We start from the raw sequence: 56,879 nt of genomic DNA, 5'->3' as shown, positions 1-56,879 counted from the left end.
GGACGCATCTACTCGGCGAGCCTGCAGGCGGCCGGCTCGCGCACCGAGCGCGACGGGCGCACGGTCAGCGCGCCGTTGTGGGACCTGCGGACGTCACGCAACGGGCGCGCCTTCGGGTGGACCACCAGTCTCACGGGCCTCCACCCCGACTTTCGCACCGAGAGCGGCTTCCTGCGGCGCGTCGGACAAACGCATCTGAGCATCCACCCGCGGTACACGCATTTCCGGCCGGCGGGCGGGTGGCTGGAGACGGTGACGCCGAACATGCAGATCGGCGGCGTCTGGTTTTACGACCGCTTCCTCGAGCGCGGCGATGCGCGTGACAAGCAGTTGCACTTCAATCTCGACGCCAATATGCGCGGTGGGTGGAACGTCGGGCTGTCCTGGCTGCTCGAGAGCTTCGGCTACGACCCCCGATACTATGGCGCGCTCTACCGCATCGCGGCCCCGCGCCCCGGCGGCGGCATCGACACCCTGCCGTTCACGGGGACGCCGCGCCTCCCGAATCGCGATTACGCCGTTCGGGTCGCGTCGCCGCAGTTTCGCTGGCTGCAGTTCAACACGCTGCTGCTGTGGGGGCAGGACGAGAATTTCTACGAGTGGGCGTCGGCCGATATTGTCTTCGTCCAGGTGGGCGCGGAGTTGCGGGCCTCCGAACAGCTGCGGCTGAGCGCGACGTACCAGATGCAGGAGTACGACCGCAAGCACGGCGGCGGCGCCGTCGGACTGTTCCGGAATCCGCGCCTGAAGCTGGAGTATCAGGCCACGCGCGCGCTTTCGGCGCGGGTCATCGGCGAGTACGTCAGCGAGGCGATGCTCGACCTGCGGGACGAGGGACGCACGGGGTATCCGCTGTTGCGGCGCAGCGCCGGCGGCTGGGCGAGCGCCGGCGCGTATCGCAGCAATGCCTTCCGCGTGGACTGGCTGGTCCTGTACCAGCCGCAGCCCGGCACCGTATTCTATGTAGGATACGGCGCGCGCATGACCGAGCCCGAACCAATGCGGTTCGAGCACCTCGTGCGCCGCGACGACGCCTTCTTCCTGAAAGCCAGCTACCTCTTCCGGCGATAAGGGAGTGAGCGAGCTCCTCCGGCCGTCGGGTCGCGCCAGTCAGGCGTGCGACGTCTTGACACTACTGCGGCAGCACCTGACGACCTGACCAAGTGCGTTCGGCCTCCGCGCGGGTCATGAACAGCAGCAAGGCGATGCGGCGCATCCGGAGCCAGGATTCCTGTTCGTCAGTCAGCACCTCCCGAATCCGCTGCCGAATGACAAAGGAGTGCTCGAGCGAGCTCCGGACCGCGTCGCCGTAGAGCTTCCGCAGCGCGCGAGAACCGACCTCTGGCTTTCTCGCTGCGAGGCTGGTCGCGAGGGGAAGATAGTTTGCCAGGCGGTAGGTACGCCGTTCTTGCTCGATGCTTCGCAGCGACTCAGCTTGGACGCTCGTCAGGCCGAGTTGCTCTTGGAGACGAAGCAGCAGCATCCCCTCGGTGCCTCCAAACGCCTCGGCGTTGCTCACCAGCTGCTCCTGAAACTCCTCCGCCTTCGGCACCCTACCGTCATGTCGTAGATCCCGGACGAACAGACGCAGCCACTCGTCCTCAAGTGGTGGTCCCATGGTAATCCGCGTGTCAACGATGAGTCGCAGCGGATTGACCACGTAGTTGTCCCTTCGGTCGGAGCGTCCGAACGCGGTGCGGAGCTGGTATGTGAACGCCCGCCGCGCCGGATCAAAGGACGCCGGCACCAGGAGTGTTGGATCCGGCAGATTCGTCAGCCCCCATCCGCGGAGGGCGCCGCCTCCGTGCACGAGGCGGTCGAGTGCGGTAATCGGATTACTGACGAGGATCGTGAAAGCCACGCGGTCGCTGCCGAAGAGGAACCCCGGAGCCAAGGTGGCCGCCAGCGAGTTCTGCGCGAGGCCCCAGCCCGATTTACAGGAATTGAGGGCCGCAATCCGACCTCGCTGTCGTCGCACGCACTGGCGAGCATGCCCGTCCTCGAGTCGGGCAACTTCAAGCGCCGGCGAAATGAACGCCGCATCATTGGCGAGGCCGTCTCCATTCACGTCAGCTGAAACCATCGGAGTGTAACGGTATCCAGACGTCGCCCGGAACAGCGCCGAGAACCTCACATGCGCGCCGAGGAGCGCGGTGGCTTCGACGACTACCGCGTGCTGCGGCGTTTGCTGGCGCGACCACTGCGCACGTCGCGGATCCCCGATTGTGGGTCCGGTGAAGCCGGTGACCTGCGACCTGCCCTCCGTCAGCGCATAGGACACCGTCAGCGCATTCCCGAGGTCGGCTGAGGCGGCCGAGACCGGCGACAAAGCCCGCCCCGGCCGCGAGCGCCACGTGAGGCCAATGGTTGGCTGTAGGAAGCGCGCGCCGAGATCGGAATGGCGCTCCAGAACTGCCGCGTACGTCGAGTCGACGCGAGACCCGCCGAGCGAGATGCGACCGCTCCGCGGATCGATCGCCGTCACCGGCGCGAACACGGGGCGAGCGCCCTCCTCGCCGAGCACGAAAGTGGGCATTTCCCGCAGGTTGCGATCCACGGCTTGCACGCCGGAGGCACCTTCGGCCACCGAGACGCCCGCGAGCAGGACCAGCGTGGCACCGACGACATGTCGCACCCTCAGCTCCGCTCGAGTGGATCTCGCTGGTTCGTACGAGCGCGCAGCAGCCGTGATGCCGCGGCCCGGCGCCGTCAACAAAACCGGCACGCCAGACAGGCAGCGGTCGGGCAACGCGACGGTTGAGGGCCACCCGTACGGCGCTGGCGGTACCGCGTCCCCGGTGCAGCGAAGTTCCCGCGGTGCGCTGCGATCACTGACTTGGAAGACCGGGATGTGAGAGAGCGGTTCGGTCACGCCGCGATAGACGCGGATGCCGCCGCTGATCTTGGTGCGCGTGTCGGTGACAAACCCATTGTCGGAGAGCGTCACGACGCCGCGCCCCCACGTGAATCCAAGCATGGGAGCCAATCGGGTCGTCGCGCTCACCACGCCCGTGCGAATGGCGAACACGGAGTCCGCACGATGGTCGCGGGTAGCCCCGCGCCCCCCACGGTCCCAGTCAAGTCGAAGGCCCAGCTGCAGCGTGAGGCCGCGCCCTTCCTCGGCGCCGCCGAGACGTGCCTGCTGACTCAGGGTCATCACGTCCGAGAGGGCGACCGATCCTCGCAGCGCCCGCAGTCTCGCCGTCGGATGAACGTCAAGTCGTTCAAAGTAGGTTGCGTGATTCCTCGTGAGCGCATCCAGCGATGCGAAATTCCACGCTGCCGTCGAACCCATCTGCTGGGTAACGGCAACGTCGTACGCAATCGCATCCGTGAAGGCATTGAACCGATGCCGACGGTCACGCGTCATCCACGACGCATCCCAACTCGCGAGCCACTGCTGCTTCGCGGTCCGGCTGATCCCCAGTGACGCGCCGCCAAGCATCGCGAGACCAACTGCGTTCGTAACGCTGTCCACGACCATCACGTTCAATTCGGGTGCCAGGAAGCTCGGCGTCGAACTGCTCGTGTTGACGGAATATGACAGCCGTGCTTCGCCGAGCATGCTGCGAATGTAGGGCGCCCACACCAGCGTGGTCTGGGATGCCGCCGATTGCGTCCGGACCGTGCGCGACCACGCGGTCCACGGTGACAGCCCCACCCCCGGAGTTGCTCGGATCGAGGCCTGAGAGAGCAGGTAGAACAAAGTACCATCGGTTGTCGACCCCGACTCGCCCGCTTTGGTAAGGTCCACCCGCGTGATCGCCGAGGCGCCGATCGCGGTCCGATCCAGCCGCGCCGCGCGGGGTTCGGGAGTTGCACCAAACAGCTCGTTGGCGCGACGTAACCCCTCCACAGTCGCCAAGGAGGGCGAACCGCCTCCCGCCCGAGTGGCAGGCTGCGATAGCACCGAGTATCCGGCGTCCGGCGCCAGGCTGACCTGCGCCGAAAGATTCGCGAACTTGGCTATCCTTGGGAGCGGACCGCTCATGGTGACGCTGGCCACCGCCCGCTTGGTCGTGTGATCGCCGCTCAGGTTGGCGGGCACGCCGTACTCGGCGGACCAGCGCGTGGCTCGCAGTCGCACGGAGGAGCCGCTGCCGATGGTGCTGCTGAGCAGGATCCCGCTGAAGCGGCCCACGCGGGGGTCGTACGTTGAGAGGCGAACGGCCCGCCGGAGTCCATCACGGGGCAGCTCGCCCTCGAAGTCGACGCCGTTCAGAGCGCCACGGTTTTGGTCTCCCCCTTGCCCGAACGCGCTGATCGCCCGCAAACCATTTGCACCGGGCGGGGCGACGAGCGCAGCGATGGACGAAAGCGACGCCCCGGCGTTCCCCGTCACGTCACCGGACATTCCAGTTCCCATGTCGACGAGGCTTTCGTTCGCCCCCGGCTGCCGGCCAGTGCGTGCGTCGTCACGCGGAGGGCGGGGTCGCACCGCGACGACGCGAACGGCGCCGACATCCTGAATGTGCGGCTGCAGCACCCACCGCGGAGCCTGGCCCGCGCGGAGTTCCGCCGCCGTGACTACCACGACGCGAGGCGAGAAGCCGATCGCACGGAGGCGGATGCGCCAACTCCCGGAGCCGTCGTTTCCACATCGGACGAGGACGTGCCCGTCGCTCTCCGACCTCATGGGTGCGTCGGCAACGTGAGGTTCGCACGTCGCCGCCGCGCCCGCGATAGGTCGGTCGAGGTCGTCGACAACCCGCCCCAGCACCCTGACCTCCGATCCACTCGGTTCGATCTGACTCGATGCGAGGGACGGAAGGAAAGCGCTGGTGACGCCCACAATCAGCGAGAGCGCACTCGGCCGGCGCACGCCGCGTTTCCCGTTACTGCGGAGGACGACCCTGTGGGCGAAGTCGCTCGGCGTTTGCATTGAACGTCTTGCGGTCCGCGTCGTTCCGCAGGAGGACACGCAGGGTCGAATCTCGCCAGCGATTCAGCGCGATGCGCCGATCCCACGCCCCCGGTGCGCGTCCGTCGATCGCGACCTGGCGCGTGTGTTCAGCACGAATCACCCGTACTGCACTGTCCCGCACTTCCTTCGGCAGCGTGACGCCGGCGAACAGCCCCTTGTAGATCACCTGGACGGTTGCTTCGACATCCCCTGTGGACTGGAATACCGCCTGCGCTTGCGCCGAGGATCCAGCAAGCCACACGCTCCACGCGAGCACCAGTCTTAGCATGTTGTCTCTCCGCAATCCCGGTGACAAGGAAGCTACGGCGCTCCGTCGAGCGCGCTAGCGCGTCGTGTCGCCAAACGCGTTCCGGCCGGCTCGAACGCGGTCCCGTGCCTCGAACAGTTCGGCCTGCGTCGGCACGCGGTTCAGTCGCCATCCATTTACGACGACGGTCGGCGTCGCCCGGACGCCGGCCCGCTCGCCGAATGCCTTCGCGTCGGTGAGGTACGGGACCGGTTCGCTGCTCATCGCGCACCGATCGGCGCGCATCCCGGCGGGCCACCCGGCCTCCTCGGCAAACGACGCCCAATCCTTCAATCCGAGTGAATCCTGGTGGGAGTACAACACGTCCAACATGGTATCGAAGTACCCCTCACTTCGAGCGCATTCAAGCAAGCGCGACGCGGGGGTTGCGAAGCGGTGTTGCGGCAGGGGGAACGGGATCAGCCGCACGGCGAGCGATAGGCTGTCCGCCTGCTGCACGGTCCGCGCGAGCGAGTGGAATGCACGGCAACCAGGACATTCCACGTCGGAGAAGACCAGTACCTGAAGCGTCGCCGAGGAACTTCCACTCAATCGACCGAGGGTCATCGCCTCGGGCCATTCGATAAAGCGGGTTGCGCGTAAGGGGCCGTCATCGATCGCCACAGACACGCCAGGCCGCAGTTCACGGTACAGGAGTACCGCGGCAATGCAGACGGCGGCGGACGTGAGAAGCAGATTCAGGGTGCGCTCAAGACGCGCGGTCATCGGAGTGAGCCTCGATGAATTCACCGGGTGAGGGATCGGGGGAATCCGATGGCACCAGGGGTGTCAAAAGCCGCACGGTCGGCGCGCCACTGTTCGCAATGGTTGCGCCAGCGTGCGGCCTGGGGGCCTAGTCTACGCTTCGTAGAAGCAGGTAATGGTCGCGGGATACCACGTGCCGTTGTTGCCGAGGCAAGATCCCGTCCATTCGCAGGTCGCGCCCATCACGCCGCACATTTGCATGCACGCGATGCCCGCGTAGCTGCAGGTCGACCCACACAACACACATCCTCGCGGTGTGGCACGCGCGGACGATGGCGTTGTCACCAGCGCCAGTGCACCCAACCCCACCACCAACCCGCGAAGTAGCAACCCCATGCGATTGCGCATCGTCCCCTCCGTTCGATGGACACACTTCCCGTGGCCGCGTCAGGAATGCAACGAGTGGCATAGCATAACAGGTGGCGTGGCGGAGGCAAGCCCGCAAAATGTCTCACCGGCTTGACGGGTGCCTAGAAAGTGACATAATGTAATAAGCAAGTTCGGCTGTGGAAGGACGCGACCGGGGCGGCCTCGCGGTCGCGGGCAGGCGATGTATCGGACCTCTGGCGCGGACGACCGACAATCCGCAGTTGGTACGCATACGTTCGAGGAGGAACCGATGTCCGCAGCCGAGACGCCGGGACGACGAGCGTTCCCGGAGGTGCCCGCGAGCCCCAGGCGTGCGATGCCGCGTCACCAGTTCCTGACTCTGCCGCGCAACACCGAAGCGAAAGCGCGGGAACTGCTTGCAGAGGCGAGCCAGACCGGGCGTGCCGCCGGTCTTGTGAACGCGATGTTCGCGGTTGGCCTCGACCAACTCTGTGCGAAACGACTGGCTTCACACCTCCAAATCAGCCGCGCCACGTTGCATCGGCGCTCTCATACGACATGCGGACACTCCGTAGGCTGGCTGTGCGATCGGGTACGACTCGCCGTGATATTGGCGTCATCGCTGCATGAATGCGCCTCCTCGCAGGAGCTCGCGCGGCGTCTCGGCATGGCGGATAGGACTTCACTGCGACGACTGGCCCGCCGTGCCGCCGGAATGGACCTGCTGGATCTGCGTCGGCGATCGCATGCTGAAGGTCGCGCGTTTGCCGAGCTCCTGATGCTGGAAAGCGTTGCGCCCGACCGGCCCAGTGGCGTCGAGAGACAACCTTGGGGTGAACGTCGCGCGCCCCGATGCGCTCGTGCCGAGTTTCGCCCGGACGAGTAGTCACTGCCGTGCAGGGTGGCACGACTCCGACGGCACTCGTCGCCCTCTGCAGCCCCGTTTTGCTTACGGATGGGCGCATCTCGCCGGTTGTCCTGCGTGCCAACTAACAACGCAGCAGGCGCAAGGCGGATGCTGCCGGTCCGACCCCTCCGTCGCCCTCGCCGCGCGTGTATCTTAGGGTTGTGCCGGAGCATTCGCGGTATGCGTGTCGGCTCATCGCCCGCAAGGCGTGCGCCGCCTCAACGGTCCCCCGACTATGTGCCCGATGCGATTCGGACCATCGATGACGGCACACCGGGAGAACACGATGCAGCTCAAGGACTACGACACGAAAGATCCCATCAGCGTCACGGTAGTGAGGTCCACGCGTTTCACCGCCGAGGACAGCGACACGGAGTTGCGGCACATCGACGTCGCCGTCGACACGCGGCAGCGGGCGACGCTGGTCGGGGAAGGCCGTTGGGCTGAGCTGATCTACTGAGCGCGCCGCAACGTCCACGCCCGTGACCCGTACCGGCAGAGAAGGCCTTATGACCCTTGATCAACTCGAAACCCCCGTGCCGCTCGTCGACGTCGACGTGATGGCGCACAACCTGGACGCGATGCAGTCGTACGCGGACGCGCACGGCCTCGCCCTCCGGCCGCACACCAAGACGCACAAGTCGGTGCACGTGGGACGCGAGCAGGTCCGTCGCGGCGCCGCCGGCCTCACCTGCGCCACGCCGCACGAGGCCACCGTGATGCAGCAGGCCACCGATGACCTGCTGGTGGCCTATCCGGTGGTCGGCCACGCGAAGCTCGACCGGCTCTTCACCGTGCGCGAGGACGTGGCCCTGCGCGTGCAGCTCGACTCGGCGCATGCCATCGATGAACTCGCGGCCGCGGCGGTGCGCCACGACCGGGCCGTGGCGGTGACGGTGGAGTTCGACGCCGGGATGCACCGCGTCGGCGTGCCGTCCCTGGACGACGCCATCACCCTGGCGCGGCATGTCGCCGCCAATCCGCCCCTCGAGTTCTCGGGGATTGCGTTCTACCCCGGACACATCCGCGAGCCGGTGATGTCGCAGGACGCGGCGCTGGCGCGGCTGCGCCATCGCGTGGGTGAGGCACTAGAGGCCTTCGCGGACGCCGGCCTGCCGCCGGCCGTGGTGAGCGGCGGTTCGACGCCTACCATGTGGCGCTCGCACGAGATCACGGGCGTCACCGAGATTCGCCCGGGAACGTACGTCTACAACGACCGCACGACCGCCGAAATCGGGGCGTGCAAGTGGGCCGACTGCGCCTTCACGGTGCTGGCCACTGTGGTGAGCACGAGCGTCCCCGGACAGGCCGTCATTGACGCCGGCGCCAAGGCGCTGGGGCGCGAGCCGATCCGCGGCGCCGGCGGCGAAGGGTGGGGCGCGCTGCTCGACCGGCCGGAGGTCATCGTGTCGCGGATGAGCGAGGAGCACGGCATCCTCGACCTGGCGAACACCGACTGGCGGCCGCAGGTGGGCGAACAGGTGCGCGTGGTGCCCAACCACGTCTGCATCGTGACGCATCTCAACGACGTGATCTTCGGCATCAGTCACGGCGAGGTCGTGACGTCGTGGCCGGTGGACGCGCGCGGACGCGGATACGGCGTGCTGATCGGGGCGTAGGCGCGATCTGGCCTTCTTCACCACGGAGGCACGGAGAACCGCCTGAGGGCCACGGAGAAACTGCAACTTCTTGGAGTAACAACGCGCGCCACGCAGAGATTGCGTGGCGCGATGTCGTTACCACCAGTTGTGGTAGTCCTCTGTGGCCCTCAGGTAGTTCTCCGTGCCTCCGTGGTGAAAAAGGCCAGCGTGTCCTACCGACCCGGCTCCGGCACGCGCCCCGGCGTGTACGGTGCGCCGGCCTTCTCGAGCGCCGTCTCGATCTTCGGGATGGTCTCCTGCACGAGCGCGCGCAGCGCCGTCACCTGCGGCCCCAGCTGCTCGGCCACGATGGCGAGATCGCGCTCCATCGTGTTCGTCGGCATGCTGAGCGAGCGCCCCATGTCGACGCCCACGCGTTCGCTAAGGGACGGCGGTGTCGCCTCGTAGCGCGCGGCGAGGATGTCATCGCCGCGCAGCGCCTCGACGATACCGCGGAGCGTCTTGATCGCGGCGCGCACGTCTCCCGCCACGGCCGCCGGCACTGCCGGGGCCTGATCGGCGGCGCGCTTCATGGCGTCGAGCCGAGTCTGCGTGGCGGTGGCCAGCTCCACGGCGCCGCTCACGTGGCGCTGCAGCTCGCGCTGGCGCGTCATGAACTTCGCCCGCGCCGCGTGCTCGGCCATCGTCACCGTGCCGGCGGGATCGTTGAGCACCTCGATGGTCTGCTTCGTGCCGATCGGCGTGACGACGCCGTCGACGCGCTGCGCCACCGTCACCGCGTACGTGCCGGGAGCGACGTACGGACCGCTTGGCCCGAAGCCGCCGCCGTCGCCCTCGCCCTCGCCGCCGGCGGGGCGGGCGCGGCCCAGTGTGCCGGCCGCCATGCGCAGATCCCACGCGACGCGCTGGAATCCCTTGCCCGTCGGTCCGGTCAGGGTGCGAATCGCCGCGCCGGTTGAGTCATAGATGGTGAGGAGGATTGTCGGCGCCTCTTCCAGCGCCTCCGCCTTCAGCGCGGCCATCGCGGGATAGCTGATCGGTTTGCCCGCCTTCTCCGCCGCCTTCTCCGCCTCGACGCGCCTGGCCTGCTTCGTCTTCAGCGCCTCGGGGAGGTAGTAGTTGATCACCGCGCCGAAGGGCGGATTGTCGGCCGTGTAGAAATTCTCGCCCTGGAACGACTTGCCGCGGCCACCGTAGCTCTGCGTCGTGATGTACAACCAGGTGCGGCGCACCGGCTCGACGCCGGCCACCTTGAGCGACGCCGTCGTGGCGCGGCGCAGCGGGGTGTAATCGTCCAGCACGTAGAAGCCGCGGCCGAACGTCGCGATGACGAGATCGTGCTCGCGCTTCTGGATCACCAGGTCCCGCACCGCGATGGTCGGGAGCCCGGGAAGCTTGAACCAGTGCTTGCCGCCGTCCTTGCTGGCCCACGCGGCAAACTCCGTGCCCGCAAAGAGCAGGTTCGGATCCACATGGTCCTCGGCGAACGCATAGCTGGAGCCGCGCGCCGGCAGGTCGCCGTTGATCGACGTCCAGGTGCGTCCGGCGTCGGTGCTCTTGAGCAGGTACGGCTTGTAGTCGCCATTCTGGTGGTTCTCGACGGCCACGTAGACCGTCTTCGCGTCGTGCTGCGACGCTTTCACACGTGCGACATAGGCGTCTTTCGGCACGCCCGGCAGCGAGTCGACGCGGCGCCAGTTCTTGCCGCCATCTTCGCTCACCTGGATGAGGCCGTCGTCGGTTCCCACGTAGAGCAGCCCTTCGGTCTTGGGCGACTCGGAGATGGCGCTGATGTTGCCGTAGAGCGCCGTGGACTGGTTCTTCGCCACCGCGTCGGGGCCCCAGAGCTTGCCCATCACGAGCTTCGCATTGCGGTCGATCTGGCGCGAGAGGTCGCCCGAGACGGCCGTCCACGTGTTGCCGCGATCCTCGCTGCGATACAGCCGCTGCGACGCGGTGAAGAGCCGGGTGTGCGAATGCGGCGAGATGAGGATGGGCGTGTCCCAGTTCCAGCGCGCCGGCGGCTCGTTGGGCTCGGTGGTGGGCTGGATGCCGATGCGCTGGCCGGTACGACGGTCCACGCGCACCATCGCGCCGTGCTGCGCCTCGGCGTAGACGGTGTTCGGATCTTCGGGGTCGATGCGCGAGACGAAGCCGTCGCCGCCCTGCGTCACCACCCAGTCCTGGTTCAGGATGCCGTGATCGGAGCGGGTGCGCGACGGACCGTGCAGCGAGTAGTTGTCCTGCGTGCCGCCGGCGATGTGGTAGAACGGCAGGTCGTAGTCCACGTCCACGTCGTAGAACTGCGTGATGGGCAGGTTCTCATAGAACGCCCACGTGCCGCCGCGATCCCAGCTGCGGTAGAGCCCGCCATCGTTGCCCATCAGCAGGTGGTCGGTGTTCTTCGGGTCCACCCACAGGATGTGGTTGTCCACGTGCATGCTGCGCTGCCCCAGTTGGCGCAGCGTGCGGCCGCCGTCGTCGGACACCTGGGTGTAGACGTCGGGGATGTAGATGCGGTCCACGTTCACTGGATCGGCCCAGACCAGGCCGTAGTACATCGAGCCCTGGTTGAAGTCCGAGCGCTTCTCCCACGTCACGCCGTTGTCGATGGAGCGATAGACGCCGCCCTTGCGATTGGCGGCCTCGACGTTGGCGTACAGGATGTCGGGGTTCACCGGCGAGATGGCGAGGCCGATGCGCCCCAGCTCCTCACTCGGCAGGCCGGTGTTCACCTTCGTCCACGTCTTGCCGCCGTCGGTGCTGCGATGGATCGCGCTCTCGGGGCCGCCGTTGATGAGCGTGAAGAAATGCCGGCGGCGCTGGTACGACGACGCCACCAGCACCTTCGGGTTGCGCGGATCGACGACGACGTCGGAGACGCCCGTGTGGTCGCTGATCTTCAGCACCTGTTCCCACGTCTTGCCGCCATCGCTGGTCTTGTACAGGCCGCGATCGCCGCCGGCGCTCCACAGCGGACCCTGCGCGGCGACGTACACGATGTCGCTGTTGGTCGGATCCACCACGATCTTGCCGATGTGTTCCGACTGCTTGAGGCCGACGTTCTTCCACGTGCGCCCGTTGTCCTCGGACTTGTAGACGCCGTCGCCGTAGGCCACGGAGCGCTGCGAGTTGTTCTCACCCGTCCCCACCCAGACGACGTTCGGATTGCGCGGGTCGATGGCGATGTACCCGATGGAGTAGGCGCCCTCGCGGTCCATGATCGGCTGCCAGGTGGCGCCGCCATTCACCGACTTCCAGAGGTTGCCCGACGACGCGCCGACGTAGATGATCGCGGGGTTGCTGGGATGCACGGCGAGCGCGCCAATGCGCCCCGAGGTCATGGCCGGGCCGATGTTGCGCGCGCGCAGCCCGCCGAAGGCCTCGGTGTTGAACGGCGACTTGGGCGTCGTGTCGGTGGCCGCCTTGGCGGAATCGGCGGCCGCCGACTTGGCGGGCGTCGCGGGCTTGGCAGGTGCGGTGGCCGGCTTCGCGGGTGTAGCGGGCTTGGCCGGTGCGATGGCGCCCTGCGCGAGCACGCTGAACGGGGCGGCGAGCAGGAGGGTGCGCAGTGAAGCAGTCAGTTGGCGCGTCATGGGAAGGCGAGGGAAGTGTGCGGGTGCGCGATGCAGCAGGTCATCCGGGCTTGAAGCTCGCGCATTCGGGAGAGGTCTGCCAGCGAAAAACGCCGACGCACGACGGGGGATGGCCACCTCGCCATCCCCCGTGCGCGACACGCGGTGCCTGCTATCGGTCGTCGTCCTCGTCAAAGGGGGCAACGGCGCTGCCGTCGCCACTGTTCCCTTCGACGCGCAGCGACTGCTTGTACGTCTTGTCGCCCACCTTCAGGGTCACGAGGTACGTCCCGGTGCTGGCTTCGCTGCCGCCGGCGCCAAAGCCGCCAAAACCGCGTCCCGCCGGGGCCGGCACCTTGAGGCCGATCAGCACGAAAATCTTCTTCACGGCGTCCGTCTCGGTGCCGCCGCGCTGCACGCCGCCCTCGGCGGCCGCGTCGGCCGCACCCGGGCGAGGCGCCTGGCCTTCGCCCGGCCGAGCGCAGAACATGTCCCACTGCGTGAGTGGACGCTCGCACCCCACGCCGCCTCGTCCGCCGCCACCGAAGCGTCCGCCCAAACCCGCGCCGGCCGGCGGGTTCAGCAACTGCCGGGTGCGCGCGAGCGCGGTGCTGTCGTAGTTGGCCTTGGCGAGCGAGTCGAGCACGGCCGGGGCGCGCGTCGCCTTGAGGATCGAATCGCGCTTCTCCGACGGCGACAGTGCCGCCGGCGCCACCGGCGGCCGCGCGGTGCTGCGGAAGTTCCAGTTGACCGAGCGCAGGCCGCTGCCGCCCGTGCCGTTCAGCGTGGCCAGTTCGTCGCCGGCGGCGTTGGCAATCGTGATGCGCACCGTCGACGGCGCATCCGCCCCGAGCTTGTAGAAGATGTCGGCGCCGTACGCGGGGCTCGGCGTCGCGAAGAATGCCTGCGCGTTGCCGTTGCCGCTCGCCATGCGCGTCGGCTCCTCGCCCCACTGATACGCGGTGCGCGGCACAAAGAGGTGCGCGTCGGCGGAGAGCACCGTCGCGTTCATCTGCTGCAGCGGCGTGATGTCGGCAACCCAGATGCCGCGACCGTGCGTGGCCGCAATCAGTTCGTGGTCGCGCGGATGGATCTTGAGGTCGTACACGGGCACCGTCGGCATCCCGCTCATGAGGCGCGACCACGTGGCGCCCTTGTCGAGCGACGCGTAGACCGCCACCGACGACCCCACGAAGAGCAGGTTCGCGTTGGTCGGGTCCTCGCGCACCACGTGCAGGAAGTCGCCCGGCATGTCCTTGGGGAGGTTGCCGGCGATCGAACGGAACGTCTTGCCGCCGTCGTTGGTCGCGTACAGATACGGCGCGAAATCGTTGTAGCGATGGTTGTCGAATGCCACGTAGAACGTGAGCGAGTCAAAGTGCGACGGCTCGATGCGCGCCACGTACAGCTCGCCCGGCAGGCCGGGGAAGCGCGCGCTCAGGTTCTCCCACGCGGCGCCGTCGTTCGTGGACTTCCAGACGTTGCCGTCATCGGTGCCGGCAAAGAGCAGCCCGGGCTTCACGTACGATTCGGCCAGCGCGACCACCGTGCCGTACGTCTCGGCGCCAGTCGCGTCGAGGGTGATGCCGCCGGTCAGGTTCATCGACGTGTCGATCTTCGCCGTGAGCTTCTTCGACAGGTCGGGCGAGATCAGGAACAGGTCGTCGCCCTGCTTGGTGCTCTTGAGCACGCGGTTGCCCGCAAAGTAGAACGTCTGCGGGTTGTGGGGCGACAGGAAGAACGGCGAGTTCCAGTTGAAGCGCAGCGCGAGGTCCATCGAGTCGGCCTTCTGCTTTGCCTTGAGCGCATTCACCACGGCCGTCACTTCCTTGGTGGCGGGCTTGGTGATGTCGCCGCGCACGATCGCGATGGAATCCTCCCACCGCTTGTACTGCTCCTGCCACGACGGCTTGCGCAGGCCGGCGCGCTCGCCGGTGCGGACGTTCACGCGCGAGACATTGCCCCCCTGCGATTCGCCGAAGGCGATGTCGGAATTCGTCGGGTCCTGCGCCGTGTAGAAGCCGTCGCCGCCGGAGATGGTGAACCAGTAGGCCAGGTTCACCGACCCGTTCTTGCTGCGGCTCGGCCCGCACCACGTGCCGTTGTCCTGCGCGCCGGCGCAGACGTTGTACGGCACGTGCATGTCGTAGCTGACTTCGTAGAACTGGGCCAGCGGCAGGTTCATCGGCTGGATGAAATTGCCGCCCTTGTCGAACGAGATCGCGATGCCGCCGTCGTTGGCGATGACCAGCCGCTCCGGGTCGTTCGGGTCGATCCACATGCCGTGGTCGTCCACATGCACCGACTGCGCGGCGGGACGCGCGTTCTTGCCGCCTTCATCCGACACCTGCATCTGCGTCGACGAGAAGTAGACGCGATCGGGATTCGTGGGATCGACGCGCACCTGCGAGTAGTAGAACGGGCGCACGTTGGCGTTGTTCGTCTTCACCCACGTCTTGCCCGCGTCGGCGGAGCGATACAGTCCGTTGTCGGCCGGCACGCGCTCGGCGGCGAACTTCCCGTCCTTGGACGGCTTGGCCGCCTCGACCATCGCGTAGAGGATGTCGGGGTTGCTCGCCGCCAGCGCGAGCCCGAGGCGACCCTTTGGGCCCGTCGGGAATCCGTTGCCGGTGATCTCCGTCCAGGTCTTGCCACCGTCCGTCGTCTTCCAGAGCGCCGAGCCGGGGCCGCCGCTCTTCAATGAGTACGGAGTGCGGAGACGCTCATACGAGGCGGCGTACACCACGTCGGAGTTCCGCGGGTCGATCATGACGTCAACAAAGCCCGCCTTGTCGCTGACGAACTTCACCAGCTGCCACGTGGTGCCGCCGTCGGTCGTCTTGTACAGCCCGCGCTCGGGGTTGCTCTTCCAGGCCGCGCCGAGGGCGGCCACCCACACGACGTTCGGGTTCCGCGGATCGACCGCGATGCGCCCGATGTGCTGGGTCTTCTCGAGCCCCATCAGCTTCCAGGTCAGCCCGCCGTCCACCGACTTGTAGATGCCGGCGCCGGGTTCGATGCTGTTGCGCGAGTGCGGCTCGCCCGTGCCGAGCCAGACCTGCTGGGTGTCCGACGGCGCGATCGCGAGCACGCCCATCGAGGCGACGCGCTTGTCGTCGAAGACCGGGCGCCACGTCTGCCCGTTGTTGGTCGTCTTCCAGACGCCGCCGGCCGCGGCGGCGACGAACAGGGTCTTGCTGGGGCCGGGGATGCCGGCCACGTCGGAGAGGCGGCCCATGAAGTTGGCCGGACCGACGTTGCGCCACTTCATGGCGGCCGTGGCGGCCGAGTCGAGCGCCTGCGCGTGCAGCGAGGTCGCGGCGCCGCAGAGGAGGAGAGCCAGACGGAATCGCATAGAGGTCCTCGGGCGTGTTGGGGCGGGGATGACGTAGAGGTACGCCGCGCCCCCTTCTATCGTTGGCGGCGGTCAGACCGCTAGCCGTGGGCGCGCCGCGGGGCAAATTTCGCACTGGACCTCCCACCCAATCCCGACATGCGCGCCCGGCTCCCTTGGCTCCCCTGGATCCCCCTCTCGCTCCTGCTCGCCCTCCCGCTGGGCGCGCAACGCCCCAAGACCCCCTCCGTCGCGCCGGCCGCGGCGGTGGCCTTCGACTCCTCGGCGTTCCGCGCCCTGCAGTGGCGGAACATCGGTCCGTTCCGCGGCGGCCGAGCGGTTGCGGTGACGGGGGTGACGGGGCAGCCGTTCACCTACTACGCCGGCTACACGGGCGGCGGTGTCTGGAAGACGGACGACGCGGGGCTGAGCTGGCGGAACATCTCCGACGGCTACTTCAAGACGAGTTCCATTGGCGCCATCACGGTCGCCGAGTCCGATCCGAATGTCGTGTATGTGGGCACGGGCGAGCATGCCGTGCGCGGCCAGTCGTCGTCGTTCGGCGACGGCGTCTACAAGTCTACCGATGCGGGCAAGACGTGGGTGCGCATTGGGCTCGAGAAGACGAAGCAGATCTCCAACATCCGCGTGCACCCCAGGAATGCCGACCTCGTCTACGTCGCGGCGCAGGGTGAACGGTGGACCGGGACGCCCGATCGCGGCGTCTACCGGTCGAGCGACGGCGGCAAGACCTGGTCGCTGGTGCTGAAGGGCGAGAATGCGACGAGTGGCGCCAGCGCGCTCTCCATGGATCCCACCAATCCGCGCGTGCTGTACGCCGCGTTCTGGGACCATCAGCGCCTGCCGTGGATGGTGCGTTCAGGCGGCCCCGGGAGTGGCATCTGGAAGAGCACCGACGGGGGCGACACGTGGACGCGCCTCACCGACGGGCTGCCGAAACTGATGGGGAAGATTGGCGTCGACGTCTCGCCGGCCAATCCGGAGCGCGTCTACGCGATCGTCGAAGCGGAGAAGGGCGGGCTGTACCGGTCGGACGACGCCGGCAAGACGTGGCGCCTACTGAGCGAGGACCGCCTGATTCAGACGCGGTCGTGGTACTACATGAACATCACCGCCGATCCCAGGAATGCCGACGTCGTCTGGGTGATGAACGCGCCGGTCATGCGCTCCATCGACGGCGGCCGCACCTTCGCGACGGTCGAAGCCAAACACGGCGACAATCACCAGCTGTGGATCAACCCGTCCGATTCGCGCTACGTGATCAACGCCAACGACGGCGGCGCGTCGATTTCCCTCGATGGCGGCAAGAGCTGGAGCACGCAGGACAACCAGCCGACCGCGCAGTTCTATCACGTGGCGGTGGACGACGTCTATCCGTACCGCCTGTACGCCGGCCAGCAGGACAATTCGTCGGTGATCATCAAGAGTCGCACCGACGGCGGGTCCATCGGCGCCGACGACTGGCAGTCGGGCCCCGGCTGCGAGAGCGCCAACGTGGGCGTCGATCGCAAGAACCCGCGCTACGTCTATGGCGGCTGCTATCAGGGCATCATCGACGAGCTCGATATGCAGACGGGGCTGCCGCGCGAGATCATGCCGTATCCGGCGCTCAACCTCACCGAGCCGTCCGACCAGACGCGCTATCGCTATAACTGGACGGCGCCGATTGTCGTCTCGCAGCACGACGGGCGCGTCGTCTATCACGGCGGCAACGTGCTGTTCAAGACGAGCGACCGCGGCCGGCACTGGGCGCCGATCTCGCCCGATCTCACCCGCAATGACAAGGCCACGCAGGGATTCGGCGGCGGCCCCATCACCAACGAGGGCGCGGGCGGCGAGATCTACAACACTATCGTGACGATCAGCGAGTCGCCCCGGGATGCCAGCGTCCTCTGGGTCGGCACCGACGACGGGCTGGTGCAGGTGACGCGAGATGGCGGGAAGTCGTGGACGAATGTGACGCCCACCGGCGTCGGCGAAGGACTGTCGAATCACATCGACGCCTCACCGCACGACGCGGGGACCGCGTACCTCGCCTTCCGTCGTGACCGCCGTGGCGAGTACACGCCCTACGCCTTCCGGACGACGGACTACGGCAAGACGTGGACGAAGATCACCACGGGCCTGCGCGACGGCGAGCCGGTGCGCAGCGTGCGCGCCGATCCGGCGCGTGCCGGGTTGCTCTATGCCGCCACCGAAACGGGCGTCTACATCTCGTTCGACGACGGCGGCCTCTGGCAGCCGTTCTCGCAGAACCTCCCGGTCACGCCGGTCACCGACCTGGTGGTCCGCCACGACAACCTGTACGCGAGCACCGAGGGGCGTGCGTTCTGGATTCTCGATGATCTCAGCGCCGTGCGGCAGCTCGCGGACAGCATCGTCAGGAAACCGGTGCACCTCTTCGCGCCACGGCAGGCGCTGCAGGTGCCCGGCGCTAATCCGCCGGTGCGCGATGCCGGACGTAACGCGCCGGCCGGGGCAAGCGTCTACTACCATTTCGCGACCGTTCCTGACTCGAACGCGACGCTGACCATCGACTTTCTCGACGCGCGCGGCGCGGTGATGCGCAGCTACTCGTCCAAGGCACCCGCCGGCGCTGCGGCGGCGGCCAGCGGCGGTCGTCGCAGCGGCCCGCCGTCGAATCGCCTGGCGTTGAAAGCCGGTCTCAACGCGATGCAGTGGGACCTGCGCGCCGATGCGCCGACACAACTCGAGGGGATCTCCCTCTTTGGTGGTCCGAACGGCGGCGCGCTCGTCACGCCGGGGCGCTACACGGCGCGGCTGACCTACGGCAAGATCGTCGAGTCACAGACATTCGACGTGCTCCCCGATCCGCGGCGCTCGTCCGATCCAGCGGACGTCGCCGCGCGCGATTCGCTGTCGCGGGCCATCGTCGCGCGGGTGAAGGAAATTCACGAATCGGTGCTGCGCCTGCGCGACATCAAGGAGCAGGTGCAGAAGATCGTCGAGCGCACCAAGGACGTCGAGCAGGCCGCGACGATCTCGGACAAGGGGAAGGGGATCGCGGGGAAGGTGGACGCGGTCGACCCGAAGCTTACCACCAAGTCGCGCAACGGGCAGGACATCATCAACTATCGCAACGGCATCAACGCGCAGTACGTCTTCCTCCTCGGCAATCTCGAGGGGAACGACGTGGTGACGCAGCCGATGCGCGACCGGTTCGCCGACCTCGAACAGCTGTGGAAGGCGCTGAAAGCCGACGTCGACGCCATCGAGCAGCAGGACGTGCCGGCGTTCAACAAGTTACTGCAGGACGCCAAGGTGCCGGGGGTGATTGTGCCGGCGCCGAAACCGAAGATTGCGATGTGAGTGCAGGGTGCAGGGAACAGGGTGCGGGGGAGGGGTGCGGAGTGTGGTGCGGGGGGACGGGGTCGTTAAGGAGGCATCATGATGGTTCGAGGACGAACATCAATTGCAGCGCTGGCGGCCTTGTTGGCCGTAGCGTCGACGGAAGTGATGGCGCAAAAGGCAAGCCGCGCGGCGGCACCGCTCACCGTCACCTCGCCGAACGGAGCGCTCAGCGTCACGGTCGGCGTGGGCGAGCAGCTCACCTGGGCCGTCACGCTGCGCGGCAAGACCATCCTCAAGCCGTCGCGCCTCGGCATCACGCTCGCGGACGGACAGGTGCTCGGCGCCAAGCCCGTCGTCAAGGCAACCAGTACCTCGGCCGTCGATGACGTTCTGCGTCCGGTTGTGCGTGTGAAGCGCGCCGAGGTGCGCGATCACTACAATGCGCGGCGCATCGACTTCGCCGGCGGCTATGCGCTGCTCATTCGCGCGTACGACGATGGCGTGGCGTATCGCTTCGTCACGGCGCTGCCGGGCGACATTACCGTGGTGAACGAGGACGCGACCTTCGCCTGGGCCGGCGACCACCTGACGTACTTCCCGGAAGAGACCAGCTTCCAGTCGCACCAGGAACGGCAGTACAAGCAGGTGAAGGTGAGCGAGATCGGCAAGCGCTTCTCGTCACTTCCCGCGATGATCGTGCTCCCCGACGGCGTGAAGGCGGTGATCACCGAAGCCGACCTGTTCGACTATCCCGGCATGGATCTCACCGGCGACACCGCCGCGCTGACGCTGCGCGGCCTCTTCCCAGCGTATCCCAAGAAGGTCGAGCTCCGCCGCGACCGCGACGAAGTCGTGACCGAGCGCGAAGGCTACATCGCCAAGACCACGGGGACGCGCGCCTTCCCGTGGCGGGCGCTGGTGATCGCGGAGCACGACGAGACGCTGCTCGACACGGACCTCGTCTATCGCCTCGCCTCCGAGACGACGATGACCGACACCGGCTGGATCTGGCCGGGGCTCGTCGCGTGGGACTGGTGGAACGCCAACAACATCTACGGCGTGCCGTTCCGCGCCGGCGTGAACACCGAGACGTACAAGCATTACATCGATTTTGCCGCCGAGAACGGCATTCCCTACATCATCCTCGACGAAGGGTGGTATCCGCTTGGGAACCTGCTCGCGACGGTGCCGGCCATCGACATGGAGGCGATCGCCGAGCATGCCAGGGCGAAACACGTCGGCCTAGTGATGTGGGTCATCTGGAAGACGCTCGACCTGCAGCTGCAGCCGGCGCTCGACCAGTTCGAGAAGTGGGGCGTGAAGGGGATCAAGGTCGACTTCATGCAGCGCGAGGATCAGTGGATGGTCAACTTCTACGAGCGGGTGGCGAAGGAGGCCGCCAAGCGGCACCTGCTCGTCGACTTCCACGGCGCATACAAGCCGACGGGACTCTATCGCACGCATCCGAACGTCGTGACCAGCGAAGGCGTGCTTGGCCTCGAGCAGAGCAAGTGGAGCGAGCTCGCCTCACCCGAGAACGCGGTCACGTTCCCGTTCATGCGCATGCTGGCCGGCCCGGTGGATTACACGCCGGGCGCGATGATCAACGCCACCAAGGCCGACTTCAAGCCGGTCTGGGCCCGGCCGATGAGCCAGGGAACCCGCTGCCAGCAGCTGGCGATGTACGTCGTCTATGAGAGTCCGCTGCAGATGCTCGCGGACTCGCCGTCGAACTACCGCAAGGAGCCGGAGACGTTGGCCTTCCTTTCGCGAGTGCCGACGGTGTGGGACGAGACAAAGGTGCTGAGTGCCAAGGTGGGCGAATACATCGTGGTGGCCCGGCGCTCGGGCGCCGACTGGTACCTCGGTGCGCTCACGAATTGGACGGCGCGGGCCGTGGACATCGACCTCGCCTGGCTTGGCGCCGGCGCCTTCACGGCCGAGGTGTTCCGCGATGGACCGAACGCCGACCGTGCCGGCGTGGACTACGAGCACGCGGAGCTGCGGCTCTCGGCGAGCGACAAGCTGACGCTGCGGCTCGCCCCCGGCGGCGGCTTCGCGGCGCGCATCTCGCCGCGGTAGACGCGGCTGGGTGAACGTGCGCGGGGCTCGCGATGCCAGTCATCGCGAGCCCCGTCCTCATCGGGTGGCCAATCGCTATCCGCGATATGCGGGATCGCCGTCGGGCGGACCCAGGTGCTTCTCGGGTGTCTCGAGAATGTCGCGCACGAGGCTGAGCGATCGCGCGCTGTAGAAGGCGTCGTGGATGCGCTCGTCAAAGCTCCAGCGCACCCGCAGTCCCGGCTTGACCACGAGCGTCTCGCCCTCGACAAACGGCATGTACGCCGGAGCCGACACGGCGCCGAAGATCGAGACCGTGCCGTACTCGTACAGGTGGTGATAGGCGTCGCTGATGCCCACCGAGCCGAGGTTGGCGAGGAAGATGCTCGCGAACATCGGGTCGGAGGCCGTCATGAAGCGCGGAAAGAGGTTCCAATGGTCGAGCCGCTTGGCGAACGCGACGAGCGCCCGCACCAACGGTCCGGGGAGGAGCATGATCAACGCGGTCTCCCGGTCCACCGCGCGCTCGGTCTGCTGGGCGTCTCGAATGGTGGTTACCAGCCGTCCGGCGAAATCGGCGAACGGCTCGCCGTGCGCGACCTCGAGCTTGACCGTCGTCGACTGGCCCTCGTCCGTGAGTTCCTTCTTCACCACGAACGAGATCTGCACGCCACGCCGCTGGTACAGCCGTCCGCCCGACACGAAGCGGTTCAGCTCCGGCCGCGCGTGCAACGCCTGGGCCACGGCGTAAGCCAGGACGTGGAAGAGCGTGGCGTGCTGGGTGTGGCTGCGGTTGTAGGCCTTGAGCCAGCCGCGCGTCTTCTCGATCCGGAACGTCGAGTCATTGAAGACGATGCTCTCGTTCCGGCCGGGCATCAGATACGGCATAATGCGCCGAATCGGCCGCTCGCCGCGGATCAGGTCGCCGTCGTGCCGCCGAAACAGTGGCATCAGCGGATCGCGCCGCGCGCGCTGACCGGCCACAGCGCCTCAACCACGCCGCGCCGCACACCGACGAACCAGTCGTGCAGGTTGACGGTGGGGTCGCAGTGTCCCGGCACCAGTAGCAGCTTGTCGCGGAGCACCGGTCCCTTGGCGCCCGCGGCAATGGCGAGCACGCCGTGCTCGTCGGACTCATTCACGTACTCGACGCCCGGCCACCGCCAGACGCCCGGCATTCCCGAATCGAAGGACATCGCCTTGAGGCCGGCATCCACCACCGCGCGCGGCGCGTCGGGTCGGCTCATCACGGTGGTCCAGATGAAGAGGCTGTGCTCGAACGGCGGCCACGCGTCGCTGAAGGTGTTGCGGCCGTAGTCCACGTCCATGAAGATGTACGAGCCCGGCTGGAGTTCGTCGAAGACGCCGCTCTCCAGCTCCAGCGGAAAGCTCCCGGTGCCGGCCCCGGTGACGGTGTCGCACGGAATGCCGTGCCCGACGATCAGCTCGCGCGACACGCGCACCCGCTCCACGGCGCCGGCAATGGCGGCGCGGCGGTCGGCGACGGCCCGGATATGTTGCGCACTCCCCTGATAGGCCTGCAGCCCGGCGAAGCGCAAATGATCGGACTGCGCGATCAACTGCGCCAGCGCGAGCGCGGGCGCGCCCGGCTCCACGCCGCATCGATTGCCGCCCACGTTCACTTCCACCAGCGTGTCGAGGCGCACGCCGGCGCGAGCCGCGGCGGCCGCCAGTGCGGAAACGTGCGCCGCGGAATCCACGCAAATGCCGAGCTTCGCCCGGCGCGCGAGCGCGCAGACGCGATCGAGCTTCTCGGTGCCGACGATCTCGTTGGAGATCAGCACATCCGGGACGCCCCCATCCACCAGCGCCTCGGCCTCACTCACCTTCTGGCAGCAGACCCCGACCGCGCCAGCCGCCATCTGGCGCTTGGCGATCTCCGCGCACTTGTGACTCTTCGCGTGCGGGCGCAGCCGGACGCCGGTGCCATGCAGCATGTCCGCCATGCGCGCCACGTTTCGCTCGAACGCGTCGAGGTCGAGGATGAGCGCGGGAGTGTCGACGGTGGAGAGGGGCTGGCCAATGATCGCTGGAGGTGGCGGGGTCACGGATGGTGTGTTCGGGTGCAGGGGCACGGTACGTGGTGGGGTGCAAGGGCACGGTACAGGGCGGGGTGCAAGGGCACGGTACAGGGTGTGGCGCAAGGTGCGGGGTGCGGAGTGTGGTGCGGAGGGAGGAGTCGGGTCTGACGCACGCCGCTTCTCCGGTGCACCCTGCACCCCACTGTGTACCGTGCCCTTGCACCACACCCTGTACCGTGCCCCTGCACCTCAATCATCTCTTCGCAATCTTCTCAACCGCCTCCATCACCCGCAGCAAATTTCCTCCCCACAGCGCAATGATGTCCTTCTCGCTGTAGCCGCGCCGCACGAGCTCGAGGGTCACGTTGATCGATTCGCTGGCGTTGTCGTAGCCCACCACACCGCCGCCGCCGTCGAAATCGGACGAGATGCCGACGTGATCGATGCCGATGAGCTTCACGGCGTAGTCGATGTGGTCCACGAAGTCTTTCACCGTCGCGCGCGGCGGCGGCGGGAACTGGGCGTCGATGGCCGCGAGCTTCTGCCGGTAGACCGCCATCAGCGAGTCGTTTGGTGCGCCACCGGGGCGGCGGGCGGCGCCCTGGCCGGCGGTTTGGCCGGCAGCCTGGGCTGTCTGACCCTGACCTCCGCGTGGCGGCATTCCCAACTCGGCGCGCAGTGCCGCGATGGCCGCCGCGCGCTCCGGCGAGTCAGGGGCCGGCACTTTCACGAAGCCGCTCAGCGCCACCATCTGCGCCACGCCGCCGTTCTTCTTGAGCGCCAGCAGCTGCTCGTCATCGAGGTTGCGGCGCACGTCGCACAGCGCCCGCACGCCCGAGTGTGACGCGATCACCGGCGCCTTCGACAGCGCCATCACCTGCAGGTTTGACGCCTTGGACGGGTGCGAGATGTCCAGCATGATGCCGAGCCGGTTCGCTTCCGCCACCACCTGCCGGCCCAGCGGGCTGAGACCGTTCCAGCGCCAGACGCCGTCGGTCTCGCCGGTGCCGGAGTCGGTAAGCTGGTTGTGGCCGTCGTGCGCCAGCGAGAGATACCGCGCGCCGCGGTCGTAGAACAGCTTCACGTTCGTGAGGTCGGTGCCGATGCCATAGCCGTTCTCCACGCCCATCAGCGCCACCTTCCTGCCCGCAGCATGAATCTTCCGCACGTCGGCGGCGGTGTACGCGATCGCGATCCGGTCGGGCGCCATTTTCTCGGCGAGTGTATGCACCGCGTCAAACTTCTCGAGGTCGCCCGCCTTCGCGGCGGCGTAACCCGAATCGCTGAAGTCCTGCCGCTGTCCGACGTAAATGCTGAAGAAGACGGCGTCGAGTCCGTCCCGCTCCATCTTCGGCAGGTCCACCTTGTTGCGCTCGATGCCGGTGACGTAGTTCGGAGGCGGCCCGATCATCTGCGCCGGATTGAAATCCACGTGGGTGTCGATCTTGATGGCCTTGGCGTGGATGGCACGCGCCTTGGCGGCGAGCGCGGGATCGTCCTGCGCGCCGGCGATGGCGGCGGACGCCAGGCACAGCGTGAGGGCGCGGAGCAGACGCGAGCGCAGCATCTCGGAACTCCCATGAGGGTGGCGAGGAGCCGCCACGCGGCGGCCCCGGAATCTGCGGCACCCGGTCGAGTCCCGCATCCCCGCGTACGCATCAACTGTACCGAACGATGACGGGGTGCCGCGGGTGACACGCCTGTTTCTTCCCTGACAAACCGCCGACACGGCGTGCGCGGACTGAGCGCCTTTGCCTCGCAGGCGACGAAGGAAAGGCCCTACACCTCGTGCGACGTCTGGCGTCGCGCGGGCCAATAACGCCGCGTGACGCGGGGAGAAAAGCAGCCTCGAAGAAGCGGGTATTGCCACGGCCGCGTTTGCGCCGAGAGCGCTCCACTCACGCGGCACACGTGGTAAAGCCCTACACCGCGTAATCCCTGCTACGCTAGGCGCTGCCCGTTCCGCGTCGTATGGTGACAATGCCCCCCTCAGCTAAGGTTGCGAGGGCACGTAATGAAATCGACAAGCCGCCGGTCTTTTCTCAAGGCCAGCACTGCCATAACCGCTGTAGCAGCCGGACTCACCCCAAGCACCGCGAACGCCGGCCCCAAGAACATTCTCTCGCCCGATCGCATGGGCGTGCTGGTCGATACCACGGTCTGTATCGGCTGCCGCAACTGCGAATGGGCCTGCAAGACGGCGCACGACCTGGAGACGCCGCCACTCGACACGTACGAGGATCCGAAGCCGCTCGAGGAAATGCGGCGACCGGACGAGACGGCGCTGACCGTCGTCAACAAGTTCGAGAACCCGGCGCAGCCGGACCTCGCCACGACGGTGAAGGTGCAGTGCATGCACTGCGACCATCCGGCCTGCGTGTCGGCCTGCATCGTGGGCGCCATCACCAAGCACGAGAATGGCGCCGTCGTCTGGGACACCGACAAGTGCATCGGCTGCCGCTATTGCATGGTGGCGTGCCCGTTCCAGATCCCGGCGTTCGAGTATCGCAAGGCCATCCAGCCGCGCATCATGAAGTGCGACTTCTGCGTCGACCGCCAGGCCCAGGGCAAGCTGCCGGCCTGCGTGGAGTCGTGCCCCGTGGAGGCGCTCACCTTCGGGCCGCGCGAGGAACTGGTGCGCGTCGCGCGCGACAAGATCCGCCGCGCTCCCGACCGTTACGTCGACCACGTCTACGGCGAGCGCGAGGTGGGCGGCACCAGCTGGTGCTACCTCGCCGACCGGAACTTCGATCAGCTGGCCTTCCCGAAGCTTGGCGAGAAGCCCGCGCCCGGCGTCTCCGAGAGCATCCAGCATGGCATCTTCGCCTACTTCGTGCCGCCGGTCTCGCTCTACGCGCTCCTCGGCGCCGTGATGTGGACGTCGCGGCAGCGCAGTGAGGACGAGGAGGAGCAGTCGTGACCCACTTCCACCGTCCGCAGGCCATCGACCGGAAGTTCCTCACGCCCGGCGTCATCGTCCTGCTCCTGCTCGCCGCCAACGGGCTCTTCTGGCTCGGCGGCCGCTTCCTGTTCGGCATCGGGGCGGTCACCAACCTGAACAACCAGTATCCGTGGGGGATCTGGATCGGCATCGACGTCGCCGCGGGCGTCGCCCTCGCCGCGGGCGGCTTCACCACGGCCGCGCTCGGGCACGTGATGCACCGCGAGCAGTATCACGCGGTCGTGCGTCCTGCGCTCCTCACCGCGATGCTCGGCTACACGATGGTGGCGATCGGCGTCAGCATCGACATCGGCCGCTACTACTACATCTGGCACCCGCTCATCATGTGGAACGGGAGCTCGGCGCTCTTCGAAGTCGGCATGTGCGTCATGATCTACATGACCGTGCTGTACATCGAGTTCCTCCCCATCGTGACGGAGCGGTTCATCGGGCGGGTCGACCTCCCGGGGGCGCTCGCCCGGGTCAACGAGCCGGTGGACCGGCTGCTGCGCCTGCTCGACCGCACGCTCTCCAAGACGATGTTCGTCTTCATCATCATGGGCGTCGTCCTCTCGACGCTGCACCAGTCGTCGCTCGGCACGCTGATGGTGATCGCGGGCGCCAAGATGCACCCGCTCTGGCAGACTCCCATCCTGCCGCTCCTCTTCCTGCTCTCGGCCATCTCCGTCGGCTTCCCGATGGTGATCTTCGAGTCGCTCATCGCGGCGCGGTCCTTCGGGCTCAAGCCCGAGATGCACATCCTCGGCCGCATGGGCCGGATGGTCGCGACGCTCCTCGGCATCTACCTCGCCGCGAAGCTCGGCGACCTGTTCATTCGCGAGACGTTCGTCTACCTCAGGACGTTCAGCGTCGAGAGCGTGATGTACGTGATCGAGATGTTGTTCGGGATCGTCGTGCCGCTCCGCATGTTCATGTCACCGGCGGTGCAAAAATCGCCGCTGCTCCTGTTCGTCGCCGCGACGCTCGTCGTGGGCGGGGTGCTGCTGAATCGCATCAACAACTTCATCATCGCGTACACGCCGCCCTACGCGACGCATCCCTACTACCCCTCGTTCGGGGAGATCTCGGTCACGGTGGGGTTCATCTCGATCCTGGTGCTGCTCTATCGCGTGATCGTGCTCAACTTCCCGGTCATCAGCCTGCCCGATCGCCGGATGATGCCCGCCTCGAAATACTCCGTCCGGGGATAATGCCATGACCCGCATCACCTCCGTCGGACTGCTCCTCCTCGTCGCCAGCGCGACGGCGGCCACGCAGGGACGCCCGGCGTCGCGCGGCACCGGCGTCGCCATGGATTGCAAGGCGTGCCACACCTCGCCAACGCCCACCAAGAACACGCCCGCCCTCTCCGCCTGTCCGCGTCTCAAGATCACCGGCTATCACGCCGTCGACGAGGCGCCGGGGACCTTCACCCTCAGCACCTCGAGCAAGACGTACGGGCCGGTGCAGTTCCCGCACCGCGAGCACGCGCACATGGCCGAGACGGGGAAGGGGTGCGCGGGCTGCCATCACTACGACCAGGCCCGCCCCATCCAGAAGTGCAAGAACTGCCATGCCGTGTCGCGCAAGCGCGAGGAACTGGGCAAGCCCGACCTCAAGGCCGCGCTGCACCGCCAGTGCATCGAATGCCACCGCGAGTGGAACCCGACCGGCACGTGCAGCACCTGCCACGCCAAGGCGGGAGTCGTGGTGGCAACCAAGACCAAGGTCACCACGCCCGATCGCATCATCTACGAGACGCACGCCAAGCAGGGGCAGTCGGTCACGTTCTTCCACAAGGACCACACCGACCGCTTCGGGCTGGCCTGCGCCGACTGCCACCAGCAGGAGTCGTGCGGCGCTTGCCACGATCGCAAGCGCGCCGCGCTGGGCCAGGCCGCGATCACCCGGCAGACCGCGGCCGGGCTGACCGAGGAGCAGGCCCACGAGCGCTGCGCCAACTGCCACACCACCGACGCCTGCGCCACCTGTCACAAGGGCATGGCGTCGCGCGCGCTCGCCTTCGACCACGGGCGCCGCACCGGCTTCACCCTCAACCGGTTCCACGCGCGGCTCGACTGCAAGCAGTGCCACAAGACCGCCGGAACCTACGCGAGGCTCGGCACCGACTGCGAGAGCTGCCACAAGGGGTGGCAGGCGAAGTTCAACCACGCGCACGCCGGCCTCGTGCTCGATGAGCAGCACCAGGAGATCGAGTGCGCGAGCTGCCATGAGGACAAGACGTTCCGCGCCAAACCTGTGTGCGCCAGCTGTCACGACGACAAGGCCTGGCCGGCGCAGAAGCCGGGCAAGCCCGTCGCCCGTGAGGCGGCGAAGAAATAGCGTATGAAGTTCTTCCGCACGCTCGGCTCGAAGCTCACGGTCGCCGTGGGGCTCATCGCCCTCGTGACGATCGCGGCCTTCGCCTTCTTCAACAGCCGGTCCGACAACCGGGCCATGCTGGCGGAAGTCGAGCGGCATGCGAACCAGCTGAGCGAGGCGGTCAAGTCGAGCACCGAGTTCGACATGCTCCTCAACCAGCAGGAGCGCATCCACGAGACGGTGCGGCGCATCGGGCAGGACCCGAGCATCCAGCGGATCCGCATCATCAACAAGTCCGGCACGGTCATCTACTCGTCGGACAGCGCGGAGATGGGCAAGTCGCTCGACAAGAACGCCGAGGCGTGCACCCTGTGCCACAAGGCCGACCAGCCGCTCGAGAAGGTGGACATCTCGGAGCGGACGCGCGTCTACCGCGTGCACCCCGATTCCGGGCGCACGCTTGGCATCATCAACCCCATCTACAACACGCGCACCTGCTCCTCCGCGGCCTGCCACTATCACCCGCGGTCGCAGAAGGTGCTGGGCGTCCTCGACGTGACGCTGCCCCTGGCCGAGATCGACAAGGCCATCCACCGCGGCCAGATGGAAGTCCTCATCCTGGCGGTGGGCGCGTTCTTCGCCCTCAGCCTGATCATCGGCCTGCTGGTGCGGCGCTGGGTGACGGTGCCGGTGCGGCGCCTCGCCGAAGCCACGCGCCACGTCGCCGGCGGCGACCTCAACTACGTGATCCCCGAGGAACGGGATGACGAGCTGGGCATGCTCGCCCGCTCCTTCAACAACATGACGCAGCGCCTCTCGGAGGCGCGGCTGCAGCTGGTCCAGTCCGACAAGCTCGCCTCGCTGGGCCGGCTCGCGGCTGGCGTGGCGCACGAGATCAACAACCCGCTGACGGGCGTCCTCACCTACAGTTCGTTCCTGCAGAAGCGCACCAAGGACCAGCCCGAGGTGCAGGAAGACCTCAAGGTCATCGTGCGCGAGACGATCCGCTGCCGCGAGATCGTGAAGAGCCTGCTCGACTTCGCGCGGCAGTCGGTGCCCAAGAAGGGGCAGGCCGCCATCAATGACGTCATCGCGCGCGCGGCCGCGGTGGTGGAGAACCAGCTGCAGCTCAATCGGGTGAAGCTGGTGCAGGAGCTCGGCGCCGACGTCCCCGCGGTCACGGTGGACGCGAACCAGATGCAGCAGGTCTTCATCAACCTGTTCGTCAACGCGTCCGACGCGATCGGCCCCGACGCCGGCGGCGGCACCATCACCGTGGCGACGTCGCGGCTCAAGCTCTCGCCCGTCGGCATCACGCAGATCAAGAAGGCGCAGTGCCCCAAGCGGCACAGCCTGATCAACGCCGAAGTGCGCATCGACAACAAGCCGTCCATTCGCGTGCGGGTGCGCTTCGAGGGGAATGAGGGGTTCATCTACCGCGACCCGATGTACGGGATGGCGCGGCACCAGTTCGGCATCGCGCCGGAGCCCGGGATGCACGTCGAGGTGATGTGCCCCGAGTGCGCCGCCTCGCTCAACGTGCACGGGTCGCCGTGCCCGGAGTGCGGCTCCGCCACTTTCCAGTTCGAGGTGCCGGGCAAGGGCTTCGTGGAAGGGTGCACCAACCGCAACTGCACCTGGCAGCGGTGGGCCGATCTCGAGAAGGGCGGCGACCGGGACTTCATCGAGATCCAGGTGCGCGACACGGGCTCCGGCATCCCGCGCGACGAGATCCCGCGCATCTTCGAGCCCTTCTATTCCACGAAGGGACAGAAGGGCAACGGCCTCGGCCTCGCCGTCATCTGGGGCATCATCGACAACCACAACGGGTCGATCTCGGTCGACAGCGAAGTGGGGATCGGCACGACGTTCACCATCCGCATACCGGTAGAGCCATGAAGCCCAGTCGTGACATTCTCGTCGTGGACGACGAAGACGTGATCACCCACGCGGTGCATCGGGTCTGCACGGCGGACGGTTTGACGGTGGAAGTCGCCCGCGACGCCGCCGAGGGGATGGGGCACGTGCTCCGCGCCGGGTTCCGCCTGATCATCAGCGACGTGATGATGGCCGATGTGGACGGCTTCGCCTTTCTCACCGACCTGCGCCGCCGCCGCATCAACACGCCCGTCATCCTGACGACCGGGATGTCGACGATGCAGAACGCGGTGCGCGCGTTGGGGGCCGGAGCCATCGACTTCATCCCGAAGCCGTTCACGTCGGACGAACTGCTCGCCTCGGTGCGCCGCGGGCTGGTCTATGCGCGGCTGCGGGCGGAAGCCGAGGCGTCGGCGCACGACGAGCGCCCCGATTCGATCGCCTGGGTGCCGCCGCCGCCCTCGTACTTCCGCCTGGGTTACCACTCCTGGCTGATGCAGGAGCGCGATGGCACGGCGAAGGTGGGCGTCACGGACCTCTTCCTGCGGACCGTGGACAGCATCCAGGCGGTGACGCTCGCCGCCGAAGGCGATGAGCTGGTGCAGGGCAGCAGTTGCGCGACCGTCACGGCCGCCGACGGGCTGGAGCACAGCGTGCTCGGCCCGGTGACCGGACGGGTGGTGGAAGTAAACGCGGCGATGGCAGCGACGCCTGCCGGACTGGAGCGCGATCCGTACTTTGACGGATGGCTTTACCGGGTGCTCCCCTCCGAGTTGCAGTACGACCTGCATCATCTGACCGCGTGCAGTTCCGATCGGATGTGAACGTCAACTCAGTTGAGGACTCACCCATATGGTACTCCTACTCCTGCTCGTTTCTGTCGTGCTGTTCGTGCTCGCCGATATCGGCGTGCGCGAGGTCACGAAGTCCCTGAGCGAGAAAGCCAAGCGGCGCGAGCGCGAGGAGGCGCTGGCAGTGAGCCTCAAGCTCGATGTGTCGCGCGAGGCCAAGACGCTCAAGCGGGCCGAGGTGTCCGACCCCGTCGCCCGCATCCTTTGCGTGGACGATGAGAACGTCATCCTGGATTCCTTCCGCAAGATCCTGGTCCTCGACGGCTACGCCGTGGACACGGTGCAGACGGGCCAGGAGGCGCTCGGACTGGTGCAGACGCACCACTATGATTTCGTCTTCACCGACCTCAAGATGCCCGCCATGGACGGCGTGGACGTCGTGAAGGCGGTCAAGCACATGCGCCCCGACATCGACGTGATCGTCATCACCGGCTTCGCGACAGTGGAGACGGCGGTGGATTGCATGAAGTTCGGCGCCACCGACTACGTGCAGAAGCCGTTCACCGAGGATGAACTGCTCGCCTTCGTGAAGAAGACGCTCATCCGCCGGCAGGACCGCATCGCCAAGCTGCTCAAGCCGTCGGTGCACGTGTCGCACCTCCCCGAGGCCGATCGCGTGCGGCGCAGCGAGTTCTCCATCCCGGGCGGCGCGTTCATCGCCCCGGGGCACACCTGGGCCACGATGGCGCAGGACGGCTCGGTGAAGGTCGGCATGGACGACTTCGCCAAGAAGCTGCTCGGCCCGGTGGATTCCATCGAGTTCCCGCCCATCGGGATGACGGTCAAGGCCGGCCAGCCGCTGTTCGTGGTGCGGCAGAAGAAGCGCCGTGTGCAGTTCGGGTCGCCGGTGAGCGGGCGCGTGACCAAGGTCAACGCGATGCTCGGCGAGGACCTCGAGGCGCTCGAGATGACGCCGTACGCCAAGAACTGGATCTGCGTCATCGACGCCGACAAGCTGGACGTCGAGATCCCGCAGCTGAAGATCGGCAAGGCGGCCGTGGCGATGTTCGAGGAGGACATCGACAAGTTCCGCAGCCAGATGAAGGGGCTGCTCGGTGATGCCGCGACGGGCACCGAGGCCGACGACGCGATCTACCGCGGCGAGCTGAGCCAGCTCACCGACGACCAGTCGGAGCGGGTCGCGAAGGAGTTCTTCGCGAGGTAGCCGGTTTCTTTCATCGCGCATGCCGCTGGCGCTTCATCACGGAGACTGGAGAGCACGGGGTGTCTCCGTGATGAAACCGCCCCGCGTGCTACCGCCACCGCCGGATGACCCGTGCCGTGAGCACCTTGTCGAGCTTGGGAAACTCGCGCGCCAGGTACGCCTCGCCTTCCTTGGCAATCGCGTCCTGGCTCGGGCCCTTCCCGCGCGGCGGACCGTCGCCGTAGCCCTGGTACAGCGAGTCGACCACTCCCATCCCGGCCACCACCTGCGCCACGACGCTGAACCCCAGCGGGTCGAGGCGCTGGTTGTTCTTGAGGTTGATGAAGAGCTGCGTGGTGCGCGTGTTGGGGCCGCCGGTGGCGAAGGACAGCGTGCCGCGCACATTGCCGCGCTTCACCGTGTCGTCGGCAAAACGGCGGTCCTTCCACGCGCGCTGCACCGCCGGGTCGCCGTTCATCCCGAACTGCACGACGAAATTCGGGACGACGCGGAAGAACCGCACGCCGTCGTAGTACCGATGGTTCACCAGCCAGTGGATGCGATCGGCGCCGCGCGGCGACCAGTCGCGATGCACCTTCAGGTCAAAGGCGCCGCGCGTCGTGGTGAAGCGGACGGTGAAGCTGTCCGGGCCGATGGCGTCGAGTCCCGCCGGTGTCGGCGCGGTGAGCGGAACGGGGCGGTGGCAGGCGGCGAGTACGGCAAGGAATGCGAGACAGGGAAGCAGGCGTCGCATGCAGTCGCGCGATGAGGGGAGTGGAGGACTACTTGAACACTCCCGTCAAGATATCGATAATGACCCCGGCGCGCGTCGCCACCACCGCGTCGCCAACGATCCCGTATGACACCCCGTCCATCGGGCGCGCGATGCGCAGCAGGTCGGGCGGCAGGGCGCGCTTGGCGATCCCCGGCGGCAGCGGCTTGCCCCGCGCGAGGTTCTTGGCGATCCCCGGGGGAAGCGGCTTCGCCGACATCGCGTGCGTCGCAAAGTAGTTCTGGTATGCGGCGCGATCCCCGTCGCGGAAGATCACCGACGCCGCGCTGTCGCGCCCCTTGTCCTTGTGGCCACGGCCTCCGCGCTGCTCCGACGACCGGCCCTGGGCGGCAAGATTGACGCTCGCGACGCCGAGCAATAGCGCGGCCGCGAGAACAGTCCAACGGTTTGCGAACTTCATGGGGCTCCTCCGGATTGTGCGTCCTCTCCCCTTGTACCGGGGCGGGGACGCACAATGTTCCGCGGGCGGCTGTCGCTCAACCGGCGGCGCGCACCTCGCTCAGCGCTTCCATCACCGCGCCGCGGGCCAGGGACACCTTGTACGCGTTGCCCGACAGCGGCACCGCGCCAACGCCGGCTTTCTGCGCCGCCCGCTCGATCAAACCGTCGGACAGTTCGTGCCCGATGAGCTCCTTCTCCACGGCCGGCGCCCGCCACGGGATCGGCGCCACGCCGGACAGCACCACGCGGGCCTGTGCGACCTTCTTCCCCTTGAGCGAAAGCACGACCGCCGCTCCGGTGAGCGCGAAGTCCCACGCCCCGCGCGCGCGCAGCTTGCGATAGGTGCTGACCGTCCCCGCCGCCGGAGCCGGCAGCAGGATGTCGGTGACGAGTTCGTCCGCCTCCACCACGGTCTCGCGCGTGTAGTCCTTGGTCGCGGGCACGAAGAACGCGTCGAGCGCCAGCGTGCGTGACCCGCGAGGGCTGACGAGGCGCACGCTGGCGTCGAGCGCCATCAGCGCCGGCGCCGTGTCCGACGGATGCACCATCACGCACACGTCGCCGCCGAGGATGGCGTGCAGCTGGTTCTCGCCTTCCTTGGCGAAGCAGGTGTCGCCGCCCTTGCGCGCGCACGGGAAATCGCCGCGGAAGTACCAGCAGCGCGGCCGCTGGCAGAGATTGCCGCCGATCGTCCCCTGGTTGCGCAGCTGTGGACTGGCCGCGGCCCCCGCCGCGGCGGACAGCGCGTGATACCGCTTCTGGATCAGCGGATGCGCGGCGATCTCGGCGAGCGTCGTCAGCGCCCCGATGCGCAGACCGCCATTCGACAGCTCGCTGACGCCGCGCAGTTCATCAAGCCCGTTCAGGCTGACGAGCTTCGTTGCCGAATAGACGCGGTCGCGCAGGCAGCCGAGCAGGTCGGTGCCGCCCGCGTGCACGCGCGCGCCCGGCGCGGAGAGTTCGCGCAGCGCCTGGCCGAGCGTCGTCGGCTTCACATATGAGAAAGTCGGGAGCATGTCAGCGCCCTCCCTTGGTGGCCAGCGCGGTGACGATCGACGCCGGGGTGATGGGCGCATCGAGCATGCGAGCGCCGATGGCATGGCACACCGCGTTGGCAATCGCCGCCGCGGACGGAACGGTGGCCGGCTCGCCGAGTCCCTTGGCGCCCACCGAGTTGCATTCCTTGTCGTGCGGATCCACCGCCACGAGCTCGAAGTCCGCCGGGAAGTCCATCGCCGTGGGGATCTTGTAGTCGTGCCACGATCCGCTGGCCAGCTTGCCGGTCTGGCGATCCATCACGCGGTTCTCGGTCAGCCCGAACCCGATGCCCATCGTGACGCCGCCGAGCACCTGGTTCTCGAAGGTGAGCGCGTTCATCACGCGCCCCGAGTCCTGGGCCGCCAGGTAGCGCACCACGCGCACGGCGCCGGTGCGCGTGTTGACCTCCACCTCGCAGAAGTGCGCGGCGAACGGAAGCGCCACCTTCCCCGCGGGATGCGGGGCGCGGCGTCCGACCCCCACCAGTTGCTGGCGCTGGGCCAGGCTGCGCAGGGCGGAGAAGGGGACTGGCTTGCTCTCGCCGGCGATGACGATGCTCCCGTCCTTTACGCTCAGCGTGGCCACGTCTTTCTTCAACTCCTCGGCCGCCAGCGCGAGCAGCTGGCTCTTCACGTCGGCCGCCGCCGCGCGCACCGCCGGCGAGTTCACCAGCACCGTCTGGCTGCCGCCCGAGCTCGGCGCGTACTGCGTGGTCGCCGTGTCGGCGTACTCGATGCGCACCTTGTCCACCGGCACGCCGAGTTCCTCGGCGACCACCTGCGCGAAGATCGTTTTGGTCCCCGTCCCGATGTCGGCTGCGCCCGAGTTGACGTTTGCGGAACCGTCCGGGTACAGCTTGACGATGGCCGTGGCGCTCGGCGATCCCGGGCCGCCCCACATGCCGGCCGCCATCCCCACGCCGCGCTTGAGATGGCTCTTCGACGCGCCCTGCTTGTGTGTCGCCGCCCAGCCGAACTTCTCGGCGCCGCTCGTCAGGCAGTCGGCAAGGCCGGTGGAGGTGTACGGCTGGTTGTTTCGCAGCTGGCTCACGGTGGCGATGTTCTTCAGCCGGAACGCCACCGGATCCATGCCGAGCTTCATCGCCAGTTCATCCATCACCTGCTCGAGCGCCCACGCCGCCTGCGGATAGCCGGGCGCGCGGAAGGCGCGCGCCTGACCGGCGTTGATGAGGACCGACGTGTCGGTCGCGCGCACGTTGGCGCACTGGTACAGGTCGAGCATCAGGTAGCTCGACGTCGCCCCGTTCGGGTACGCGCCGGACGCGCCGAGCAGCGTGGCGTCGATGCCGGCCAGCGTGCCGTCCTTGTGCGCGCCGGCCTTGACCGTGATGGTGTTCGCCGGCCGGTTGCCGACACAGCGCAACATCTCCTCGCGCGTCAGCACGCACTTGACCGCGCGCCCCGTGAGGCGCGCGAGCGCCGCGGCGATCACCGTGTACTTGCCCAGCTCCAGCTTGGCGCCGAAGCCGCCGCCCATGAACGGGCTCGTCACGCGCACCGAGGAGAGCGGCAGCTTGAACGCCAGCGCCAACGAGTCGCGCACGGCGTACACGCCCTGCGTGCTGTCCCAGACCTCGAGCTTGCCGCTGTCCCACTGCGAAACCGACCCGTGCACTTCCAGCGGGACGTGCAGCTCGCACGGCGTGCGGAACGTCCGTTCGACGACGACATCGGCTTTTGCGAGGGCCGCCGCCACATCGCCGCGCTGACTGGTTCGCGTGGGCGTGGGCTGGTTGCCGCGCTCGTGCACCTTCGGTGCGTCCGGCTTGATTGCCGCTTCGTAATCCACCACCATCGGCAGCCGCTCATACTCCACCACGATGGCACGCGCCGCGTCCGCCGCCTGCAGCGGTGTCTCCGCCGCGACGGCGGCCACTTCCTCGCCTTCGTAGCGGCAATGCGGGTCGAGCAGTTGGCTGAACGGTCCCTGGCCGGTGAGGATCCACGGGATCTTCGCGTCCGGCGAATCGCACGTGATGATCGCGTGCACGCCAGGCATCGCCTTCGCCGCGGTGACGTCGATCTTCTTGACCATCGCATGCGCATGCGGCGAGCGGACGATCGCGCAGTGCAGCATCCCCGGCAGGATGAGGTCGCGGGTGTAGACGGCCGTGCCACTCACGCGGTCGTGGCCGTCGATGCGCGGGATTGGCGCCCCCACCACGGTGGTCTTGTCCCACGGCGGCAGGTCGGTCACGTCGGGCGTGAAGCCCGGGCCTTCTTCGGCCTCGAGGGACTCTGACCAATAGATGTTGGGCTCTCTCATTGGGCACCTCCGCTCTTGCGAGTGGACGCGGCCCGCTGCACCGCCTTGAAGATGTGACCGTAGGCGCCGCACCGGCACAGGTTGCCGCTCATCCCCAGCCGGATCTCGTCGATGGACGGGTTGGGGTTCCGGCGGAGCAGCCCTTCCGCCGCCATCACCTGCCCGGGCGTGCAGAAGCCGCACTGATAGCCGTCTTCGTGGACGAAGGCCTTTTGCACGTCGCTCAGCTCTTCACCCTGGGCGAGCCCTTCCACCGTCGTGATGACCTTGTCCTGCGCCTCGACCGCAAGCGTCATGCAGGAGTACCGCGTGGTGCCGTCGAGCAGCACCGTGCAGGCGCCGCATTCGCCGCGTTCGCAGCCCGGCTTGGCGCCGATCAGGCCGAGCCGCTCGCGCAGCACCGAGATCAGCGTCTCGCGCGGTTCGACACCCAGGCGGTATTTCCGTCCGTTGACGTTGAGGACGATGCGCGTCGGCTCCGACTCGTCGCGCGGCGCCGGCTCGGCGGCGACGGGAATGGCGGCGCCGGCGACGGCCGCCGCCGCCGCGGTGCTCGATACCGTCGTGAGGAATCCGCGTCGGCTGACGCGTTTTGGATCGTCAGGCCCCTTGGTGCCGCGATCGGTCATCGAACCTCCCTGCGCGTGCGCGCGGGTCGATAGTCGGATCGGGGGGCCTCTGTTTCAATTCTACTGTTGGGTGCGCGGCTCCGCGAACCCCTTTGCCAGCAGCCAGATGATGAGCGCGCCGTGACTGACCGGCAACCTCGGTGCGACCGCGGTCCGGCAGGAGGTCATTCGTGGCGACCGGTCGATGTCCGTTGATACTGCAGCGCGCCCGACGGGCAGCGGTCCACCTGGGCGGCGATCTCCTCCGGAGAGGCGGCCTCGGCGTGAATCCAGCGTTTGCGGCGCACGTCGAAGACGAGCGGCAACCCGCGCAAGCAGACCCCCGAGTGCACGCAGACCGCGGGATCGAACGTGACGGTGATGCCCTCGGCTTCATAGGTTTGCAGTCGCTTGCCCATCCTCTCCTCCGCATACGGGTCTGGGTGCTCGAATGTCCTGCGCGCCGGCGGTCGCCCTGCTGAACTTATAATGAGAAGATCTGCACAACGCGCCGCCTGCGCGGCGCCATCGGGATGGGGATCACCTGGGCGGTCGGCTGGGCGATCACCGGGATCGGCATCGGCGTGGCGAGCCTCCTTGCCGGCCTTCCTCGCGCCGTTCATGCTGGCGGGCGCAGCATTCGCCTCGGCCTCGCTCGTCATCGCCCGGCAATCTGAGCGCAAGGCGCTGGCCGCGGGTGATGACCTGGCCGACGTCAGGCTCACCGACACCGAGAAGCGCGAACTGCTTGGCGTCGATGCGCGCACGGGCTGACTGCGCGCCTACTTGATGACCGGCATCGAGACCACGCACCGCGTCAGGTATTGCGGACGTGGCCCCTGCAGCAGATGCATTTCCCACTCCGGCGCGTCTCGCTTCCGCTCGGCGAGCCGTTGTGTCATCGAATGCGCGTCGCCCAACAGCCGGCGGCCGACGACCTTCGACTCGCCATCTGCCGTCGCCTTCACCTCCATCAGGAGACACTCGCTGCCGGCGACCACCTTCTCCGCGTCGACGCCACGCAGCGTGTTCCCTTCGAGCAGGATGTCCTGATTGGGGAGCGGCGCGCGCGCCACGGCCATCGTGTTGGCGGTGATGCGGGTGATGGTGCACTCCACTAGCCCTGCGTCGAATGCCTTCTGCAGGGGAATGTGGTCCATCGAGAAACCGCCGCGCGCCCGCACGAGCAGTTGCGGTGCCTTGTCGCGCCAGAGGATGAAGGCAATCCCGCCCGTCGGGAGGCGAATCCGTTCGGCCAGCGATTCGAGGTCGGTGAGTGCCGATGTCATTGCGGTCGCTCCTGGTGCGGCGGCGAAGAAGTCGCGTCCGACAGAAAGTCGCTTCAACAAGGAGGCTTGCAATACATAGAACTGCAATGTATAATGGATCTATGTATCTGTCGTTTCCACCCTCACTCCGCCGTCTCCGTCGCTGATGGCTATCGGCAAGGATCTCGTCGCCGCGTCGGCTACACCGCTGGTGCTCTCCATCCTCGCCGAGGGGGAGAGCTACGGGTACGCCATCATCCGGCGCGTCGGTGAGTTGTCGGGCGGCGAGATGCAATGGACCGACGGCATGCTGTACCCCGTCCTGCATCGCCTCGAGCGCGACGCGCTCGTGAAGTCGAGCTGGGGCGAATCGGAGACGGGTCGGCGACGGAAGTACTACCAGTTGACCAAGGCGGGCGCCGAGGAACTGGAGCAGCAGAAGCGGCAGTGGCAGATCGTCAACAAGGCACTGCGTGCGACCCCGTTCAACTCGAAGTAGCGCGCGCCGCGAGACGGCGAGCGGCGCTGCGCAGGAGGCATCCCCGTGCTGGAAGAACTGATCAAGGAATGGCGGTCGTACGTGAGTCGCGGGCGGGCCATTGACGCCGCGGACGTGAACGAGCTCGAGGACCACCTGCGCAGCCAGGTGGCCGATCTCCAGGCCTCGGGGCTGTCCGAGGAGGAGGCCTTCCTGATCGGCGTGAACCGGCTCGGCCGCCTTGACGGCATCGCCCGCGAGTTCGCGCGCGAGCACTCGGAGCGTCTCTGGAAACGGCTCGTCGTGGCGGACGCCGCCACCGGCGGCACGGACTGGCGGCGCGAGGTCGGCGTGGCCATCGGGTGCGCCGTGGGGGCCGCGGTGGCGGTGAAGCTCCCGGCGTTCTTCGGCCTGTCCATGCACGACAAGGCCGCGGAGTCGTTCTACCTGCGCAACCTCAGCCTGTTCGTGCTCCCGTTCCTCACCGCCTTCTTCGTGTGGAAGCGCGGCGTCGACACCAAGACGCGCGTCGGGCTCGCCGCCTTCTTCGCGGTGGGCGCGCTGCTGATGAACCTCCTCCCGTTCACGCCGCTCGGCGACACCGAACGGCTGGCGGCGCTGCACCTGCCGATGGCGCTCTGGCTCACGGCCGGCGTCGCGTATGCCGGCGGCGCGTGGCGCAGCCACGACCAGCGCATGAACTACGTCCGCTTCACCGGCGAGTGGTTCATCTACTTCGTGCTCATCGCGCTCGGCGGCGGCGTGCTGATGGGGACGACGATGTTCATCTTCCAGGCCATCGGGCTCAATCCAGAGCACTTCATGCAGAACTGGATTCTCCCGTGCGGCGCGGCGGGGGCGGTGGTGATTGCCGGCATGCTGGTGGAGGCCAAGCAGAGCGTCATCGAGAACATGGCGCCGGTGCTGACGTACATCTTCACGCCGCTCTTCACGGGCCTGCTCCTCGTCTTCCTCGGCACCACGCTGGTGACCGGGAGCGGCGTGGACATGAAGCGCGAGACGCTCATCGGCTTCGACCTGCTGCTGGTGCTCGTGGTCGGGATGCTCCTGTACGCCATCTCGGCGCGCGATCCGCAGAAGCCGGCCGGCTTCTTCGACGTCCTGCAGTTCGCGCTGGTCATCTGCGCCCTGCTGGTGGATGCGATGGCCCTGTCGGCCATCGTGGCGCGCATCTCCGCGTTCGGCTTCAGCCCCAACAAGGTGGCGGCGCTCGGCGAGAACATCATTCTCGTGGTGAACCTTGGCTGGTCGGCCGTGCTCTACGGCAAGTTCCTCACTCGACGCGCGGGCTTTGCGCCGCTCGAGCGGTGGCAAACCGCGTACCTCCCCGTCTACGCCGCGTGGGCGTGGATCGTGGTGGCGGTCTTCCCGGTGGTTTTCGGGTTCCGATAGCGCGCTATCGGATCCTCCGCTCCTAGATCAGGTAAGGTACGACGGCTTTCACTTCGCGCGCGTACTCGACATACCCGGGGAGTTGCGCGCGCAGCAGCCGCTCCTCGGCGACGATCCTGGCGATGATCACGGCGGTGATGGCGACGCCGACGCTCGCCGAAGTGCCCGACCAGTGACTCAGCACGGCGGTCCAGGAGAAGAGCAGCATCGCCGTGTACATCGGGTGCCGCATGAATCGATACGGTCCGCGGCGAATCACCGCGCCGCCGGGAGCGGCGCACACGCGGAACGTGCCCTGCTGAAATGATCGTCGTGCCCAGAGACTGAGGGCGGCGGCCGCCACCTGCGCCGCGATGGCGGCAGGCGCGGCGGAGAACAGGTTGCCCGTCGCCCCCAGGTAGGCCAGTGCCGCCAGGACCAATGCGAGCGGCAATGGAGAAGTGAGCATTGGCGCCTCCGCTATTCGGCCGTGGTCGCATCGATGACCGTCTTGATCTCCGACACACGATCCGCCGGGAAGCCACCGCGCTGGGCGTGCTCGCGCACCATCGCTTCGTTGGGCGCGCGGTAGATGCAGTAGATCTGGTCGCCGGTCACGTAGCTGTGCACCCACTGGATTTGCGGACCCATCGCATTCAGGACGCCGCACGACTTCTGCGAGATCCCCTTCAACTCGGCGGGGGTCAGCTTGCCGGCGCCAGGAATGTTGCGTTCGATCAGGTACTGGGGCATTGGATACACTCCGGGTACGGGGGGCCTGCTCGAATACCAGATTTCAACATACCACATATCGTGCCGGCGGAAACCACGCCGGCGCCTACCGCTTCGATGAACCATTCAGCGCCACGGCCGCCTTCACGAGGGCCTTGAAGGCCCGCGCATTGACGCGCTCGCCGGCGTGGAGGTCGATCGCCCGCCGCGCGTTGCCTTCGAGGCTGGCGTTGAACAGCCGCGACGGGTCCTCGAGCGACGCGCCCTTGAAGAAGGTGAGCTTCACCACGCTCTTGTACGTCTCGCCCGTGCAGACGCCCCCGTGGTGCGACCAGACCGGGGTCCCCATCCACTTCCACTCCTCGGTCATCTCCGGATCAGCGTCCAGAATCAGCGCGCGCATGTGAGCGAGCGTCTCGCCGCGCCAATCGCCGAGGTCGCGAATTCGCTGGTCGATGAGATCGGACGCGCGCGCTCCGGCGGCGCGCTCCGAGTCCTTGGCCCGAGAAGTCTCTCTGGTCATTGCGGCTCCGTGGCGAGGCGGTCGGGCGCGCGTTCAGGCATTGGTACCCGCGAGCACCGACTCCAGCCGGTCGAGGTTCTGCTCGTTCGCGGGCTCGACCACCTGGCGTACTTTCGCGGCGACGACGGCGCTCTCAAACACCTGGACCCAGTCCACGTGCGTGCCGGATTGATGACGGGGGCATCGTTGACTCGGTGAAGGAAAGGCTAACGGCGTGGGATCACGGGGCGGTCAGAGCGGGTCACCGCGCCAGCGGATTCACGCACGATGATCGGGCGACAAGCATCCGTTCCAGTTTCGCCGTGTCGGCGCGCGCGACTGGCATCGGCGCGAGCCCTTTCGGGTCGACCGAGACGACCGGCATCGGACACTGGCGCGACTCGGCGAGCGGCGGCGGCGCCGCCGGATTGTCGGGTACGGTCACCAACTGGCGCACAAGCGGCCGGTCCGGACCCTGTTGCTGGAGGAGCCACGTTGGCTGGCGCTGCGGCGCGTAGCCGACGCTCAGCTGCTCGCGCATGGCCTGCATCAACCGAAGGTTTCCGGCGACAGTCGGGACGGCATTAGCCGTGACCGCCTGCGCGAGCAGTGGCGGCGCGGTCCCGATCGCCCCGAGCAGCGCTGCCGTCATCAGTGTGCGACGCATCACCGGAATCCTCCGCCGAGGGTCGGGCAACATTCTACAGTATGGCGCTATTCGACGGGCAAGTGCTAGACGTCCTGTGCGTACACAATGAAACCCGCGTGCCGGGCCACCTTGTCGTACAGTAGGCGACCCGCGGCATTCGTCTCGTGCGTTTGCCAGTAGACGCGCCGAATCCCCGCCGCTCGCGCCGCCTGGTACACTCCCTCGATCAACGCCCGTCCCACGCCGCGACCGCGCGCGCTCTCCGCCGTAAACAGGTCCTGCAGGTAGCAGGTGAGCTCGATCCGTGTCGTGCTGCGATGGTACAGGTAGTGGACCAACCCCACCACCTTGCCGTCCGATTCGGCGACGAGCGCATGCACCGGTTCGCTCGGCTCGAAGAAGCGGTGCCACGTCGTCCGGGTGATCTCCTCGGGAAGTGACGTCGCGCCGCTGCGGCCGTAGAACGCGTTGTAGCCATGCCAGAGCGGGAGCCAGGCCTCATAGTCGCCCTGCTGAATCGCGCGCACGAGAATGGAAGCGGTCATGAGTGGAGTGAATGGTCAAGTGAGAATGCCGTCGGTCGGCGCGTCGCGTCCCGTCGGCGCGTGTACCGCTCAATCGTCGATCGGTTCCGTTCCGGCGATGGCGTCCTTCATCGCCCGGATCTCCTCGGGGGAGTGGCCCGGCCATCGGCGACGTAACCGTCGAGCGACATGGACATCAATGCGATGACCTTGGACACTGCGTGCTCCTTGAGGGGGGGGACCGCACCAGTCTCGTCAGCCCGGCAGCGGGAAGATGCTTCGCAGGTCCTTGCTCAACAGCACCTGCTCCGCATCACTGAGTACACGCACCTCTTCGCCGAGATCCTCGGCGTTGATGAGCACCAGCGCCTTGCGCCAGTCGCCCTCCTCGTAGGGCACCGCCAGGAAGTATCGCACCGAGGGGTTGTCGAGCGCGTCGTCGTTCAGCACGAGGACGGCGTCGGTCCCCTCCGGCCAGCCATGGATGCGGTGCACCGCGCCGCGCACCTCCCAGGGGCCACGCAACTGAAAGAGCGCGGGCAGGACTTCCATGGTGTCGGTCACCACGCGCTCCGAGACGCGTCCGGCGAGCGACGTGAGCGAGGTGACGGGCACCGACACCATCTGCGACGTGTCCACCGCCCGCGGCTGGTCGAGCGGCTCGAATGCGCCGACGGGCGTGAAGTCGTCGCGGTCCACCAGCGGCCGCCACCAGGTGCTTCGGATCTTCCGCAGGCTCGCGATCACCGCGAGGCCGGTCTCCTCGGCGTACTCGGCGGTCGACAGGCAGACGCAAAGATGCCGGCCGCCGGACGGCTCTCCCGGCAGCACGATCTCGTGCAGGTATACCAAGCCCGTGGTCGGTCTGGTCAAGGTCTCTCAGCTCCGGCAAATGACGCCGCGACTGCCGGCGTCAACCGCCGACCGCCTGGCGATAGCTCGACGGCGTCTGGTTCGTCTGCTTCTTGAACACATCATTGAAAGTGGACTTCGAGGCGAAGCCCGCGTCCATGGCGAGCGCCAGCATCTTCAGGGCGCGTGCGTCGCCGGCCTTGATGCGCCGCTGCACCTCGCGCACGCGATAGCCGTTCACGAAATCGTAGAACGTCTGGCCCATCCGCGCGTTGAGCACTTCCGACAGCTTGTGCGTCGTCGTGTCGAGGCACGCCGCCAGCTCGGGGAGCGTCAGTTCACAGTTCTTCCAGGGCTGGTCGCGCTCCATCGCCGCGAGCAATGTAGTCTCGAGCTGGCGCGCCTCGTCTTCTCCGAGACCGGATCGCTCCGGCGATGGCTTGGCCGTCGCGTCCGGAGCCGCCGCCTCTCCTGACTCAGCCGTATTGACGACCGGGACCTCGACGGCGGCGAGCCGGAAGATCTCCGGTTGGCGGAGCCCCATGTAGCCGATGGCGTACACGAGCAGCGCCATCGCCAACGTGATGTCGGCGTCGCGCAGGCTGACGCGAACCTGCAGGTAGACCAGTCCGGCAGCCAGCAGCCAGATGCCGCCTGTCGCGCTGCTCAACCAGACGAGCCAGCGGAGATTGACGCGGGCGAGGTTGGAGTAGCTGTGCTCGACGTCATGCCGGTGGCGGAGCAGGTAGAGCACCGTCGCCGCCGAGTACGCGATCCCCGAGACGTACTTGAGGGGATCGATGTAGCGCAGCGGCGGCCCCACGCGGCGATCATCCGGCCCGCCGGTCGCGCCCCAGGCATCCCAGAGAGCGATCTTCTCGGCGCCGCTCTTGGTGAAGAAGGGCAGGGCCAGGAGGAAGACCAAAGTGACCAGCGCGAAGTGCAGCAACTCGCGTTGGCCAAAGCGCCACGATCGGTCGCTGGCGGCGCGCGTGTAGAGATAGACCAGCGGCCCGAAGACCCAGGGCGTCAGGTAGGAGACGAGAATGAAGTGCGGATAGACGCGATAGAGCCCGGCGGTGTAGTACGGGCCCCACGCGAAATAGACGCTGAAGGTCGCCATCAACGCCGCGAGCAACCGGTTAGCCGTGACGTTGCTGCGCTGCGCAATCAGGACGCCGGCGAGCAACAATCCCTGCAGCGCGCCGATGATCGCGGCGACCTGGACGAGGTCGAGGGTGAGGCTCGCCATGCCGCAAAAGGTATTGGGCATGGCGAACCGCACCAGAGCGGCCCGTGCGCGCCGCTCACCTCGACCAGCCTGTCGTCAGGCGACGCCTGACGCTACCGGCCGACGCTGAACTTCATCGAGACCGAAGGCACCCGCGCGAAGGTCGCCTCCCACCCGATGCGCACCGCCGCGTATTGCAGCTGCGCGCCGACCGTGGTCATCATACCGAGCGCACGTTCGTCGGCCAGCGTCACCACCGTCGACTTCTGGTGCGACTGCGCGAGGTACGTGGCGACGGCCGCGTAGGGCACCAACGAGGCCCGCGCGTACGTCCACCCCTTCCAGCTCGCGACCATATCGCCTCCGTAAACCTTGAGGTCGACGTCCTCCGGCCCGAAGAGCGAGACGAAACTCGCCCGCGCCGACAGATCCCACTCGCCCGCGAAGCGAACGAGGTGCTGCTGCACCTGCGCCCCGTACGCCCCGTAGTTGGCCTGAATGTTCCTCGTGAAGTAGAACCCCACGTCGCTCGACGACGTCAGGCCGGCGCGGAACGCGAGTCCGGGGAACTGCAGACCGCTCCCCTCATACAGCCAGTGCAGGGAATCCGGGTGCACGAAGGTGTCGTTTCAGGCGGCATCGCGGTCATCGACGTTCGTCTGCCACTGCATGAACGCGAACTCGAACTTGCCACGCCCCATAGGCCGCGCGTCGGCGAGCGGGCGGAAGTACAGCACCTGCGCCGCCTCCTCCGTGAACTGGCGCCAGGCCGCTTGCGTGAGCGACGAATCGAGCTGGATGGAGCACTCCTTCCACCTGGGATTCACGTGGAGCCTGGGCCGGCGCTGCGCGCTCGCCATCGCCGGGATGAGGGCGACGGCCACTGCAATCGTGTTCATCAAGCGCGAGCGTGTCATCGTATGCCTCCCTTGGCAAGAACGTCTAAGAGTTCGTCTCGATGTGATTCTGCGGTGAGCCACGCCAGGATCCGTTCGGCCACCGACTCCCAGCGTTGCTCGAGCATGCTGTTGTGCGCCACGCCCGGAATGATCTCGAACGCCGTGTGATAGGCACGCGCCGTGGCCTCGATGTCGTCGCGCGAGAGCATGGCGTCTCGCTCGGCGCCCAGCACGAGCAGCGGCGATTTCACGGCAGCCGCGTTCGGCCGATCGAGCCCTGCCATGTCGAGCAGCGCCCTGAACGACTCGTCCTGCATCAACTGCCAGCACCGTCGCAGCGAGCTCTCCGGGAAATCCGGCGAGAAGAACGCCTCGCGTGCCAGCGCGGGCGTCGCGACCAGCGATGACACCCGCTGCGTCGCCATGATCCGCGTGAAGAGCAGCGGACGACGGCGGGCGACGCGGAGCATCGCCCGCAGCATTCCCGACGGCGGCGGCGTCGAGAGCAGCACGGCGCCGGGTGCGTCGTGTCGCTCGAGGTACTTCTGGATGATGAAACCGCCCATCGAATGGCCGATCAGCACGGGTGGCCGCGGCAGCTGCGCCACCGCACTCGCGACGTCGTCCACGAAGTCGGCGATGCGCGTCCAGCGCAGACGATCGCGCCCCTCGCTCTCGCCGTGGCCGCGCAGGTTGACAGCGTACGATGCGAAGCCACGGCGGGCGAACCAGTCCAGGAAATGCGTCGCCCAGCACCAGGCGCCGTGCAGCATGCCGTGAACAAAGAGGAGCGGCGTGGGGCGCTCGTCTCCCGCCGGAAAGCGGGAGATGATCTCGAGTTTCATCGGGCGCGCCCCGCGAATTGCGTCACGCCTGGCCCCGCGACAGGCCGCGAACGCCCGGACGCGCGACTCGGCGCGGAGATCGCGAACGCACTCCAGACCAGGAACAGCCCCAGGTATTCCGTCAGCTCCAACGGCCCGATGGCGTTCACCACCTTGTCGTACGTCATCGCCGAGCCAAGGGCGAGCGTGTGGCCAATGAGCAGCGTCCACCACGCCCAGCGTTCGCCGCGGCGGAACGCGGTGAGGGTAACGGCGCTCCCCATGAAGCCGAAGAGCACGCAGTTGGTGCCGTGCAGGCGATACAGCACGGTCATGTATCCGGTGGCGGACGCGGCAAGCGCCGACCAGGAGGCGCCGGAGAAGCCTTCGTAGCCCGCGGGGAGAATGGCTTTTCCCCCCGGACCGAGGAGCTGATCGGGCGCGAGCGCAGCAGCCGCGCCCCACGCGACGTATCCGATGTCGACGATGAGGAGGAGAATCCAGGCAATCTGGCGGCGTGTCATGTGGGCAGCCCTCTGGTGAGTTTGAGGTAGAGGCGAAGGCAGGCGTGTCCCAGGTCCACTCCTGGGCCGAACATCATCGGGCACGCGCCGGCGATGACGCGGATGTCGTGCTCGCGGCAGAACATCACCGCGTCATGGGACACACTCGATCCCTTGGCGAGCGACTGGTGCATCCACACGCGGCGGACGCCGGCCACGTAGCAGTCGCGCACGACCTGCTCGGTGACCTCCGGGCGCGTGATGATCATCACCGCGCTCACACCGCCCGGAATCGACGCCACGTCGGGATAGCAGCGCTCTCCCGCGAACGTCGTCAGGTGCGGGCTGACGGGGAAGACGAGATGACCGCTCGCCTTCAGCCGGTGGTAGATCAGGTTGCCGACGGGGTGGTGCGAGTTGTCGCGCGACACCCCGGCGACGGCGATGCGCTCCTGGGCCAGGAAGTCGTCGACCTTCTGCTGGAGCGTCATGGTCTGCCCGGACGCGTTCACGGGATCCTCCCCGCCGGCTGAGGCGCGCTCGCCGCCGTGGTGATGGCGTTGGAGCGGGAGGCCGAGCAGATGGTCGCGATGTCCTCGGGCGACAGCCGCGCCTCGGGGCGGAAGCGGAGGTACGCCGGCATCGGCATCGTCCCGGCGGTCGCGTCGGCGCACGACGCGGCCAGGAAGGCACGCTGCTGGTCGGGCGAGTAGCCGGTCCACTCCGAGAAGTCGACGGACTTGCGTCCCTTGCGGGCGGCGCGTGTCATGATGGTGGAGAAGAGCGGCGCCTTCGTGTACCACCCCGGCGCCATCGTGCGGGAGTGACAGTCGCCGCAGGAGCGGGTGAGCACGGCGGCCAGCGGGCGCGACGTGCCGGGCTGTGCCTGGATGGAGCGACTGGCCTCGGATGCGCCCTGGGCGCTGGCGGGACGAACGACCGCGGCCGCGACCAGGACACCGGCGGTGACCGCGATGACTGCGCGCTGCATGATCGATCTCATGGGACTCCTCGCTTTGACGGGTGGCATCGCGATGAGCGGCATCGCGACGGTGAACGGCCGATAAGCTGGCCGCGCCAAGGCGGGAAATCGTCCGGACCGATCGGTCCGGACCACTACTGCCGACTTGCCGGTCTGCCAATACTTAGGTATTTACAAAAGTATTGCACCGTTGTAGTATCCCTCAGGCAGGTCAGGTAACCCAGACACGGGGAAGGGGTCGGAAATGGTTCAATCCGCAGCTACGGACGCAGTCTTTGCCGCCTTGTCCAGCCCGACGCGGCGGAAGGTCCTGGAGCGACTGTCGGCGGGCCCCGCCACGGTCAGCGAACTGGCGGCGCCGTTCGACATGCAGCTCCCGTCATTCGTGCAGCACCTGTCGGTGCTCGAACGGAGCCGATTGGTGCGATCCAGCAAGTGCGGGCGTGTGCGGACCTATGAGATTGCCCCCGAACGTCTCGAGGTCGTCGAAGACTGGCTGGCCGCGCGTCGTCGGGTGTGGGAAGCGCGACTCGACCGGTTCGACGAATACGTCAAACATCTCACGAAGAGGGAGTAACCCGATGCGCAAGCAATTCGCCTTCGACCCGACGCTCGACTTCGCCATCGAACGGTTCATCGACGCGCCGCCGCGGCTCGTGTGGGAAGCGTTGACGAAGCCGGAGCACCTCAAGGAGTGGTACATGCCCAAGCCGTGGGGGCGTGTGGTGCGCGCCGAGATGGACGTGCGGCCGGGCGGCATCTTCAGCATCGACATCGCCGTGGGCGACGGTCCGGAAGCGCCCAACCTCGGCTGCTTCCTGGATGTGGTGCCGATGGAACGGCTCGTCTGGACCTCGATGCTGTTCCCCGGGTATCGCCCGGCCGTCTTCGACGACATCCCGATCACCGCCATCGTGACGATGGAAGCGGCGGGAACCGGCACGCGCTACGTCTTCACGGCGCTACACCGGAACGCCGCGGACCTCGAGACGAACAAGGCGTCGGGTTTCTACCAGGGCACCGAGATGGCCGTCGACCAGTTCGTTGCGCACGTGATCGGGATGAAACGTTGAGAAGTTAGCGCTTGCTCTTCGCGGGATCTTCTCGTGACGCCTGCGTCCCAAGCTGTTGGGCAAGGCCGATGAGGATGCCTTCGGGACCCCGGATGTAGCAGAGTCGGTAGATGTCCTCGTAGTTGACGACCTCATCGACCACCGTCGCGCCGAGCCTGCTGAGTCGGGCCAAGGTATCGTCGAGGTCGTCGACGGCGAACATGACACGCAGGTATCCCAGTGAGTTCACGAGCGCCAAGCGGTGGTCGGACGCAATGGCGGGGGCGTTGAAACGCGACAGTTCCAGGCGGCTGTGGCCGTCGGGGGTGCGCATCATTGCGATCTCGACACGCTGGTCGCGCACGTCGGTGACGCGGCCGGCCCAGTCGCCTTCGATGGGCATCCGACCCTCGAGGGTGAGGCCGAGCTCCGTGAAGAATGCGACGGCGGCATCGAGGTCTTCCACCACGATGCCGACGTTGTCCATGCGCTTCACCGTCATGCTGTCTCCGTGAAGTCCAGCGCCAGTTGCTCGGTAGCTTGCACTCGAGCCGATGTGCGCGATCACTATTTGGTGCGGCGATACCTGAGCGGCGATCCGGGAAGCCGTACCTCGCCGACCGCGCCATCGGCGTCGAGGACGAACGACACGAGCGCCGGACTGTTGAACGAATCGTCCCATGTCGCGCGGAATATGTCGTAGTGCCAGTGCTCCAGCGTTCCGCTCGACGTGCCCACGGTGATCGTCAGCTTCCCGTCCGCCATGCGCACGGTGGCGTTGCCGTAGAGCGGATCCGCGTAGGCGCCCGTGTACTTGTCGAGTGGCAGCGACGGCCTGGTTCCCAGGACGCGCTTCTCGTCCGCTCGCTTCTGCCGAGCGAGGGCGCTGTCGGAGAAAGTCTTGTACATCGCGCGCAGCTCGGCGCTCCAGTCGTGCGGCTTGGCCTCCGCGCCGATGTAGCGATCGAACACCGTGTACATGAGCGCGTGACGCACCTCGCTGTGATCGAGGTTCGTGAAGATCACTATGCCGAGCCGGCGCTCGGGCAGGAGGCCGACGATCGCCGTCCGTCCCTCGATGCTGCCGGTGTGGAAGACGACGAACTCGCCGCGATAATCCTCAAGGAACCAGCCGAGCCCGTATGCCGTGAAGTGCGGCTTGGTGAGCGTGGTGGTCGGGTAGAAGTCCGGCTGGGGAATGACGGTCTGCGGCGTCCAGAGTTCGTTGAAGCGCGCCGCACTGACGAGCCGCTTGCCGTTGACGCGGCCCGAGTCGAGCAGGAAGCGCATCCACTTGGCCATGTCGACCACGTTGGAGAACGTCGCGCCGGCGGGGGCCACGTTGTCCACCACGCCCGGCGCCACCGGCAGTCGTCGCACGGTGTCGCGCACGATGCCGTGCGGCGCACTCACGTCGTTGGTGCCGGCGGCCAGCATGAGCGCCGCGTCGGCGAAGCTCTCGCTCATGCCGAGCGGCGTGAAGATGCGCGCGCTCGTGAGTGACTGCCAGCTGGACTTGCCGGCGCGCGCGGCCACTTCACCCGCCAGCGCGTAGCTCACGTTGTTGTATGCGTAGTGCGAACGGAAACTCGTCTGCGCCGGCACGAGGCGCACGCGGTCGTACAATTGCGCGAACGTCAGGCCGCTCTCGGCCCACAGATAGCCAGGATCCGCGAAGCCAATGCGATGCGTCACGAGATCGCGCACCGTGGCTTCGCGCGTGACGTATGGGTCGGAAAACTGGAGGGTGGGGAGGTGCTTGCTGACGTGATCGTCCAGCGACAGCGCGCCGCTGTCCGCGAGCATCGCGAGCAGCATCGTGGTGAACGCCTTGGTGGTGGACATGATGCCGAAGCGGGTGTGCTCGGTGACCGGCTCGGGCTTGCCCAGCTCGCGGACACCGAAGCCCTTCGAGAAGACAACCTGGTCGTCCTTCACAATGGCGATGGCCATGCCGGGCACTCGCCAGTCGGCCATGGCCTTGGCGGCGTATGCGTCGAAGCCGTCAAGCGGTGTCTGCTGCGCGTGCGCGGACTGCGCGGCGACGAGGACCGCGACCGCGGCGAGCGTGCGAGTGTTCATGGCGTGGTGAGAGGCGAGTGGAGGTGTGAAATCTAAGGTTCCGAAGTCAGCGTATGGGCATCGGCAGCCAGGAGCCAACGACCGTCCAACTGTTTGCGGTAGATGGTCATCCGATGTCCGGCGAGCACCGTCGTTTCTCCTCCGGCGCGTGGTGTCGTGGACAACGAGTCACGGCAAGTGGTATAGGCGACGTCGCCGACAACCACGATCCGTTCCAGTTCGCTGACACAAAGCACCTGGAACTGCTGGTGGGCGGTCGAGAAGCCTGCCGGAAACGCTTCGCGGCCAACCGGCGCTTGGCCCGGAGTGAGAAACACCACATCGTCCGTCATCAACGTGAGCAAGCGCGCCAGATCGCCAGCATTGACGGCGCGGATCCAGGTTGAATGAACGTGACGGATGCTCTGTTCCTCAGGGGACATCTGCTACCCTCCACGACGCGGGCGTTTCAGCCTGCTACGCCTCATTGTAGGCGCGCTCAAGGGCCGCCACGTCGAGCTTCACCATCGTCATCATGGCCTCCATCACGGCCTTCACTCTCTTGGGATCCTTGTCGCGAATCAGCTCCATGAATCGCCGCGGGACAATCTGCCAGGAGAGGCCGAACGGATCCTTGATCCAGCCGCACGCCGTCGGCGTCGCGCCGGCCTTGACGAGCTTGTCCCAATACTCGTCGACTTCCGCCTGGTCGGCGCAGTCAACATAGAGGGAGAAGCCTTCGGAGAAGGAGAAGTACGAACCCCCGTTGTAGCCCATGAAGGCCTGACCACCGACGACGAACTCGGCGGACGCGACTGGACCGTCCTTGCCCGTGCGGGCGACGTTCCTGATTTGGGAGTCAGGGAACGTGGCGGTGTAAAACTCCATCGCCGCCTCGAGCTGATCGTTGAACATCAGGAAGGGTGTCACCTTGGTCATCGAAGATGCTCCTTTTCGGGGGGGGACGATGGTAACCGAAAATAGCGTACCCACTCCGAGCTGCGCGTGGGTACTGTGTGCGCAACGCTTGGTTACGCGTCCGCTGGGCTTCGAAGCGGGACTTCAGGCTCACCCGGAGAAGGCATTGGCTTGCGGAACCAGATGAGCTCCACCGGAGCGCCGTTGTGAACGATCATGGCCGAGCGTACGCCTTCGGATGGAGAGCCGGGGGGGTAGATGACGTGCTGGCCTTCGAGTGCTGTATCGAGATCCTCGACCTCAAACGCCACGTGCGGCACGGTGCGGATGAGTTCGGGTAGCGGGCTGTCCTGCTCGAAGCGCATCCACTCGATGCCGTACGGGCTGGCACTGAAACCGGAGACGAACAGCCCGAACGGCTCAAGGTGGGTCTCGTCGGCCTGGACCTTGGTGGTGGGAATGCCGATGTGGTGATAGCGCCAGCCGAGTTGTTCGACAACGGGAGGCGATTCATGGTTGCGCCGAGCGCTGAACGGGAGGCCACCGGGGAGCGGCACGGAAGATTCGCCCATGGATCCCCCTGCGACGGTGAACGTTGGACGCGTCATGCGGATCCTTGATGCAGCCTAACGCTTGAGCGAAGCTGCGAACGCGCGGGGATGGAGTTGTGGATGCGGTCGGGAGGATGCGCGAGCTCGTCAGCGTCAGCGATTCGTTAGCCGGCGAGATCGCGGGGTTCCGCCGGCGCGAACGGGATCCGGTCGACCACCGCCTGCACCTCCCGCGGCGCCGCCCGGTGCCCGCGAGGATACGTGAAGCTCACCTCGAACGCGAGCGGCTCCGCGTGCGCGTCGAGCCCCGCGGCCGCCCACGCGTAGGTCAGCAGCAGCGCCGGACGCCCGCCGACCCAAACGACATGGTGATCGTAGCGCAGCAGGAACGCGGCGTCGGCGCGCGAACACGACCCGACCCAGCGCTCGTCGGGGTAGCGGCGGTGGAGAACGGCGGCATCGCGGGACCAACGCGGCATGCGTGACGACGATGGACGTGAGCGGGCTAACGGATAAGGCTTAAGCTGCGGCCGCACCGCCGCCAGCCAGTGATTGCGATGAGCTGCGGTGCGGCCGGCAGCTTAAATCATAGTTCGGTGGCCGACTCACTTGAACGGGTTCCTTGGCCCATTGACTCCGACTGCCTTCGGAGTTGATGATGCGATGCTGTGTGGGTGCAGCGCGCCGAGCACTTCCTGAGCCACAACACCGAGGCCATCGTCGGGCGCGTGGGTGGTCCCGAAACGCGCAATGACGATCCCAGCTGAAGGAATGACCAGTACCTTTTGATGGAGATGACCTGCGGCGTAGAAGGCATCCGACGGCAACCGCCAGTCGGGGCGCCACGACGGCCCTCCAAGCCACCAACCCGCACCGTAGCCGGACTGCAAAGTCGGTGTGGTCGAGTACGTGACCCACCCCTCTGGCAAGATGCGCTGCACTCCAACGACTCCGTCAGTCGCAAACAGCCGACCAAACCTCGCCCAGTCTCGCGCGCTCGCGTACATCGCGATCGGTACGCCGGTGGCGTCGAACTCAAGCACGGCCGTCCGCATGCCCACCGGAGCGAACAATGCTGCGCGCGCGAAGCGGGCGACGTCATCGGCGCTCCCGCCGACTGCATCACGAATGATGCGCCCAAGGATGACAGTGTTGCCTGTGCTGTAGTGCCATTCACTACCCGGTGGCGCTTCAAGGTGCGCGAGCTCGGCAAAAGCCGCCATGTCGCGCTCGAGATAGAGCATCCGCGATACCGGATCGAACCCCGAGTTCGTTTCCCGCAACGCCAAGCCGCTCGTCATTCTCAGCAGGTCGTCAACGGTGATCGCGCGGCGCGGGTCGCCTGAGCGGCTCCAGGCGCGGACCGGCGCACGTTGGTGTACATCCAGGCGCCCTTCGCGGACCAGAATGCCTACGACGGCGTTGATGACTGATTTCTTGAGCGACCAACCTTGAAGTCGCGTCATGGTTCCGTACCCAGACGCGTAGCGCTCAGCGATGATCGAGTCACCATGCAGCACGACGACGGCGGTGGTCGCCAGCTCGGGCCGAGAGAACGCTCGATCCAGGACGGCCCTGACACGGTCATTCGGCGTTTCCACAACTGCGGCTGAGTCGGCTGAGTCGGGAGGCAAAGGCTGGATGCGGAGTGACGGCGGGGGATTACCGTGGAGCAGAACACATCCAGCGCCAAATCGGTGGACGGCGCGGCTCCGAAACAGGCCTGCCACACTCGTGCTCACGGTGCCCGTCACCGTGTCGACGCGGTACCGCAGCACGGGGTCCAGGAGGTCAAGGTGACCCATCGGGCGAAGCGTCGTGGCGTAGGCACGATCAGGTGACAAGCCAGAAACGAAAGTTGCAGAGCACAACGTCTGGCTCACCAGTGCCGATCCAACTCGAATTGCACGGTCCGGCCTCACGGCAACGCACGTGCCGATCAGGCCGACGGTGATTGCGGCAACCACAGCTTGGCGCACACGTACTCGTTTACCGGTCATGAGGGTGGCCACCTAACGACTGCAATTCTGCTGCGGCGCGTGAAAAAGAATGCCGCTGGCGGGCTCGGCCCGCCAGCGGCTACCACCCTACGGCGCCGTCAGCAGCAATTGCTGGTTATACGGCTCCTTGCTTCTCAGCGGCCCTTCTTCGCCTGCGCCAACTGGCGCTCGAGGATTGCCTGCGACACCACATTGTAGCTGATGCGCCAGGAAAGCGAATTACGCCCAACGTACTCCGGCCTTGCGTTCTCCTGCTCATGCACGTCCTGGATGCCCAGAATGAGGCCCTCAATACAGGCATCGACGAGTTCATCGAGTGGCATGATCCAGCTGAACGTACCTTTCGGCTTGTTCCAATCGACGTTTGCGCGGAATCCGGCGAGCATCGGCATGATCCACCCGAGCGGGATCTTGCCGTTGACCTGCTCATTGAGGAAAACGAGCTGATTGTCGCGGTGGCTTTGGCTCCGCACGCGCGTGCCCTTTCCGACCTTGTAGCGTCCGATGTTGAACTTGAGTGCGCGCTTCTCGATCGTATCCCGAAGCCACAGGATCTCAGGGGCCTTCGAGATGAGAACGCTGAACGAATCGCCGGCCTTCGAGTCCTTGGCCTGTTCAGCGAAGCGGCGGACGATGCCTTCCTTCCGTCCGAAGAGCGCAACAGGATGCCGTTTCTCGTCGTACTCGGAGCAATCGAACACTGCAAGGTAGTACAGGATCTCACGAACATCGACCGGCTTGACCTCATTCATCTTGTACGCAATCTGCTCTGCGTACGGATGGTCGGCCAAGACCTGCTGAAGCGCCGCAAAGTGATCCTTGAGATTCTCTAGGCTCTTCAGGTCGACTTGCTGGCTCGTGTTCAGCCCGCCAGCGATCTCTGCAATCTGGTCGGGTTCCACGCCGGTGATCGCCTTAATGAACACGCTCGCAGGCCAGCCATTTTCCGGGGGAGACTTCTGCGCCTCCAAGATCGCGTCCAGCGTGTGTCCGCCGTCGACGACACCGTGCAGGCTTTGGTCGTTGAGATGGAGGATCACCTCCTGCCGCTTGTCGTCGAACGACAGGTCATCCGCGACTACGGTGATACCGCGGTTACGCTCGTGGAAGCGCCCGGGTTCGTCGCGGAGCGTCTGCACGATGGCCTTGTAGACAGAGCTTCGGCGGTTGACCTCGCGCGGATTCACCTCGCGCCAGTCCCAGAGGTCGCGCGGCAGCGTGGCCGCGGGGGAAAAGAAGACGCCGAGCTTGGAGTTGCCTGTCGGCGAAGGCAGCGAGCGGAACTGCTTGGTGGGAAATCGAAACGACGACATAGAGCCTCCTTGGCAAGTGACTCACGATGAGTGCACCGCCGATGATTGCCCTACACCGTGGACGCTAACGCGGAAGTGCGCCAAGCGAACATCGATGAGGACGGTGTCAATTTAGTGGGAGGCCCGTGGCCCAGTCAAGCGACCTTTCAGGAAGGAGGCGCGGAGCGAGAGCCGTATAACGACTGGCGTTCGTCAGCAGCAACGTCAGGTTAGATCGCATGCGGCAGACGATTGTTGGCATATCCTACAATCGGAGCAATGGCGTTTACGATCTTGAGGGCCGCGGCCTCCAGCGGCCCGTGTACTGGGTATGTTCGGGCGCCGGTGACTATGTACTCCAACTGCTTCGTCGAGTACAGCATGTCTAGGTGACCGATCGTGGCACGCTCTTCGACTGTTAGCGCGACGAGGTCATCAAGACCTACAGCACTGGCTGCGGCGTACAGCTTCTCCAACGCATGCCCATACTTGCGAATGCCTCGGAGGGTTGCTCCCTTCTTCAGGAGGAGCGCCTTCAGGGACAGTTCAATTGCATGTCCGACGAGATTGAGCTGCGCCGGGTTGCGTGGACAGTGAGTTAAGCTACTGCCGCCCGCTCGAAGTTGATCGGGCTCTTGTTGCCAAGCGTCGAGTGCCTCCGGATGGGGTTGTAGAAGCGTTCGATGTAATCAAAGATGTCGGCGCGCGC

Annotated in this window: 54 protein-coding genes (1 of these 54 running past the window's edge); 16 read left to right on the top strand and 38 right to left on the bottom strand. The window is 66.9% G+C overall.

All coding sequences use genetic code 11. From position 1 onward, the window contains the following. Positions 1-1,071, top strand: the end of a protein-coding gene (locus tag VGJ96_09435) for a DUF5916 domain-containing protein (protein HEY3287322.1). It extends 1,296 nt beyond the left edge of the window; the window shows 1,071 of its 2,367 coding nt (coding positions 1,297-2,367); its start codon lies beyond the left edge, outside the window; it ends in the stop codon at positions 1,069-1,071. A gap of 61 nt (positions 1,072-1,132) precedes the next feature. On the opposite strand, the gene VGJ96_09430 is transcribed toward VGJ96_09435, so the two are convergent. From VGJ96_09430 to VGJ96_09420, 3 genes are all read right to left on the bottom strand, one after another. Continuing rightward, positions 1,133-4,354, bottom strand: coding sequence for a hypothetical protein (locus tag VGJ96_09430; protein ID HEY3287321.1), 3,222 nt, complete (start codon positions 4,352-4,354; stop codon positions 1,133-1,135). 481 nt (positions 4,355-4,835) lie between these two features. After that, positions 4,836-5,192 carry a hypothetical protein gene (locus tag VGJ96_09425; GenBank protein HEY3287320.1) on the bottom strand — a complete coding sequence of 119 codons (357 nt, stop codon included), beginning with the start codon at positions 5,190-5,192 and terminating at the stop codon, positions 4,836-4,838. Between the two features lie 54 nt (positions 5,193-5,246). Next, positions 5,247-5,936, bottom strand: coding sequence for a thioredoxin domain-containing protein (locus VGJ96_09420; GenBank protein HEY3287319.1), 690 nt, complete (start codon positions 5,934-5,936; stop codon positions 5,247-5,249). 1,538 nt (positions 5,937-7,474) lie between these two features. On the opposite strand from VGJ96_09420, the gene VGJ96_09415 reads away from it, so the two are divergent. Together VGJ96_09415 and VGJ96_09410 are read left to right on the top strand one after the other, a co-directional pair. Further along, on the top strand, positions 7,475-7,672 hold the full coding sequence (locus VGJ96_09415; protein ID HEY3287318.1) for a hypothetical protein: 198 nt from the start codon (positions 7,475-7,477) through the stop codon (positions 7,670-7,672). A 49-nt stretch (positions 7,673-7,721) separates the two neighbouring features. Beyond that, positions 7,722-8,831, top strand: coding sequence for an alanine racemase (locus VGJ96_09410; protein ID HEY3287317.1), 1,110 nt, complete (start codon positions 7,722-7,724; stop codon positions 8,829-8,831). Between the two features lie 194 nt (positions 8,832-9,025). Here VGJ96_09410 and VGJ96_09405 read toward each other — a convergent pair whose 3' ends face one another. Further along, complete coding sequence (locus VGJ96_09405) at positions 9,026-12,409, bottom strand: hypothetical protein (GenBank protein ID HEY3287316.1); 3,384 nt, start codon at positions 12,407-12,409, stop codon at positions 9,026-9,028. 151 nt (positions 12,410-12,560) lie between these two features. Further along, complete coding sequence (locus tag VGJ96_09400) at positions 12,561-15,743, bottom strand: hypothetical protein (GenBank protein HEY3287315.1); 3,183 nt, start codon at positions 15,741-15,743, stop codon at positions 12,561-12,563. Between the two features lie 138 nt (positions 15,744-15,881). Here VGJ96_09400 and VGJ96_09395 point away from each other — a divergent pair, with 138 nt between their 5' ends. Continuing rightward, on the top strand, positions 15,882-19,073 hold the full coding sequence (locus VGJ96_09395) for a glycosyl hydrolase (GenBank protein ID HEY3287314.1): 3,192 nt from the start codon (positions 15,882-15,884) through the stop codon (positions 19,071-19,073). A gap of 147 nt (positions 19,074-19,220) precedes the next feature. Continuing rightward, positions 19,221-21,137: a glycoside hydrolase family 97 protein gene (locus VGJ96_09390; protein ID HEY3287313.1), complete on the top strand. Its 1,917-nt coding sequence runs from the start codon at positions 19,221-19,223 to the stop codon at positions 21,135-21,137. Positions 21,138-21,212: 75 nt separating this feature from the next. Here VGJ96_09390 and VGJ96_09385 read toward each other — a convergent pair whose 3' ends face one another. From VGJ96_09385 to VGJ96_09375, 3 genes are all read right to left on the bottom strand, one after another. After that, a complete protein-coding gene (locus VGJ96_09385) occupies positions 21,213-22,067 on the bottom strand; it encodes a hypothetical protein (protein ID HEY3287312.1) in 855 nt (284 codons plus the stop codon). Beyond that, positions 22,067-23,185 carry a DSD1 family PLP-dependent enzyme gene (locus tag VGJ96_09380; protein HEY3287311.1) on the bottom strand — a complete coding sequence of 373 codons (1,119 nt, stop codon included), beginning with the start codon at positions 23,183-23,185 and terminating at the stop codon, positions 22,067-22,069. The genes VGJ96_09385 and VGJ96_09380 overlap by 1 nt, the downstream gene beginning before the upstream one ends. Before the next feature lie 226 nt (positions 23,186-23,411). Further along, entirely contained in the window at positions 23,412-24,725 is a 1,314-nt protein-coding gene (locus tag VGJ96_09375) for a dipeptidase (GenBank protein ID HEY3287310.1), read from the bottom strand. Positions 24,726-25,172: 447 nt separating this feature from the next. Here VGJ96_09375 and VGJ96_09370 point away from each other — a divergent pair, with 447 nt between their 5' ends. The 6 genes from VGJ96_09370 to VGJ96_09345 are packed head-to-tail and all read left to right on the top strand — an operon-like array spanning position 25,173 to position 32,315. Continuing rightward, a complete protein-coding gene (locus VGJ96_09370; GenBank protein HEY3287309.1) occupies positions 25,173-26,078 on the top strand; it encodes a 4Fe-4S dicluster domain-containing protein in 906 nt (301 codons plus the stop codon). Next, positions 26,075-27,310 carry a Ni/Fe-hydrogenase cytochrome b subunit gene (gene hybB / locus VGJ96_09365; protein HEY3287308.1) on the top strand — a complete coding sequence of 412 codons (1,236 nt, stop codon included), beginning with the start codon at positions 26,075-26,077 and terminating at the stop codon, positions 27,308-27,310. The genes VGJ96_09370 and hybB overlap by 4 nt, the downstream gene beginning before the upstream one ends. Before the next feature lie 4 nt (positions 27,311-27,314). After that, positions 27,315-28,442, top strand: coding sequence for a cytochrome c3 family protein (locus VGJ96_09360; protein HEY3287307.1), 1,128 nt, complete (start codon positions 27,315-27,317; stop codon positions 28,440-28,442). Between the two features lie 3 nt (positions 28,443-28,445). Next, positions 28,446-30,320: an ATP-binding protein gene (locus VGJ96_09355; GenBank protein HEY3287306.1), complete on the top strand. Its 1,875-nt coding sequence runs from the start codon at positions 28,446-28,448 to the stop codon at positions 30,318-30,320. Further along, a complete protein-coding gene (locus VGJ96_09350; GenBank protein HEY3287305.1) occupies positions 30,317-31,123 on the top strand; it encodes a response regulator in 807 nt (268 codons plus the stop codon). The genes VGJ96_09355 and VGJ96_09350 overlap by 4 nt, the downstream gene beginning before the upstream one ends. A 28-nt stretch (positions 31,124-31,151) precedes the next feature. Continuing rightward, on the top strand, positions 31,152-32,315 hold the full coding sequence (locus tag VGJ96_09345) for a response regulator (GenBank protein ID HEY3287304.1): 1,164 nt from the start codon (positions 31,152-31,154) through the stop codon (positions 32,313-32,315). Positions 32,316-32,403: 88 nt separating this feature from the next. Here VGJ96_09345 and VGJ96_09340 read toward each other — a convergent pair whose 3' ends face one another. The 6 genes from VGJ96_09340 to VGJ96_09315 all read right to left on the bottom strand — a co-directional run bounded on the left by VGJ96_09340 (position 32,404) and on the right by VGJ96_09315 (position 37,879). Further along, positions 32,404-33,048 carry a peptidylprolyl isomerase gene (locus tag VGJ96_09340; protein ID HEY3287303.1) on the bottom strand — a complete coding sequence of 215 codons (645 nt, stop codon included), beginning with the start codon at positions 33,046-33,048 and terminating at the stop codon, positions 32,404-32,406. A 28-nt stretch (positions 33,049-33,076) separates the two neighbouring features. Next, positions 33,077-33,487 carry a hypothetical protein gene (locus tag VGJ96_09335; GenBank protein HEY3287302.1) on the bottom strand — a complete coding sequence of 137 codons (411 nt, stop codon included), beginning with the start codon at positions 33,485-33,487 and terminating at the stop codon, positions 33,077-33,079. Between the two features lie 76 nt (positions 33,488-33,563). Beyond that, positions 33,564-34,544 (bottom strand): xanthine dehydrogenase family protein subunit M, encoded by a 981-nt coding sequence (locus VGJ96_09330; protein HEY3287301.1) that lies wholly within the window; start codon positions 34,542-34,544, stop codon positions 33,564-33,566. A 1-nt stretch (position 34,545) separates the two neighbouring features. Beyond that, positions 34,546-36,852 carry a xanthine dehydrogenase family protein molybdopterin-binding subunit gene (locus VGJ96_09325; protein HEY3287300.1) on the bottom strand — a complete coding sequence of 769 codons (2,307 nt, stop codon included), beginning with the start codon at positions 36,850-36,852 and terminating at the stop codon, positions 34,546-34,548. Further along, a complete protein-coding gene (locus tag VGJ96_09320) occupies positions 36,849-37,481 on the bottom strand; it encodes a (2Fe-2S)-binding protein (protein ID HEY3287299.1) in 633 nt (210 codons plus the stop codon). Before VGJ96_09320 ends, VGJ96_09325 begins: the two co-directional genes overlap by 4 nt. Positions 37,482-37,645: 164 nt before the next feature. After that, positions 37,646-37,879, bottom strand: a complete 234-nt coding sequence (locus VGJ96_09315) for a (4Fe-4S)-binding protein (GenBank protein ID HEY3287298.1) — start codon at positions 37,877-37,879, stop codon at positions 37,646-37,648. 178 nt (positions 37,880-38,057) lie between these two features. Between VGJ96_09315 and VGJ96_09310 the strand changes: the two genes are divergently transcribed. Then, positions 38,058-38,234 (top strand): hypothetical protein, encoded by a 177-nt coding sequence (locus tag VGJ96_09310; GenBank protein ID HEY3287297.1) that lies wholly within the window; start codon positions 38,058-38,060, stop codon positions 38,232-38,234. An 8-nt stretch (positions 38,235-38,242) separates the two neighbouring features. Here VGJ96_09310 and VGJ96_09305 read toward each other — a convergent pair whose 3' ends face one another. Beyond that, entirely contained in the window at positions 38,243-38,749 is a 507-nt protein-coding gene (locus VGJ96_09305; GenBank protein HEY3287296.1) for a hypothetical protein, read from the bottom strand. 145 nt (positions 38,750-38,894) lie between these two features. Between VGJ96_09305 and VGJ96_09300 the strand changes: the two genes are divergently transcribed. Together VGJ96_09300 and VGJ96_09295 are read left to right on the top strand one after the other, a co-directional pair. Then, the gene (locus VGJ96_09300; protein HEY3287295.1) at positions 38,895-39,227 is read left to right on the top strand and encodes a helix-turn-helix transcriptional regulator; all 333 of its coding nucleotides are present in this window, start codon (positions 38,895-38,897) and stop codon (positions 39,225-39,227) included. Positions 39,228-39,272: 45 nt separating this feature from the next. After that, positions 39,273-40,619: a permease prefix domain 1-containing protein gene (locus tag VGJ96_09295; protein HEY3287294.1), complete on the top strand. Its 1,347-nt coding sequence runs from the start codon at positions 39,273-39,275 to the stop codon at positions 40,617-40,619. A 22-nt stretch (positions 40,620-40,641) separates the two neighbouring features. Here the strand turns inward: VGJ96_09295 and VGJ96_09290 are convergent, their stop codons facing one another. The 14 genes from VGJ96_09290 to VGJ96_09225 form a co-directional block, all read right to left on the bottom strand. Further along, positions 40,642-41,067 carry a methyltransferase gene (locus VGJ96_09290; protein HEY3287293.1) on the bottom strand — a complete coding sequence of 142 codons (426 nt, stop codon included), beginning with the start codon at positions 41,065-41,067 and terminating at the stop codon, positions 40,642-40,644. Between the two features lie 11 nt (positions 41,068-41,078). Beyond that, entirely contained in the window at positions 41,079-41,351 is a 273-nt protein-coding gene (locus VGJ96_09285; protein ID HEY3287292.1) for a DUF4242 domain-containing protein, read from the bottom strand. A gap of 85 nt (positions 41,352-41,436) precedes the next feature. Continuing rightward, a complete protein-coding gene (locus tag VGJ96_09280) occupies positions 41,437-41,853 on the bottom strand; it encodes a DUF1801 domain-containing protein (GenBank protein ID HEY3287291.1) in 417 nt (138 codons plus the stop codon). A 33-nt stretch (positions 41,854-41,886) separates the two neighbouring features. Next, positions 41,887-42,009: a hypothetical protein gene (locus VGJ96_09275; protein HEY3287290.1), complete on the bottom strand. Its 123-nt coding sequence runs from the start codon at positions 42,007-42,009 to the stop codon at positions 41,887-41,889. An 85-nt stretch (positions 42,010-42,094) separates the two neighbouring features. Next, entirely contained in the window at positions 42,095-42,502 is a 408-nt protein-coding gene (locus VGJ96_09270) for a hypothetical protein (protein ID HEY3287289.1), read from the bottom strand. A gap of 62 nt (positions 42,503-42,564) precedes the next feature. Continuing rightward, positions 42,565-43,026, bottom strand: a complete 462-nt coding sequence (locus VGJ96_09265) for a GNAT family N-acetyltransferase (GenBank protein HEY3287288.1) — start codon at positions 43,024-43,026, stop codon at positions 42,565-42,567. Positions 43,027-43,260: 234 nt separating this feature from the next. After that, positions 43,261-43,878, bottom strand: a complete 618-nt coding sequence (locus VGJ96_09260) for a hypothetical protein (protein HEY3287287.1) — start codon at positions 43,876-43,878, stop codon at positions 43,261-43,263. A 40-nt stretch (positions 43,879-43,918) separates the two neighbouring features. Next, positions 43,919-45,130 (bottom strand): helix-turn-helix transcriptional regulator, encoded by a 1,212-nt coding sequence (locus VGJ96_09255; protein HEY3287286.1) that lies wholly within the window; start codon positions 45,128-45,130, stop codon positions 43,919-43,921. 71 nt (positions 45,131-45,201) lie between these two features. Continuing rightward, positions 45,202-45,705 carry a hypothetical protein gene (locus VGJ96_09250; GenBank protein ID HEY3287285.1) on the bottom strand — a complete coding sequence of 168 codons (504 nt, stop codon included), beginning with the start codon at positions 45,703-45,705 and terminating at the stop codon, positions 45,202-45,204. Positions 45,706-45,717: 12 nt separating this feature from the next. Continuing rightward, positions 45,718-46,005, bottom strand: coding sequence for a hypothetical protein (locus tag VGJ96_09245; GenBank protein ID HEY3287284.1), 288 nt, complete (start codon positions 46,003-46,005; stop codon positions 45,718-45,720). Further along, entirely contained in the window at positions 46,002-46,832 is an 831-nt protein-coding gene (locus VGJ96_09240) for an alpha/beta fold hydrolase (protein ID HEY3287283.1), read from the bottom strand. The genes VGJ96_09245 and VGJ96_09240 overlap by 4 nt, the downstream gene beginning before the upstream one ends. After that, positions 46,829-47,335: a hypothetical protein gene (locus VGJ96_09235; GenBank protein HEY3287282.1), complete on the bottom strand. Its 507-nt coding sequence runs from the start codon at positions 47,333-47,335 to the stop codon at positions 46,829-46,831. The genes VGJ96_09240 and VGJ96_09235 overlap by 4 nt, the downstream gene beginning before the upstream one ends. Beyond that, a complete protein-coding gene (locus VGJ96_09230) occupies positions 47,332-47,826 on the bottom strand; it encodes a CoA-binding protein (protein ID HEY3287281.1) in 495 nt (164 codons plus the stop codon). Before VGJ96_09230 ends, VGJ96_09235 begins: the two co-directional genes overlap by 4 nt. Next, a complete protein-coding gene (locus VGJ96_09225) occupies positions 47,823-48,317 on the bottom strand; it encodes a heme-binding domain-containing protein (GenBank protein ID HEY3287280.1) in 495 nt (164 codons plus the stop codon). The genes VGJ96_09230 and VGJ96_09225 overlap by 4 nt, the downstream gene beginning before the upstream one ends. 223 nt (positions 48,318-48,540) lie before the next feature. On the opposite strand from VGJ96_09225, the gene VGJ96_09220 reads away from it, so the two are divergent. Together VGJ96_09220 and VGJ96_09215 are read left to right on the top strand one after the other, a co-directional pair. Further along, on the top strand, positions 48,541-48,873 hold the full coding sequence (locus tag VGJ96_09220; protein HEY3287279.1) for a metalloregulator ArsR/SmtB family transcription factor: 333 nt from the start codon (positions 48,541-48,543) through the stop codon (positions 48,871-48,873). Positions 48,874-48,877: 4 nt separating this feature from the next. Next, entirely contained in the window at positions 48,878-49,369 is a 492-nt protein-coding gene (locus VGJ96_09215) for an SRPBCC family protein (protein ID HEY3287278.1), read from the top strand. Between the two features lie 4 nt (positions 49,370-49,373). On the opposite strand, the gene VGJ96_09210 is transcribed toward VGJ96_09215, so the two are convergent. From VGJ96_09210 to VGJ96_09170, 9 genes are all read right to left on the bottom strand, one after another. After that, complete coding sequence (locus VGJ96_09210) at positions 49,374-49,850, bottom strand: VOC family protein (protein ID HEY3287277.1); 477 nt, start codon at positions 49,848-49,850, stop codon at positions 49,374-49,376. A 65-nt stretch (positions 49,851-49,915) separates the two neighbouring features. After that, positions 49,916-51,430, bottom strand: coding sequence for a serine hydrolase (locus tag VGJ96_09205; GenBank protein HEY3287276.1), 1,515 nt, complete (start codon positions 51,428-51,430; stop codon positions 49,916-49,918). Positions 51,431-51,462: 32 nt separating this feature from the next. After that, positions 51,463-51,852 (bottom strand): nuclear transport factor 2 family protein, encoded by a 390-nt coding sequence (locus VGJ96_09200; protein HEY3287275.1) that lies wholly within the window; start codon positions 51,850-51,852, stop codon positions 51,463-51,465. A 34-nt stretch (positions 51,853-51,886) separates the two neighbouring features. Then, positions 51,887-52,348, bottom strand: coding sequence for a VOC family protein (locus VGJ96_09195; protein ID HEY3287274.1), 462 nt, complete (start codon positions 52,346-52,348; stop codon positions 51,887-51,889). 92 nt (positions 52,349-52,440) lie between these two features. Then, a complete protein-coding gene (locus tag VGJ96_09190) occupies positions 52,441-52,935 on the bottom strand; it encodes a hypothetical protein (GenBank protein ID HEY3287273.1) in 495 nt (164 codons plus the stop codon). Positions 52,936-53,042: 107 nt separating this feature from the next. Then, positions 53,043-53,357 carry a hypothetical protein gene (locus VGJ96_09185; GenBank protein HEY3287272.1) on the bottom strand — a complete coding sequence of 105 codons (315 nt, stop codon included), beginning with the start codon at positions 53,355-53,357 and terminating at the stop codon, positions 53,043-53,045. Between the two features lie 126 nt (positions 53,358-53,483). Continuing rightward, entirely contained in the window at positions 53,484-54,683 is a 1,200-nt protein-coding gene (locus VGJ96_09180; protein HEY3287271.1) for a serine hydrolase, read from the bottom strand. Positions 54,684-55,012: 329 nt separating this feature from the next. Then, the gene (locus VGJ96_09175; protein ID HEY3287270.1) at positions 55,013-56,191 is read right to left on the bottom strand and encodes an AIPR family protein; all 1,179 of its coding nucleotides are present in this window, start codon (positions 56,189-56,191) and stop codon (positions 55,013-55,015) included. A gap of 577 nt (positions 56,192-56,768) precedes the next feature. Next, on the bottom strand, positions 56,769-56,879 hold a 111-nt coding region (locus VGJ96_09170), incomplete at its 5' end, for an IS3 family transposase (protein HEY3287269.1).

The organism is Gemmatimonadaceae bacterium (genome assembly GCA_036504815.1).
Lineage (GTDB): Bacteria > Gemmatimonadota > Gemmatimonadetes > Gemmatimonadales > Gemmatimonadaceae > PNKL01.
The sequence above is the reverse complement of the archived record's forward strand: the minus strand, read 5'-3'. Positions and strand labels throughout refer to the sequence as shown.

What these genes read in the sequence shown, in the direction of transcription:
- VGJ96_09430 (HEY3287321.1), bottom strand. Translation starts at nt 4,354, where the DNA reads ATGTCCGGTGACGTGACGGGGAACGCCGGGGCGTCGCTTTCGTCCATC.
- VGJ96_09425 (HEY3287320.1), bottom strand. Translation starts at nt 5,192, where the DNA reads ATGCTAAGACTGGTGCTCGCGTGGAGCGTGTGGCTTGCTGGATCCTCG.
- VGJ96_09420 (HEY3287319.1), bottom strand. Translation starts at nt 5,936, where the DNA reads ATGACCGCGCGTCTTGAGCGCACCCTGAATCTGCTTCTCACGTCCGCC.
- VGJ96_09415 (HEY3287318.1), top strand. Translation starts at nt 7,475, where the DNA reads ATGACGGCACACCGGGAGAACACGATGCAGCTCAAGGACTACGACACG.
- VGJ96_09410 (HEY3287317.1), top strand. Translation starts at nt 7,722, where the DNA reads ATGACCCTTGATCAACTCGAAACCCCCGTGCCGCTCGTCGACGTCGAC.
- VGJ96_09405 (HEY3287316.1), bottom strand. Translation starts at nt 12,409, where the DNA reads ATGACGCGCCAACTGACTGCTTCACTGCGCACCCTCCTGCTCGCCGCC.
- VGJ96_09400 (HEY3287315.1), bottom strand. Translation starts at nt 15,743, where the DNA reads ATGCGATTCCGTCTGGCTCTCCTCCTCTGCGGCGCCGCGACCTCGCTG.
- VGJ96_09395 (HEY3287314.1), top strand. Translation starts at nt 15,882, where the DNA reads ATGCGCGCCCGGCTCCCTTGGCTCCCCTGGATCCCCCTCTCGCTCCTG.
- VGJ96_09390 (HEY3287313.1), top strand. Translation starts at nt 19,221, where the DNA reads ATGGCGCAAAAGGCAAGCCGCGCGGCGGCACCGCTCACCGTCACCTCG.
- VGJ96_09385 (HEY3287312.1), bottom strand. Translation starts at nt 22,067, where the DNA reads ATGCCACTGTTTCGGCGGCACGACGGCGACCTGATCCGCGGCGAGCGG.
- VGJ96_09375 (HEY3287310.1), bottom strand. Translation starts at nt 24,725, where the DNA reads ATGCTGCGCTCGCGTCTGCTCCGCGCCCTCACGCTGTGCCTGGCGTCC.
- VGJ96_09370 (HEY3287309.1), top strand. Translation starts at nt 25,173, where the DNA reads ATGAAATCGACAAGCCGCCGGTCTTTTCTCAAGGCCAGCACTGCCATA.
- VGJ96_09360 (HEY3287307.1), top strand. Translation starts at nt 27,315, where the DNA reads ATGACCCGCATCACCTCCGTCGGACTGCTCCTCCTCGTCGCCAGCGCG.
- VGJ96_09355 (HEY3287306.1), top strand. Translation starts at nt 28,446, where the DNA reads ATGAAGTTCTTCCGCACGCTCGGCTCGAAGCTCACGGTCGCCGTGGGG.
- VGJ96_09350 (HEY3287305.1), top strand. Translation starts at nt 30,317, where the DNA reads ATGAAGCCCAGTCGTGACATTCTCGTCGTGGACGACGAAGACGTGATC.
- VGJ96_09345 (HEY3287304.1), top strand. Translation starts at nt 31,152, where the DNA reads ATGGTACTCCTACTCCTGCTCGTTTCTGTCGTGCTGTTCGTGCTCGCC.
- VGJ96_09340 (HEY3287303.1), bottom strand. Translation starts at nt 33,048, where the DNA reads ATGCGACGCCTGCTTCCCTGTCTCGCATTCCTTGCCGTACTCGCCGCC.
- VGJ96_09335 (HEY3287302.1), bottom strand. Translation starts at nt 33,487, where the DNA reads ATGAAGTTCGCAAACCGTTGGACTGTTCTCGCGGCCGCGCTATTGCTC.
- VGJ96_09330 (HEY3287301.1), bottom strand. Translation starts at nt 34,544, where the DNA reads ATGCTCCCGACTTTCTCATATGTGAAGCCGACGACGCTCGGCCAGGCG.
- VGJ96_09325 (HEY3287300.1), bottom strand. Translation starts at nt 36,852, where the DNA reads ATGAGAGAGCCCAACATCTATTGGTCAGAGTCCCTCGAGGCCGAAGAA.
- VGJ96_09320 (HEY3287299.1), bottom strand. Translation starts at nt 37,481, where the DNA reads ATGACCGATCGCGGCACCAAGGGGCCTGACGATCCAAAACGCGTCAGC.
- VGJ96_09315 (HEY3287298.1), bottom strand. Translation starts at nt 37,879, where the DNA reads ATGGGCAAGCGACTGCAAACCTATGAAGCCGAGGGCATCACCGTCACG.
- VGJ96_09305 (HEY3287296.1), bottom strand. Translation starts at nt 38,749, where the DNA reads ATGACATCGGCACTCACCGACCTCGAATCGCTGGCCGAACGGATTCGC.
- VGJ96_09300 (HEY3287295.1), top strand. Translation starts at nt 38,895, where the DNA reads ATGGCTATCGGCAAGGATCTCGTCGCCGCGTCGGCTACACCGCTGGTG.
- VGJ96_09290 (HEY3287293.1), bottom strand. Translation starts at nt 41,067, where the DNA reads ATGCTCACTTCTCCATTGCCGCTCGCATTGGTCCTGGCGGCACTGGCC.
- VGJ96_09285 (HEY3287292.1), bottom strand. Translation starts at nt 41,351, where the DNA reads ATGCCCCAGTACCTGATCGAACGCAACATTCCTGGCGCCGGCAAGCTG.
- VGJ96_09280 (HEY3287291.1), bottom strand. Translation starts at nt 41,853, where the DNA reads ATGACCAGAGAGACTTCTCGGGCCAAGGACTCGGAGCGCGCCGCCGGA.
- VGJ96_09265 (HEY3287288.1), bottom strand. Translation starts at nt 43,026, where the DNA reads ATGACCGCTTCCATTCTCGTGCGCGCGATTCAGCAGGGCGACTATGAG.
- VGJ96_09255 (HEY3287286.1), bottom strand. Translation starts at nt 45,130, where the DNA reads ATGCCCAATACCTTTTGCGGCATGGCGAGCCTCACCCTCGACCTCGTC.
- VGJ96_09245 (HEY3287284.1), bottom strand. Translation starts at nt 46,005, where the DNA reads ATGACACGCTCGCGCTTGATGAACACGATTGCAGTGGCCGTCGCCCTC.
- VGJ96_09240 (HEY3287283.1), bottom strand. Translation starts at nt 46,832, where the DNA reads ATGAAACTCGAGATCATCTCCCGCTTTCCGGCGGGAGACGAGCGCCCC.
- VGJ96_09235 (HEY3287282.1), bottom strand. Translation starts at nt 47,335, where the DNA reads ATGACACGCCGCCAGATTGCCTGGATTCTCCTCCTCATCGTCGACATC.
- VGJ96_09225 (HEY3287280.1), bottom strand. Translation starts at nt 48,317, where the DNA reads ATGAGATCGATCATGCAGCGCGCAGTCATCGCGGTCACCGCCGGTGTC.
- VGJ96_09220 (HEY3287279.1), top strand. Translation starts at nt 48,541, where the DNA reads ATGGTTCAATCCGCAGCTACGGACGCAGTCTTTGCCGCCTTGTCCAGC.
- VGJ96_09215 (HEY3287278.1), top strand. Translation starts at nt 48,878, where the DNA reads ATGCGCAAGCAATTCGCCTTCGACCCGACGCTCGACTTCGCCATCGAA.
- VGJ96_09210 (HEY3287277.1), bottom strand. Translation starts at nt 49,850, where the DNA reads ATGACGGTGAAGCGCATGGACAACGTCGGCATCGTGGTGGAAGACCTC.
- VGJ96_09205 (HEY3287276.1), bottom strand. Translation starts at nt 51,430, where the DNA reads ATGAACACTCGCACGCTCGCCGCGGTCGCGGTCCTCGTCGCCGCGCAG.
- VGJ96_09200 (HEY3287275.1), bottom strand. Translation starts at nt 51,852, where the DNA reads ATGTCCCCTGAGGAACAGAGCATCCGTCACGTTCATTCAACCTGGATC.
- VGJ96_09195 (HEY3287274.1), bottom strand. Translation starts at nt 52,348, where the DNA reads ATGACCAAGGTGACACCCTTCCTGATGTTCAACGATCAGCTCGAGGCG.
- VGJ96_09190 (HEY3287273.1), bottom strand. Translation starts at nt 52,935, where the DNA reads ATGACGCGTCCAACGTTCACCGTCGCAGGGGGATCCATGGGCGAATCT.
- VGJ96_09185 (HEY3287272.1), bottom strand. Translation starts at nt 53,357, where the DNA reads ATGCCGCGTTGGTCCCGCGATGCCGCCGTTCTCCACCGCCGCTACCCC.
- VGJ96_09180 (HEY3287271.1), bottom strand. Translation starts at nt 54,683, where the DNA reads ATGGGTCACCTTGACCTCCTGGACCCCGTGCTGCGGTACCGCGTCGAC.
- VGJ96_09175 (HEY3287270.1), bottom strand. Translation starts at nt 56,191, where the DNA reads ATGTCGTCGTTTCGATTTCCCACCAAGCAGTTCCGCTCGCTGCCTTCG.